Below are 56378 nucleotides of genomic sequence, written 5' to 3' on the forward strand. Positions count from 1 at the left end.
GTGGTTTTCCCCCCGCTCCACCGGTGGGGGGGCGCCGCCCCGCGTTGGGGGGGCTGCCGCCCGGCACGGGGGGTTCGCGCCCCACGGGGGGGCCGGCCCGACTCGGCGGGCCCCTCCTGGAGTTCGGACAGCGACCTGAGGTCAGCTCCCCTGCTTGTTCTCCCCCGGCGGAACCTTGTCCACGACGGGCTCGTCCACGACCGGCGGGGTCGGCGCGGCGTCCTCCGGCTCCGGGGTTGCCGACGGTGCGTCGGCAGCGCTGTCGGAGCTGCTGATGCCGGCCTTCTGCGCGGCGTCGGACACCGCGCTGCTGGCCTTCTGCGCCGTCGACCTGGCCGCGTCGATCACGGGTGCGGCCTTCTCCTTGGCGGCGTCGATCACCGGTGCGGCCTTCTCGAGCACCGGGCCGGCCTTCTCCTTCGCCGCCTCGAACGCGGGGCTCGCGGCCGAGTAGGCCCGGGCACCGAGGTCCTTGGCCGTCTGCGCGGCCTTGGCCCCGGCCTCGCGGCCCTTGGCCATGGCGGAACCTGCGCCGGAGGAGTGCTTGGCGGCGCCGTCGGAGTAGTCCGCTCCCGAGCTCTGCTCCCAGGGCTCGGCCCACGGGTCGGTCTGCGGCTGCGCGCGCTTCCAGAACACGTAGCCCGCGACGGCCGCGCCGCCTGCGGCCAGCGCGATGAGCCAGCCCTTCCGGGACTTCTTGCTCGCCTTGTCCGCCGCGTCCGTGACGGTCGCGGCGAGCGAGGCCTTGCCCTGTGCTGCCGCGGCGTTGTCCGCAGCGGCGTTGAACGCGGAGACCATCTTCGGGAGCAGGTCGTCCACGAGCTTGTCGTGTGCGGAGTCGATGAGCGGCGCGGCCTTGCCGGCCGCCTTCTCGACCTGGGGCGCGGCGGCCTGGACGCTGTCCTGCCAGGCCTTCTCCGCGCGTGGTGTCAGCCACGCGATGAAGTCGTGCACGCGGGGCTGGGCCCAGTCCTTCGCGTTCGAGGCCCGGTCCTTGGCCTGGGCCGCGAACGACCCGGCCTGTGTCGCGGCCTTGGAGCTGACGTCGGAAAGCAGAGCTGTGGCCTCCGCGGCCTTCTCCTTGACCTTCTCGGTGTCGATCTTGCTCGTGTCCACGTAGTCGGTCACCTTCTTGCGGGTCATGTAACTCCCCCCGAACTGTTCAATACTCCTCAAGGTGCCACTCTGCCATCGCCTGACGTTACTGGCGAGGGCGGGCGGCGCCGCTGCAGCACCTGCGGGCCGCTCCGTGGGAGGATTGATACATGTTCGCAATCCTGCACACCACCTCCGGTGACATCCGCATCGAGCTCTTCCCGAACCACGCGCCCAAGACTGTCGAGAACTTCGTCGGCCTCGCGACGGGTGAGAAGGCCTGGACGGACCCGCGGACGGGCGAGGAGCGCAAGGACCCGTTCTACGACGGCCTGATCTTCCACCGCGTCATCGACGACTTCATGATCCAGGGCGGCTGCCCGCTCGGGACGGGAACCGGCGGCCCGGGGTACACGTTCAACGACGAGATCCACCCGGAGCTCCAGTTCAACGAGAAGTACATCCTCGCGATGGCCAACGCCGGCAAGCGCCGGAACCCGGTCACCGGCGAGATCGAGGGCACCAACGGATCCCAGTTCTTCCTCACCACCGCGGAGACCCCGTGGCTGAACGGCAAGCACACGATCTTCGGCAAGGTCGCGGACGACGAGTCGCGTGCCGTCGTCGACCAGGTCGGCAAGACGCGTACGCGTCCCGGCGACCGCCCCGTCGACGACATCACGATCGAGTCCGTCACCATCGAGCCCTGAGCCACGGGGGCGCGCCGGCGCCGTCGGACCGGACCCGCACGACCTGAGCACCGATGACCGAGGGGACTGAGGACGTATCGCGATGAACGACCCGGCCGCCGAGGAGCCGACCGAGGCCGAGGCTCCCGTCTGCCCGCGACACCCCGACCGGGTGTCCTACGTGCGCTGCCAGCGCTGTGGCCGGCCGACGTGTCCCGAGTGCCAGCGGCCGGCCGCGGTCGGCATCCAGTGCGTCGACTGCGTCCGCGAGTCGAAGCGCGCCGCACCGCGCATCCGGACGGTCTTCGGCGGCACGGCCACCGCCACGGCGAACGGCCGGCCGGTCGTCACGCTCACGATCATCGGCATCTGCGTGGTGAGCTGGGTGCTGCAGCTGGTGACGGGAGGTGTGTGGACGCAGGCGCTGTGGTTCTTGCCCTGGCAAGGCGCCATGGAGCCGTGGCGCTTCCTCACGGCGTCGTTCCTGCACTCCACGTCGCCGCTGCACATCCTGTTCAACATGTACGCGCTGTGGATAACCGGCCAGTTCCTCGAGCCGCTGCTCGGCCGGGCGCGGTTCGTCATCCTGTGCCTGCTGTCCGCCGTGGGCGGCTCGGTCGGCGTGCTGCTCCTCGCGGGCGACCCGTCGACGTCGGGCGCCTGGTTCACGCCCGTCGTGGGCGCGTCCGGGATGGTTTTCGGCCTGTTCGGGGCCATGCTCCCGGTCATGCGCAGGCTCGGCCGCAGCATGGGTCAGGTGCTCGTCCTGCTCGCGATCAACGGCGCCATCGGGTTCTGGGTGCCGAACATCGCGTGGCAGGCGCACCTCGGCGGCCTCGTCACCGGTGCGCTCGTGGCGACCGCCTACGCGTACGCGCCCAAGGAGCGCCGCGACCTCGTCGGCTGGCTGGTCCCGGTGGTCGGCATCGCCGTGCTCATCGGTCTCGCGGTGTGGCGCTACAGCTCCGTCGGCCTCCTGTGAACAGGCGGACGGAGCAGCTGGCGGTGTATCACCGCTCTCTTTTCCCCAGCTTTACCCACAGCTGTGGATAAATGGGTACACAGCTCCGCGGCCGCCTCTGTGCGGCCGCGGAGCCGCTGTGTTCAGCGCCAGCGCGTGGTGAGTCCGAAACCCACGATGATCAGGCCGAAGCCGACCGCAAGGTTCCACTGGCCGATCGGCGGGATCGGCAGCGCGAGGTCGGCGCTCGTCAGGTAGTACGTCACGATCCACGCGAGACCGAGGACCATGAGGCCGACCATGACGGGGGCGAGCCAACGCGGGTTGACCGCCTCACCGGGCAGCGCGACCTTGGCCTCGGCCTTGGCGGCCTTGGGCGTGGCCTTCTTCTTGTTGCGGGACTTCGACTCGGGCACGAGGCGGGCTCCTGTCCTGGGGGGTCTGCCCGACGGGTGTGCCGAGCCGACGTCTGCTTGCTCGTGGACTAGCGTAGTGGTCGACAGCCCGAGTCGTGACCAGACGCGTCCGCGGGTTTGTCGAATGTTGCAGGAGGGACGCGTGTGACCGGACCTGAGCCGACCTCCGTGCCGTCGCCCAAGGGCGGCGCGGGAGGCTTCCTTGGTGCACTCACGCACGCGCGCTGGCGCTCCTGGCTGAGCGTGGGTGCCGTCGCCGTGCTGGCCGGCCTCATGTTCAGCGCCAGCGCCCGCCTGGCCGACGGCGGCGGCGCGGGCAACCGCGACCCGCAGGACCTGGCGCAGCTCGTGGACACGGAGACCGACCGGGTCCAGGACCTCACCGACCGCAGCGCCGTGCTGGACCGCGAGATCGAGACGTTGAGCGCCCGCGCCGGCACCACCGTCCCGACGCTCGACGACGACCTGAGCCGGCGCGAGGGCGTGGTCTCCGGGACCGTGCCGGTGCAGGGCGCCGGCCTGACCGTGACCCTCGACGACGCCCCGTCCACCTCGGTCGGTGCGGGCCCGGGGGGCGTGGAGCCGCAGCCGGACGACCTCGTCGTGCACCAGCAGGACCTCCAGCACGTGATCAACGCGCTGTGGAGCGGCGGCGCCGAGGCGATGACCCTCCAGGGCGAGCGCGTGACGTCGACGTCGGCGTTCCGGTGCTCCGGAAACATCCTGCTGCTGCACGGAAAGGTCTTCTCACCACCGTACAAGGTGACGGCTGTGGGAGACCCGGCGAAGATGGAGGCGTCGCTCGACCGATCCGAGGGTGTGCAGACGTACCTCGAGTACGTGGACTGGGTACACCTGGGGTGGGACGTGCGACGTAGCGACCACCTGGACCTCCCCGCGTATGACGGCGGCGGTCTGCAGTACGCGACGGTTCCCGATGGTACGGAGGTCTTTGGATGACCCACGCGCAGGCCGGTCACAACGTGCCCCTGCCCCAGGAGGTGTTCCCCATCGCGTACCAGCGCGGTCCGTCCGGCATGGGGCCCCGCAACGCCCGGCGACCCCGGTCGTCGGGCGGTCCCATGCGGCCTGTCGCCTGGCTCATCGGCGTGATGGGCGAGCTCCTCGTGACGGCGGGGCTGGTGCTCGGGCTGTTCGTGGTGTGGCAGCTCTGGTGGACCGACGTCGAGGGCGCACGCGCCCAGAGCGAGATCATCGCCGGCATGGACTGGGAGGCCGCTCCGACCGGCCCCAAGGCCGCCGTCGAGAACCACGGGCCGCCGCCGGTGATGGAGGAGCCGCCGGAGGCCGGCACCCTGTTCGCGCAGATGTACATCCCGCGGTTCGGCGACGACTACGTCAAGCCGGTCGCAGAGGGCACGGACAAGGCCACGGTGCTCGACACCATCGGCATCGGGCACTACGTGGACACCGCGATGCCGGGCGACCTGGGCAACTTTGCTCTCGCCGCGCACCGCACCACGTACGGCAAGCCGTTCAACCAGATCGCGGAGCTCAAGAACGGCGACGCCCTGGTGGTCCGTACCGAGGACACCTGGTACGTGTACAAGGTCACCGAGTCGAAGATCGTCTACCCGCAGAACGTCGAGGTCATCGCGCCCGTCCCGGGTGTCACCAAGGACGAGCCGATGCCCGAGCTCACCAAGCGGTTCATCACGCTGACCTCGTGCCACCCGATGTTCTCCGCGACCGAGCGGTACATCGTGCACGGTGAGCTCGAGTACTGGTCCCCCGTGGGCGAGGGCAAGCCGAAGGAGCTGATCAGCTGATGTACGGGCTGCTGTGGCGGGCCATCCCCGGCCCCGGTTGGTTCAAGTTCCTGGTCTGCCTCGTGCTGGCGTTCGGCGTGATCGCGGTGTGCTTCACCCAGTTCTTCCCGTGGCTGAGCGACTACATGCCGTTCAACGACACGACCGTGGGCGAGTAGCGGTCCGGGCCGTAGCATGTGGCCATGACGCGCATCCTCGTCGTCGACAACTACGACTCGTTCGTCTACACGATCGTCGGCTACCTCGACCAGATCGGCGCCCGGACCGTGGTGGTCCGGAACGACGCCGTGCCATCGCCCGACGCCGACGGCCGCTACTGGTACGACGGCGACGACGGCGCGCCCGTGCCCTATGACGGCGTGCTCGTCTCCCCCGGGCCGGGTACGCCGGCGGAGGCCGGGGCCTCTGAGGACGTGATCCGCGCCTGTGCCCGGTCCCGTACCCCGATGCTCGGCGTGTGCCTCGGCCACCAGGCGCTGGCCGAGGTGTTCGGCGGCAATGTAACGCACGCACCCGAGCTCATGCACGGCAAGACGAGCCAGGTGTTCGCGGCGGCCGGCGACCTGGCGCAGCCGAGCGTGCTCGCCGGCCTGCCCACGCCGTTCACCGCGACGCGCTACCACTCGCTGGCGGTGACGCCGGACAGCGTCCCGGCCGAGCTCGAGGTCACCGGCACCACCGACTCGGGCATCATCATGGGGCTGCAGCACCGCGAGCTGCCGCTGCACGGCGTCCAGTTCCACCCCGAGTCGGTGCTCACCGAGGGCGGGCACCGGCTGCTGGCCAACTGGCTCGAGATGTGCGGGCTCGACGGCGCCGTCGAGCGGGCAACGGGAATGGCGCCGCTGGTCATCTCCTGACCTGCGACGCCATGTGGTGCTGCGGCCCTGACCGGGAGACCGGTCAGGGCCGCGCGCCTTACGGGATGATGTCCTCGCCGTCGCCCTCGCCGCCGCCCTCCGGGCCGGTCGAGATCACGAGGTTGATGTACGCGCCGATGTCCACGGTGGAACCGGGCTCCGGGTCGGAGCTGATGACCTGGCCCGCCGGGAAGATGTCCGAGGGTTCCTCGGAGGTCTTGTCGCAGGTGATCTGCACGCCGGTGCACGCGACCTGCGCCTCCTCGAGCGTCTTGCCCCGGAGATCCGCCGGGACCGTGGTCTCCTTGGGCTCCGGAGCGCTGGCGAGGTAGACGGTGACGAAGGACCTCTGGTCGACGTCACCCTTGGGGTCGGTGCGCACCACCAGCCCCTCGGAGACGTTCTCGCTCGGCTCTTCCTTGAACTCGTAGCTCAGACCGATGGCCTTGAGCTGCTGCTCGGCGGCCTCACGCGACTGGCCGGTGAGGTCGGGAACGGTGACCTGGCCGGTCGAGAGGTACAGGACGACGTCCGACCCCTCCTGCACGGGCTGACCGGCGCTCGGCTCGCTCTTGGTGACCTGGCCCTGGCTGACGTCCGCGCTGTTCTCCGTCTCGGTGCCGCTGACCGTGAGGTTCAGCTCCTCGAGCTTGGCCCTGGCGTCGGCCTCGGACAGGTTCTTCAGCGCGGGCATGTTGACCTCGCCCGGGGCGCCCGCGACGTACACGGTGACGGTCGAGTCGGGCTCGACCTCCGTGCCTACACCCGGGTCGGTCTTGCCGGTGGTCATGCCCTGGTCGAGGTCGGAGTCCTCGTCGATGGCCTGCTGGAACGTCAGGCCGGCGGCCTCGATCTGCGCCTTCGCCTCGTCCGCGGTGATGCCCTCCGCGATGCTGGGCACGGCGACCGCCGTCGGCTCCTCCTCGCCGCCGCCGTTGATGACCATGGCGATGACGATGGCCGCGACCGCCGCCAGGGCGATCCCGAGCAGCCACCACATCAGCGCCTTGCTCTTCTTCTCGGGCTCGCGCTGGCCGCTGCGGGTCTGCGGGCCCGGGTAGCCGTTGCCCGGCGTGACGGGGCTCTGCTGCGCCGTCGTCTGACCCCAGTTGCCCTGGCCCGGCGTCATGACCTGCGTGGCCCCGTACGCGGGCTGGCCCCCTACCTGGGTCGCGCCCATCATCGCGGCGCCGACCATGGGTGCGGTGACCTGGCCGCCGCGCATCGCGGCCTCCAGGTCGCGGCGGAACTCCGCCGCCGTGCTGTACCGGTGGTCGCGGTCCTTGGTGAGGGCCTTGAGGGTGATGCGGTCGAGCACCTCGGGGACGTCGGTGGCGACCTCCGACGGCCGCTGCGGCTCCTGGCCCACGTGCTGGTAGGCGACGGCGACCGGCGAGTCGCCCTGGAACGGCGGGCGCCCCGTGAGCAGCTCGAACAGCATGCAGCCGGTGGAGTACAGGTCGGACCGCGTGTCCACCTGCTCGCCGCGCGCCTGCTCCGGGGAGAGGTACTGCGCGGTGCCGATCACGGCGTTCGTCTGCGTCATGGTCGCGGCGGAGTCGGCCATGGCCCGGGCGATGCCGAAGTCCATCACCTTGACCGCGCCCGTGGGCGTGATCATCACGTTCGCGGGCTTGATGTCGCGGTGCACGATGCCCGCGTGGTGGGAGTACTCCAGCGCGCTCAGCACGCCGACCGTGATCTCCACGGCCTCCTCGATCGGCACGGCCGAGCCGTCGGTCAGGATGTCGCGGACCGTGTGTCCCTCGACGTACTCCATGACGATGAACGGCACGTGCACGTCCTCGCCGGCGGCGTTCTGGTGGATGTCCTCGCCGGTGTCGTACACGGCGACGACGGCGGGGTGGTTCAGCGCGGCAGCCGACTGCGCCTCACGCCGGAAGCGCGTGAGGAACGACGGGTCGCGTGCCAGGTCGGAACGGAGCACCTTGATCGCGACGGTACGCCCGAGGCGGGTGTCGTGGCCGATGTGCACCTCGGCCATGCCGCCACGGCCGACGAGCTCGCCGACCTCATAACGGCCGGCGAGTACGCGGGGCGTGTTCTCCACCACTCATAGGTCCTTTGATGTCATGGCCGTCGGCCTCAGGGCATACGACTCGTTGAGGAGCATCATCCCAGAAGCGGCCAGTCCGGCCGCTGCCGGGGGATTCAGCGTTTCAGCGTAGATTTCGGAGGAACCCCACGGCTCCCCCAGAGCGCCGTCGTTGCCGCCCCCGGTGATCAGCGTGATGACGAGGACCACGAGCAGCAGCGCGACGAGCGCGACCAGTGGCCAGGACACACGCACCCCCAGACGATCCTCGATCCCGTTCACCCAGCCCTGGATGTCGGACGACAGGCTGCGCCGTCCCTTACCAGGGTGCCCTCCCGAGCGGCCCTGCTGGGGGACCCTTCGCCCGTCCTGGCGTGTCGAGTGCAGGTCGCGGCGCGACGGATAGGAGCGCGCGGTGCCGTTCCCGGCCGCCGGCGGTGGTACGTAGCCGGGCGCTGTCGGGCGGCCGTAGGCGTCCGACCCGTAGGAGCCCGACGTGGTGCCGTAGCCCGCGGAGTCCGTGCCGTACCCGGCGGAGTCCGTGCCGTACGCCCCTGAACCGGGACCGCCCGCCGGGGCGCCGCCCTGACCTGGTGCGTAGGGGCGGCCGTAGGCGTCGGTCCCGTAGGCGCCGGACGTCGTGCCGTACCCGGCCGAGTCCGAGCCGTACGAGCCCGAGCCGAAGGGGCCGGAGCCGTAGCCGCCGGCCGGGGTACCCGTGCCGTAGCCGCCCGACTGCGCGCCCGAGCCGTAGCCGCCGGCCGGCGTGCCCGGGCTGTAGGTGCTGGGCGGCGCCGCCGGACCGGGCGCCGGCTGGGGCGGCGCGGACTGGGCATTTGCCACGGTCGTGTGCCGCCCGCCGCTGGTCGGGCCGAAGGGCGTCTGGCGGCCGCGGGCGTGCGAGGGACCGGGCTGCGGCGCGGAGGACCGGCCGTTGGCAGAGCGCTGCCCGCCGGAGTTCTGGCTGTCCCGGCGCGTGCGCCGCGCGTAGCGCGAGCTGCCGAACGGGTCCTCGGCGATCTCCGCGGCGAGCACGTCGAGGTGCCGCGCGAGCTGGTCGGCCGAGGCGATGCGCTGGGCCGGGTCCTTCTCCAGCATCTGCGTGATGGTCTCGGCGAGCCCGGGGTGCACCGAGGTCGGGAGCAGCGGCATCGGGGCGTTGACGTGCGCGATCGCGATGTCGACCGGCGTCCGGCCGGTGAAGGGGCGTCGGCCCGCGGTCGCCTCGTACGCGACCACGCCGAGCGCGTAGATGTCCGAGGCACCCGTGGCCGACTGGCCCACGGCCTGCTCCGGCGACAGGTACTGCGCCGTGCCCATGACCATGCCCGTGGCCGTCATGGGCACCTGGTTCTGCGCCACCGAGACGCCGAAGTCGGTGATCTTCACCGTGCCGGAGTGCTCCAGCAGGATGTTGCCGGGCTTGACGTCACGGTGCACGACGCCGGCGAGGTGCGCGGCGTGCAGCCCGCGCGCCGTCTGCGCCAGGATCGGCAGCAGCCGGGCGGGCTGGAGCACCGGCTCCCGCTCGAGCAGGTCGGCGAGGGGCTCGCCCAGGACCAGCTCCATGACGAGGTAGCCGGCGCCGTTCTCCTCGCCGTAGTCGAACATCTGCGCGATGTTCGGGTGCACGAGGGTCGACGAGTTCCGGGCCTCCGTGCGCAGGCGACGGAGGAAGTCCTCGTTGCCCGTGTACTCCTCACGGAGCACCTTCACGGCGATCTCGCGCGCGAGCTTCTCGTCGCGCGCTACCCAGACCTCGCCCATGCCGCCCATGGCGATGCGCCGCACCAGCTTGTAGCGATCGCCCAGCGACAGACCCTCGACCGGTCTCATTTCGAGATCGCCGCCTGCATGATCTGCTTGGCGATCGGGCTGGCGAGGGCGCCACCCGTGGTCTCGTTGGTGGACTGGCCCTCGTTCTCCAGGACCACCGCCACCGCGACCTGCGGGTCGTCGGCCGGGGCGAACGAGGTGAACCACAGGGAGGGCGACCGCGGATCGTCCTGCGCCGTGCCGGTCTTGCCGGCCACTGCCACGCCGGGGATCTGCGCCCCCTTGCCCGAGCCGTTGTTGACCACGGCCTCCATCATCTTGGTCAGCCCGTCGGCCGTGGACGACGAGAACGGGCTCTTGTAGCGGCTCGGCTTGGTCTGGCTCACGAGCTCGAGGTCGCTGTCCCGCACGCTCTGGATGAGGTACGGCTCCATGAGGTCGCCGTCGTTCGCGATGGCGGCCGAGATCATGGCGACCTGGAGCGGCGTCATGCGGACGCTGCCCTGGCCGATGCCGGAGAGCGCGATGCGAGCGGCCGAGTCGTCGTCGTCCTCGCCCCCGATCAGGCCAGGGTAGGCGCCGATCGAGGTGGTCATCGGGACCTCGATCGAGTCGGTGAACCCGAACTCCTGGAACATCTTCTGCATGCCGTCCTTGCCGACCTCGTCGGCCAGGTTGAGGAACGCGGTGTTGCAGGAGATCTCCAGCGCCTCCAGGAGCGTCATCTGCTGCGAGCCGGCGCACGGGAAGCCGCCGAAGTTCCCCACGTCCGTCGAGGTGCCCGGCAGGGTGTACGTGTTCGGCGCCGGGATCTTCGTGTCCGGGGTCACGCCGTCGTACTCCATGGCCGCGGCCGCCGTGAGCAGCTTGAACGTCGATCCCGGCGGGAACGTGGCGTTGATCGTGCGGTTGATCGTCGGCCCGTAGACGCTGTACCGCTCCTCGTTGTCCTCGGAGTTGACCTGCGGCTTGGCGTTGATGGCCTTCGTCGCGGCCGCCGTAGCCGCATCGTTGTCGTGCGAGGCGAGCGGGTTCGGGTCGTACGACGGCTTGGAGACCATCGCGAGGATGGCGCCGGTCTTCGGGTCGATGGCGACCGCGGCACCGGTGTAGTCCCCGAGGGCGTCCCAGGCGGCCTTCTGGACCTTGGGGTCGATGGTCAGCTCGACCGAGGAACCCTGCGCCTCCTCACCGGTGATGAGGTTCTGCAGCCGGTCGAGCCACAGCGAGTCGTCCTCGCCCGCCAGGTAGCTGTTCGCGTACCGCTCCATGCCGCTGATCGTGCCGACGACGGAGTAGTAGCCGGTGATCGGCGCGTACACGCGGGCGGCATCGGCGTCGCCGTCCGAGTAGGTGCGCTGGTACTTGTAGTTGTCGTCCACGGGGACGGAGGTGGCGATCGCCTCCCCGCCCTTGACCACGATGGGGCCGCGGTCGCGGGAGAGCGAGCTGTAGGTGCCGCGCACGTTGCGGGGATGGTCGTTCAGGCTCTCCGCCGAGACGAACTGGATCCAGGTGGTCGAGACCATCAGGGCCAGGAACATCACCATGACGACGGTCGACAGGCGGCGCAGGGTCGCGTTCACAGGTCTACCCCCCGGACGATCTGGGTCGCGTCGTCAGGTGTCGAGTTGCGGCCGGCGCCGGCCTCGGTCTCCGCCTGCACCGGTTGCGCGCCGGGGCCACCCACCTCGATGGCACCACCGTTGGAGACGGCTGCGGGCGCCGGCTCGGCCAGCGCGCCGCGGGTGGGCAGGGCCGAGGGGCGGCGGGCGGCGTCGGAGATACGCAGCATGAGGGCGATGACAATCCAGTTCGCGAGCAGGGAGGATCCGCCCTGCGCCATGAACGGCAGGGTCAGGCCTGTGAGCGGGATGAGGCGGGTGATGCCGCCCACCACGACGAAGAGCTGCAGGGCCATCACGAACGCGAGGCCGCCGGCGAGCAGCTTGCCGAAGCCGTCCCGTACGCCCACCGCGTGCCGCAGGCCGCGCTGCACGATCACCAGGTAGATCAGCAGGATCGCGAGCAGGCCGGTGAGGCCGAGCTCCTCGCCCAGGGCGGCGTAGATGAAGTCGGAGAAGGCGAACGGCACGTACTCGGGGTAGCCGCCGCCCCAGCCGGCGCCGAACATGCCGCCGTAGGCCATGGCGAACAGGCCCTGGACCAGCTGGAAGGACGGCCCTTCGATGAGATCGGGATTGAGCGCGTCCAGCCAGATGTTCACGCGGAGCTGGACGTGGCTGAAGATGGACCAGGCCACGACGGCGCCGCCGGCGAACATCACGAGGCCGATGACGATCCAGCCCACGCGGTCCGTGGCGAGGTACAGCATGCCGACGAACAGGCCGAAGAACAGCAGCGAGGTACCGAGGTCCTTCTCGCCGATGAGGACCGCCAGCGACACGGCCCAGACGATGAGGATGGGGCCAAGGTCGCGCAGGCGGGGCAGCTGCAGGCCCAGGAACTTCTTGCCGGCCAGGGCAAGGGTGTCGCGGTTCGCGACCAGGTAGCCCGCGAAGAACACGGCGAACGCGATCTTGGCGAACTCGGCGGGCTGCAGGGAGAACGGACCGATGAAGATCCAGATCTGGGCGCCGTTGATCTCCTTGCCCAGCCCCGGGATCAGGGGCAGGACCACCAGCACGATGCCGACGATCATCGCCGTGTAGGTCAGGCGGCGCATGCTGCGGTGGTCGCGGATCACGAAGAGGGCGACAGCCGCCACGATGATGCCCAGCGCCGTCCACATCAGGTGCCGGGACGCGTTCGCGCCGTCGATGCCGACCAGGTCCTGCCGCAGGATCATCGCCATGCTGACGCTGTTCAGCAGCACCACCGCGGGCAGGATCACCTGGTCGGCGTACGGCGCACGCAGGCGCAGCACGATGTGCATGGTGAACGCCAGCGCGGTCAGGACGATCGAGTACGTCCAGAAGCCCTCGGGCAGGCCGTCCTCGAGCGAGTAGCCCACCATCCACATGCCGCCCATACCGAGCGCGAGCGCGACGACGAGCAGCACCGCCTCCGCCACACGGGCCGGGGCCTTCTCCTCGGGCTGGAGGATGCTCATCCATTGCCCCCGGTGCTCTTGGGCGACGCGTCCGGCGTGGACCTGGGCGACGAGCCGGCGGCCGGCTCCTCGCTCGTGGTCGGCGTCGGCGTGGACGACGGCGTCGGCGAGGCCGACGGCTCCGTCTCCGGGGTGGCCTCGGAGATCAGCCGCTCGGCGCGGCCGCGCGCGTCCTCGAGAGAGTTGGCGCGGATGGTCTCGTTCACCCGGTCGGCGACGAATGCGGGCAGCTCGTCGACGCGGGTGCCCGTGAGCTCGACCGCGGTGGAGAAGGTAAGGGGGCCCGCCGTGGCCGGGATGCCGCGGAATACCGCGACCTGACCGTCGGACTCACCCACGTAGTACTGCATCTGGGTCCAGCGGTAGCCGCCCCAGCCAGCCAGGCCCAGGCCCACGACCAGCAGGAGCACGCTGACCACGGTCAGCCAGGCGCGCTTCTTGCGCACCGGCGTCTCCTCGCCGGACTCCTCGGTCTCGCCGTCGTCCGGCTGGATGTCGGGCTGGTACTGCTCCTCGTCGGAGCCGCCCGCGATCATGGCCTGCTCGAGCGTGTCGGCGAGATTTTCCGGGGCCGTGGGGTCCGTCAGCACGCCCACCGCCACGGGCGCCGGAGCCGGCTGTCCGCCGGGCACCGCGCCGCCCCGGCTGAAGCCGGTCACGGTGTCGCCGTCGATGTCGGAGTGGGGCGCGGCACTCGCGGAGGGCGTGCCGCCGCCCGTGGCGGTCACACCCGCGAGAGCGGCCGAGCCGACGATCTCCGGGGTGACCGTGGCGGTGGTGCTCGCCGCGGCGGCGTCGTCCAGCACGTCCGCGACGACGACGGTGATGTTGTCGGTGCTGCCCGAGCGCATGGCCATCGAGACCAGACGCTCGACGGCGTCGTAGGGCTCGGGAACGGTGTTGAGGACCTCGGCGACCTCGTCGTCCGGCACGAAGCCGGACAGACCGTCGGAGCACAGCATCCAGCGGTCGCCGGGCACCGCCTCGCGGATCGAGAGGTCGGGCGTGAGGTCCAGGTCGAAGTCGCCGAGGACCCGCATGACGACGTTGCGCTGCGGGTGGCTCTCGGCCTCGTCCGGGGTGATCCGGCCGGTGTCGACCAGGTGCTGCACGAAGGTGTGGTCCACCGTGACCTGCGCCAGGGTGCCGTCGCGCAGCAGGTAGGCGCGCGAGTCGCCCAGGTGGGCCATCGCGAGCGTGTTGCCGGACTTGAGCAGCGCGGTGACGGTCGTGCCCATGCCGGCCAGGTCGGGGTCGGCCGTGGTGGCGTCGACGAGGTCCTGCCGGGCACGGTCGATCGTGCGCTCGAGCTCGGACATCGACTGCTCGGAGCTGTGGTCGGGCCGGTCCAGGCCCACGAGGGCCGCGATGGTCAGGGCGGACGCGACGTCGCCGCCGGCGTGCCCGCCCATCCCGTCGGCCACGACGAGGAGGTTGGGCCCCGCGTACGCGGAGTCCTGGTTGTTGGAGCGGACGAGGCCGACGTCGGAGCGCGCGGCATACCGCAAGGTCACGGTCACGTGGTGGTCATCCCTGGAGCTCGACTACGGACTGTCCGATCTGCACGCCCACACCTGGACCGAGGGGGATGACGCCCTGCACCCGCTCCTCACCGATGTAGGTGCCGTTCGTGGAACCGAGGTCCTCCACGAACCACTGGCCGCCCTGGGGGAAGATCCGCGCGTGACGCGACGACGAGTAGTCGTCGTCGAGCACGAGGGTGCAGCTCGGTGCGCGACCGATCAGCACCCCGGACGAGGTCAGCGGGATGGTCGTCCCGGTCAGGGGACCGGCCACGACGACGAGCCGCGAGGGGCCACCGCGCTGGGGCGCGCGGGACGCGCCGCCACCGGGAGCCGGCGTCGGGGCAGGTCCCGCCTGCTCAGGCCGGCGACGCCGGCTGTTGGAGGTGCGTGGTCCTGCCAGGTCGCGCCGGAGCACGGCGACGGCGGAGAGCACGAACACCCACAGCAGCACGAGGTAGCCCAGCCGGAGCAGGGTGAACGTCAGCTCGCTCATCTCGGATTCTTCACCAGTCCTCGTTGTCCGCACCGGACGCGCTGCCGGTCCAGAACATGATGCGGGTACGGCCGATGGTCATCGTGTTGCCATCGAGCAGAGTCGCGGCAGGTACCTGGTGGCCCTCGACGTACAGGCCGTTGGTCGAGCCCATGTCGGTCGCGACGACGCCGTCCGGCGTCACGCGGATCTCGAGGTGCCGCCGGGAGACACCCGGGTCGTCCACCACGATGTCCGCCTCGGCGTCACGCCCGATGACGGTCACCGGCCCGGTGAGCAGGTATCGCTGCCCGTCGATGTCGATGAGCGGGTGCCGCCCGGTCGGCGCGCCGGAGGTAGCCGGGGCCACACTTCCCTGCACGCTGCGCGAGCGCACGGTGAATCGGCCGGGCACCAGCTCGTACTGTTCGTCGAACGTCACGCTCACGGGGCCGACGAACGCATAGTGCTGCGTCGCGGCGTACGCCGTGATGTTGGACGCGAGCTCGTCGGCGAGGGTCTGTGCGCCCCACGCCTCGATCTGGGCGAAGTCGTCGGGAGCGAGCTCGATCGTGAACTCGTTCGGTGCGACGGTACGGTCGCGTCCGACGACCGCGGCACGGTCGTCCAGCTCGCGCCGCAGCCTGCTCGCCAGTTCGACGGGTTTCACTTCGCCACGTCCCACCTTGGCGAACGCGTTGTTCATCATGCGCTCCACGCTCTTCTCGAAGCGGTCCAGGGCGCCCATGCCACCTCCTTCCAGGGTCTGCGCCGGGCAGACTACCTAGATCGTATAGACCGGTAGGTCCCCGCAGACTCCAATACTGTGGATGTCCTGCGGATCTTCTCCGATCTTCCCTCAGGTGGCGCGGCGAGGAGAGGCGTGGGCGGATCCGCACGCTACTAGACCTGCGCCAGGACGTGAACCACTTCACCGTTATTCGATTCGGGATCTGCCTCTGACCCGTGCTAGCGTCTTCCTCGCAGCGCGCGAGTGGCGGAATAGGCAGACGCGCACGGTTCAGGTCCGTGTGCCCGAAAGGGCGTGGGGGTTCAACTCCCCCCTCGCGCACGTTGTACGCAAGGCCCCGGCTCATCGAGTCGGGGCCTTCGTCATGTCCGGGTTTCGCAGCCGCCCGAGCGGCCGGCATGGGTACTTCTCCCCGCGAAATCGTGTGGAGATGGTCGTTCCGTTCGTCTTCCACATGTGCTTCACGGCGGGCACCGGTTCCGTGGGGTCAGACCGACCGCGCGATCTCCAGCCGCCCCGGCCGCTCCACCCCCGCGCCCCGCCCCGGCGGGTACCGTCCGTCCGCCCCCGGCGTCACCGAGCCCAGCACGCTCGGGTGCCGCGCCCCGGTCGCCCCGGGCAGCACACCGGGCAGCCCGTGCCAGGTGTGCCAGCCCAGCACCGCGAACGCCAGGGCCTCCTTGGCCTGGCTCGACACGCCCAGGTCGTCCGACGTCCGGACGGCGACGCCCGGCAGCTCGGCGCGCAGCGCCGCCATGAGTACGGGGTTGCGCGTGCCGCCGCCCGAGGCGACGACCTCGGTCGCGGTGTCGCGGACGGCGTCGGCCACGGTGCGGGCGGTGAGCGCCACGAGCGTGGCGAGCAGGTCCTCCGCCGTCGGCGGCGTGGGGCCGACCCGGTCCAGCAGATAGGAGAGGTGGAACAGCTCCTTGCCTGTCGTCTTCGGTGCGGGCCGCATGTAATAGGGCTCGTCGAGCAGCCGCGCCAGGAGGTCCGGGTGCACCTCGCCGCGGGCGGCGAGCGCGCCGTCGGCGTCGAACGCGAGGCGGCCGCCGGTGACGTGCCTGGTCGCGGCGTCGAGCAGGGCGCAGGCCGGCCCTGTGTCGAAGGCGACCGGGGCGACGTCCGCCGTCGGCAGCACTGTCACGTTCGCGATGCCGCCCAGGTTCAGCGCGACGGCGGTGCCGGGGCGGCCCGCGAGCCAGAGCGCGTCGAACAGCCCGACCAGCGGGGCGCCCTGCCCGCCCGCGGCGACGTCGCGCGTGCGCAGGCCGGAGACGACGGGCAGTCCGGTCGCCTCGGCGATCCACGCGGGTTCGCCGATCTGCAGGGTGCCGCGCACCCGGCCCGCGGCACCGGCGTCGCCGCCCGACACCCAGTGGAAGAGCGTCTGGCCGTGCGAGACGACCAGGTCGGCGCGCCCGTCGCAGAGCTCGTCGACGGCGCGCGCCGCGACGTCGGCGAAGGTCTGACCGACACCGGTGTCGAGGCGGCACAGTGCCTCTGCCGTGGTCGAGGCCGGCGGCAGCGCGGCCACCAGCTCGGCGCGGAGCCCGGCCGGGTAGGGCAGGGAGAGGTGTCCGAGAGGAGTGAGCAGCAGCGTGTCGCCGGCGAGCCGCAGGTCGCACGCGGCGGCGTCGACCCCGTCATGGGATGTGCCGGACATCAAGCCGACCACTCGCAGTGGAGAACGTGTATTTGCTGGTGACAGCGTTGTCCCGGGTATTGGTTCTGCCATCACGACGACTCCTCCGGTCGTGTTTGCACCAGTGTTAGCCCTTACCCCCCGTTTGCGTCACAATCTCCCACATGCTTGACGTCTCGATCGCCCCAGCCCCGGCGCCGGACGCGCCCTTCGAGGACCACATCGAATGGGCCCGCAACGCCCCGGCTATCCCCGCGACACCCGCGGCGCTGTTCACCGGTGGTCTCGACGCCACCCCCGTCGACGACCGTCTCACGACCGACACGCCGAAGTGGGACTACCCCGCCCTGGCGCAGAAGATCGTGCGTGCCTCGCGGGGCGCCGTGCTCGACATCGGCACCGGTGACGGCAACTTCTTCGCGGGCCTCGGCCCGCTGCCGACGGCGTCCGCCGCCACGGAGGTCGGCCCGGCCTTCCTCACTGCCCGACGCCGCCTGGAGCCGCTCGGCGTGGACGTGCGCCGGGTGGAGCCGTCCTGGACCGGTGACGTGCTGCTGCCCTTCTTCGACGGCCAGTTCAGCGTGGTGCTCAGCCGGTTCAGCACCATCGACCCCGACGAGGTGGGCCGTGTGGTCGAGCCCGGCGGCACGTTCATCACCGAGCAGGTGGACACGCGCGACGGCATCGCGCTCAACCGGGCGCTCCGGGTGCCGCTCGGCTGGGACCCGGACGGCGTGACCATCGACGTGATCTCCGACGGGCTCGTCGCCTCCGGGCTCGAGATCGTCGAGGCCAAGGAGTACCCGGGCACGCGCACCTTCAAGGACCTTTCGTCCGTGCTCTGGTACCTGCGGGTCGCGGCGTGGCAGGTGCCCGACCTCGCGGACCTGACGCCGGCCGCCGTCGCCCGGCACGAGGCGGCGCTGCGCGGGCTGCACATGCACTTCGCGACGGGCAACGAGCTGGTGGACGAGGCGCCGCGCATCCTGGTCACGGCGCGTCGGCCCTTCTGAGCTCGGCGTGCCGGGGCCACGCCCCCGGCACGCTCCCCCGGCCTCGGGGCGGTGGGGCGGGCCAGCGGGTGAAGTACGGGGTGAAGTAATTCGAATTCCCGCTAATTCACAGCAAATGCGCTTCTGGTGAGGGCCCGCGCGCGTTAGGTTCGCGGCGCGCGGGACCGACGTCGGTCCTGGCGCCCGTCCCGTCACGGATCACGAAGGACCCCCATGAATCCTGCAGTCCTTGGCGACGCCTCTTCCGCGTCCGCTGTACCCATCAGAAGCGCGGCGCGCCGCTGGCGCGGCACCGCCTCGCTCGCCACCCTGGCGCTGCTCGCGACGCCGTTCGCCGCGGCTCCCGCGTCCGCGGCCGAGGCCGACGGCCCGGTCTTCGACGGCACCCTGACGGTCGACGGCAACGCCGCCGTCGGCTCCGAGCTCACCATCGACCAGACCGGCGGCATCTGGACGCCCGAGCCCGAGAGCCGCGCCTACGCCTGGCTCCTGAGCGACGACGCGCTGCTCGACGCCGGCGACGTCCCCGTCGCCGACGCCGCCACGGAGTCCCTCACCCTGCTGCCCGAGTACCTCGGCAAGTACGTGATCGGCACCGTCACCGGTACGGCCGCCGGCGTCACGGGCGACCGTGTCGAGGCCGCCGCCGTCGGACCCCTGGTGGAGGGCGACCTGGCCGCGGGCACCGCATCCGTCTCGGGCATGGTCCGGGTCGGCACCAAGCTGACCGCCACGACCGCCGGCTGGCCGGCGGGCACCACGTTCGCCTACCGCTGGGTGGTGGGCGGCGCGACCGCCGGTACCGCCTCGACCTTCACGCCTCTGACCACCCAGGCGGGCAAGAGCCTGAAGCTCGAGGTCACGGGCACCAAGGCGGGCTTCGGCTCGCGCACGGTGTCCAGCGCCACCACCACCGTCGCGAAGGCGTCCTTCAGCGCCACGACGGTCACGATCAGCGGCACCGTCAAGGTCGGTGGCCAGGTCAGCGCCAGCACCGGCAACTTCTCCCCCAAGCCCAGCAAGGTGACCTACCGCTGGAAGGCGAACGGGGAGTCGATCTACGGCGCGAACAGCCGCACCCTCACGATCCCCTCGCGGCTGCACGGCGACCGGCTCACCGTCACCGCGACGGCGTACCGGGACGGGTACACGACCCGGAGCGTCACCTCGGCGTCGTCCCTCGTGGCGAAGCCGTTCGCGCGGACGGCCGCCCCGGCGATCAAGGGCACGGCCCGCGTCGGCCAGACGCTGACGGCCTACCGGGGCACCTGGTCGCCGTCGCCGACCTCGGTCAGCTACCGCTGGCTCGCCAACGGCAAGACGATCTCCGGCGCGACGAGCCGTACCTTCAAGCTCACCAGCGCGCAGTACGGCAAGCGGATCTCGGTGCAGGTCACGGGCCGCAAGCACGCCTACCTCACGGCCACCCGCACCAGCTCCGGCACGGCAGTCGTGAAGTGGCCCGTCGGCATCAGCGTGCCGCGCGTGACGAAGAACCCGACGCGGTCCGTCGAGACGGTCGCCGGCCGGACCGTCACGCTCAAGGTCTCCGCGACCGGCGGCAACCTGCGCTACCAGTGGCAGCGGTGGACGCCGGCGAACCCCAAGTGGACCAACATGTCCGGCAAGACCAGCTCGACGCTCAAGTTCACCGCTTCGACGTCCTACGAGCTCAACCGGATCCGCGTGGTCGTGACCAACATGGCCGGCCGGGACACCAGCGCGGGCACCTACGTGTGGATCCAGTCCTCGCTGTCGCGCCCGTTCCCGACGAACCAGTGGTTCAGCCTGTGGAACTACAACGCGGCCGTCTCCCCGTCCGTGGACGACTACCAGGGCTACCTCGCGGCCCAGGTCTACATCTGCGCGTCGCCCGGCTACTACGCGAGCAGCGACCTCAGCGTCCGGTTCGTCGGCAGCAACGGCCGGGTCTACGCCGACGCCGGCTCGGAGATGGGCGACCACCTCTCGTGGGGCGTCCCGCTCGACGCGGACGGCTGCGGCTGGTTCGTCGCGTACTCCAACGCCCCGCAGTCGGTGCGCGAGGGCGGCCGGTGGCGCATCACCGACAGCTCGGACGGGCAGACCACCACGCAGTACGCCGCGTACCAGCGGGACAGCTCCGTCAGCGTGAACTCCGCCGCCCGGAACAGCCTCGGCGCCACGGCCACCGGGCTCGGCGTCGCCGGCCCGGCGGACGTCGCCCCGCTGGCCGGGTTCCGGCCCATGGTCACGAACTGACCCCCAGGAGGCCGGCGACGGCCTCCGCCATCGCTTCCGGCGGCACGTCCGCCCCGTGACCGGGCAGCGTCACCCGACGCGCCGCCGGAAGCACCGCCGCCAGGGACCGCGCAGCCGTCGCGGTCCCGGCGGCGCTCGCGGCAGCGTGGGCCACCACCACCGGCTGCCCGATGCGGTGCCAGCGCCCCATCAGGGCTCGCCGGCCCAGGGCGATCTCGGCGAGCACCCGGCCGTCGTACGCGATGGTCGGCGCGATCGACTCCAGGTCCGCCCACGACGGCGACACCCGCATGCGCGGCACCAGCCGGCACGGCATGCCCACCAGGTCGAGGAACAGCTCGACGGCGCTGCCCGGGTCGCCCGCCTCGACGCAGGCCTCCACCCCCGCGATCATCCGGGGGTCGGTGGGCGGCTCGCCGCCGGCGACGTCGTACCCCGGTTCGTAGCACAGGACGCCGGTGACGCAGGAGCCCAGGTCGGCCGCCGCGCGCAGCGCGAGGAACGCGCCCGTCGAGATGCCCAGGAGCGCTGCCGGGCCCGTGACCTGCAACAGCGCCGCGATGTCGTCCACCTCGCGGTCCACGCCGTACGGCGCTGTGTCGCCGCTGCCGCCCCGGCCGCGCCGGTCGTACCGGAGCGTCGTCACCCGGTCGCCCAGCAGCGACGCCACCGCGAGCGTGACGGGCATCCGGTGCGCGAGCACGCCGTCGACCACCACCACCGCCGGCGCCAGGCCGCGGGCCGGCCCGGTGAGGTCGAACGCGATCCGCGTGCCGTCGGCCGACGTCGTGCAGGCGTCCACGGTGGTGATGGTCATGCAGGGCAGACGGGGCGCTCTGCCGAAACTCGTCGCTCGGCCGTACGCCCGGGCCCCGGATTTCGCCGCGAGGAAAAAACCTGTGCATACGCAAAGAGGCGGCGTAGGTTCATTCGCACATGAGAAGGGAGGTGATCCGAGAAGTGATTTCACATCGGACCCATGAGGTGGTCGCGCGCTAGTCGCGTGACGCTGTAGGCGTTTCGCGCCGACGGCGGTCGGTGGGCTCAGCACGGGGCCTTCCGGACGTTCAGGCGCACGGGACACTGGTGGCGATTTCCTCGCGACCACCGGAGCCCGCGGGTGCCGTGCCCTCGTCCAGCACGGCTGACATTCGTCGCCCCGCGGGCTTTCCCCTGCCACCGGGGAGAATGAGCGCGTGACTGCTTACCGCGTGATGACCGTCTGCACCGGGAACATCTGCCGCTCCCCCATGGCCGAGATCGTGCTCCGGGACCGCTTCGAGGCCGCGGGCCTGGGCGACGCCGTGGTCGTCGACTCGACCGGCGTGAGCGACGAGGAGCACGGCAACCCCGTGGACCGGCGCGCCCGCGCCGTCCTCGCCGCGCACGGCTACGCCACGGGCGACGGCCACGAGGCACGACAGGTGACGCGGCACGACGTCGGCTCGCGGGACCTGGTGCTCGCTATGACGACGCGCCACGCGCAGGCCCTGCGGAACCTCGCCGGCCGCGCCCGGGCTGACGCGGACATCCGGATGTACCGGTCGTTCGACCCCGCCGCCGACGGCCTCCCGGAGCACCGGCTGGACATCGCCGACCCCTGGTACGGCGGGCCCGAGGACTTCGAGGAGTGCCTCGCCGAGATCGAGGCGGCGGCGGACGGCGTCGTCGAGTTCGTCCGGACGGAGCTCGGCGTCTCCTCGGACGCCTGAGGCAAGTTTCACCCTGCTCCACCCGGCCCGCCGGCGATCCGCCGTCTACGGTGTGGGAATGACGCCCGCCTCGCCGGACCGGCTGGTCGTGCTCACCGGGGCCGACGGCCGCCTGGGTTCCAGGCTCGCCTTCCGTGTCGCCGCGGCAGGCGGCCGGCAGCGCCTGCTGATCTCCGGCAGGGGCGCCGCGCCGCGGCTGCCCGACGGTGCGCCGCTGCCCGAGTCCGAGGTCGCCGCGATCCCGGCCGAGGCCGATGCCAGGGCCCTGAGCAGCGCGTTCGCCGAGGCCGACGCCGTCTTTCTCGTGCCGGGCCGGGAGCGACCGGGCCGGCTCGCCCGGCACCGTGCGGCGATCGACGCCGCCGTTGTCGCCGGGGTGCGGCACGTCGTCTACGTCTCGTCGATCGGGGCGGCGCCGGACGCGATCGCGTCGGGCGCGCGCGACGACTGGCTCACCGAGGAGTACCTGCGGGGCACCGACCTGGCCTGGACCATGCTGCGCACCAGCATGTTCCACCGCACGCCGACCCTGGCGGTGCACGACGAGTCGTCCGGAGCCGGGCAGCAGGCGCTGCTCCGCGCGCCGGCCGGGCAGGGCGCGGTCGCCACCGTGTCCCACGACGACGTGGCCGACGTCGCCACCGCCGTCCTGCTCGACGAGGACCCGCGCCGGCACGCGGGCCGGACCTACTACCTGACCGGCCCCGAGGCCCTGACGTTCGACGACGTCGCGGCCACGCTGTCCGCCGCCGTCGGCCGCACCATCCGGTACGTGCCGCAGACGGTCGAGCAGGCGCGTGCTCAGTTCTACCGGTCGACCGCCACCGAGGTGGAGGACTGGATCACGCAGTGCCAGGCGATCGAGGCGGGCGTGCTCGCTCAGGTGAGCCCCGACGTCGGGCACCTGGCCGGGCGAAGGGCCCGCTCGCTCGAGGTCTGGCTCGACGACTACCCGGCGGAGTGGGCCCACCTCCGGTTACCGTCGGTCAGATGACGAGCCTCTCCCCGGGTCTGGACGACGAGCCGGCGCAGGAGCCGGCCTGGGAGCCCGACGTGCTGCCGGGCTTCGAGCGCCTGACGCTGCCGCTGGAGCCCGACGAGGAGGAGGCCGAGGTGGTGGCGACGCTCGTGCGCCGGGCGCGCAGCATCCCCGCCGAGGACGGCGACGCCGACAAGCCCGGTGGGATCCGGCGGAACGGGGCGGAGAACCCGCAGCTGGCGCGCCTCTGGGAGGAGCTGTCGGAGCTCGGCCGGCGGCTGCGCCTGCCGGGCGCGGCCCACCGGCCCACCGACGGCGAGCCCGCGGGGCCGCCCGACGCCGGCGTCGACGTGCTCTACGTGCACGGCTGGCTCGACTACTTCTTCCAGACGCACCTGGCCGACTTCTGGGAGTCGCTCGGCGTGCGGTTCCACGCGCTCGACCTGCGGCGGTACGGGCGCAGCCTGCGCGAGGGCCAGACCCCGGGCTACGTCCGCAACCTCACCACCTACGACGAGGAGATCGAGGCGGCGCTCGAGGTCATGGGGCACGGACGCGACCACCGGACCGACCGCAGGCTCGTGCTGATGGGCCACTCCACGGGTGGGCTCATCCTCAGCCTGTGGACGGCGCACAACCAGGAGCGGGTCGCGGGGCTGGTGCTGAACGGCCCGTGGCTGGAGTTCCAGACGCGCGAGGCGGGGCGCAAGCTCATGGAGCCCGGTATCCGGGTGCAGTCCGTGCTCGTGCCGCGCAGCCAGCTCGTCAACCTCGACCGCGGCCTCTACGCGCGCTCCATCTCGTCCCGCTTCGACGGCGAGTGGGACTACGACGTCGCCTGGCGGCCCGACGCCGGATGGCGCGCCACGCCCGCCTGGCTCGCCGCGATCTTCCGCGGGCAGGACCAGGTCGCCCGTGGTCTCGGCATCGACGTGCCGGTGCTGGTGCTGCTCAGCGCCCGCAGCAGCATCCCCACGCGCTGGACCGAGGACATGAAGGTCACCGACTCGGTGCTCGACGTCGTCGGGATCGCCCGGCGCGTGCCCGATCTCGGATCCCTTACGACCCTCGTGCGGATCGCCGGCGGCCTCCACGACGCGACCCTCTCGGCGGCGCCAGCGCGGGAGCAGGTGTGGCGCGAGACGGGCCGTTGGTTCCGCGGCTACGTGCTCACGCAGGAGGCCGCGGAGGGGCCTGGCGCCTGAGCCCGGCGGGCTCTGGCGAAGACAGGGCCATGGTGCGATGCTGGAAATGAGGTGCCCACACCGACGTCGGGCACGAGGGGCGATGCGCCATGACAACGCACCAGGAGACTCACCCGCGGGCTCGCCGGGGCGGGCCGTTCCTCGCTCGCGGCGAGGCGGTCGTCGGGTTGGTCGCGCTCATCCTCGGGATGCTGATCTCGCAGGGCGCCGCCGAGGGAGTGACGATCATCGGCTGCATCACGATGGCCATCGGGGCCGTGTCCAGCCGGTTCGGTGCGCACCGGGGTCGCATGGCGATCGCCGCGGGCCTGGGCTTCGCGCTCGGGTCGGTGCCCTACTGGCTGATGACGGCCGTGGTCATCGTGACGGCGTACGGGTTCTGACCCCGGTCACCAGAACTTCCACCAGGGCCGGTCGGCCGAGGTTCCCGGTTCGCGTCGCGGCACCGGGGCAGAGGCGGCGGCCCTTCGCGCTGCCCGGCGCTCCTGCCATCTGCGCACCTGCTCGTCGACGTCGCGGGTGGGTGTGACGATCGGCGGGCCACCCTGGAGCTGGCGCCTGGCGTCGACGACACGGGCGTTGAACTCGGTGACGATCTCCCGGACGCGCTCCTCCAGCGCCTCGAGGTCGAGCCGGGCGTCGAGCTCGGCGTCGTCCTTGCGGAGCTGGGCCGACGGCAGGACACCGGTGATGTTCTCGCGCTCGATCAGGCCCTTGACCCACCAGTCGGGGTCGTGCTTGCCGCCGATGCCCGGGATGGGCTTGCCGTGCAGGGGCAGGTTGTCGAACTCGCCGCGGCGCATCGCCTGGTCGATCACCACGTCCACGTAGCGCGAGCGCTCCTCGACGCTCATCGCGCCGGGCCGCTTGCCCTCGTCGGCGTGGTCCTCGCCGGGATCCGCCTCGTCGGGGGAGCCGGCGCGCTCCGCGCGTTCGGCCTCGGCCTCCCGGCCCACGCGGTACTGCGCGGCTCGGCGGAGGGGGTCGTTGTCTGCGTCGTCGCGCGATCCCGGCGCCATGGCGACCATGTTACAACTTTCACAAGCGGCCCGAAAGGGCGGCTGAGTAGCGACACAATTGTGTCGCTACCAATAGAAATGTGAGTCGAAGACGGCCGATGGGCAGTCATCTGGGGTACCAGGCAACCTCCGCGCGGTCCCGACCGTGGTGGACGGTATGAACGCGGAGACGACCGAGCAGCCTGTCGTGGACCCGGCGCGTGCCGACGTGCTGGTGGCGCGTGATCCCGACGCGGAGTTCGTCGAGTTCGTGACGTCGGCGGGCGCCTACCTGTACCGGACGGCATACCTGCTGTCCGGCGACGCGCACCGGGCCGAAGAGCTGGTCCAGGCCACGTTCGAGCGGACGTACCGCGCGTGGCCCAAGGCGCGGGCGGGGGAGCCACGGGCCTACGCGCGGCGCATCCTGATGAACCTCCGGATCGACGGCTGGCGCAAGGACCGGCGCACGGCAGTGACGGACGACGGCGTCATACCGCTCTCGCCCGTCCCTGACCACGCGCACGACGTCGCCGTCCGGGACGAGCTCGGCAGGGCGCTGCGCGCGCTGCCCCTCGGGCAGCGCCGGGTCGTGGTGCTGAGACACCTGCTCGACCTGTCCGAGGCGCAGGTCGCCGACGAGCTCGGCATCTCGATCGGTTCGGTCAAGTCCGCCAACGCGCGCGGGCTCGCGCGGCTGCGTTCGCTGCTCAGCGCCTCGGCGATCGAGGCCGTCCCGGAGTTCCGGGCGGACGGCGACCAGGTGCTGCTCCAGGCCCGGGCGGCCGTCCGGCGTCGCCGGGCGGTCCGGGCCGTGGCGACGATCGCGGGGGTGTTCGTGCTGGTCCTCGGCCTCATGCTGGCCGGTCCGGTCCGGGTGCCCGGCCTGGGGCCGGTCACGCTGCCGGGCAGCGAGTGGCTGCGCGAGGTGCTCGGCCTCGACGGCCGGGGGATCTCCGGACTGCCCTCGGATCACGTGGACACCGCGGCGTGCACTCGGCCCGACGACGACGCGCCCACGACCCCGGTTGACACCATGTCCGCCGGCTGGGGCGAGCTCACCCTCGTCGGGGTGATCGACACCGCGGACGCGCACGACGTCGAGCGGTGCGTCGACGTCATCGTCGATCACCGGTGGACGACCGCCGCCCGGGTCGAGGCGGACGCCACGACCCTGGGCGCTGGCGAGAGCGTGCTCGGCTGGTCCGACCCGTACGAGGTCCTCGACCCCGACCTCATTCCTGGACCGTTCACCCTGGAGGCAATGGCCCCGGACGGCGAGGGATGGCGCAACACGGTGCAGGTGGCGCAGACCGAGCAGGTCGACGGGAGCTGGCCGCAGACCCTGGACCTGGTCCGTCAGGGCGACCGGGCCGCCTGGTTCGAGACGCCGAACACCCAGATCGTCGGGACGTTGCCCTGGACCCTGCGGGTCCTGGACGAGGACGGGAGCGTGACGACGGTCAGCGACTCGTCGGTGCTGGACTCCCCGGAGGCCGGAACGGTGGCCCTCTCGGACTCGCTGCTGGGATGGACCACCACGCCGAACGTCGCCGGGACCGGCTGCACCCAGACGCTCCGCACCGTGGCGCTCGACGGGTCCGCGCCGGTCGCAACGAGTGTCCGGAAGCAGGTCTGCGCCCTGGGGTCGACGCCGGACGCCCTGCTGGTCGCGTACCGAGAGCGCTCCGGTGAGCCGGATGTCGGGGCCGGCCCCGGTTCGACGACGGAGTTTGCGCTGATCTCCGGGCCGGACGACATGGACTCGTTCCGGCTCCTCTCGATCCGGGACGAGGACCTCGGGGGCGAGCCGGTGTCCGCGCTCGGGTACGACGTCGGGTGGCTCGCCTTCTCTGCCGGTGACCGGCTGTACCTGATGGACCTCTCCGCGCAGACGGCCTACCAGGTGCGCGGCAGCTCGCCCGTCACCGCCCTGGACGTGTCCGCCGGAACCGTCGCATGGTCGACCGAGGACGGATCGGCCTACGCGATGGTGGACAGGGACGGCGCGCCGGGCCTCGTCCGGCTCGCCCGCGAGCAGGCAGCAGTCGGGGTCGACGGCGACCGCATCGCCTGGACCAGCCTGGGCGACGACGGCGTCGCGTCGCTGACGTTCGCCCGCGTGCGCTGGTGAACCTCGCCCGGCGTTCCGCCGTCGGGCCGCTTGGTGGGCCATGATGGCGGGATGAAGGTCTCTCGTCGGTCCCACGTGCCCCCGTTCGCCGTCATGGAGGTGCTCGCCGCCGCGAACGCGCGCCGCGCCACCGGGGCGGACGTGCTCAACCTCTGTGCGGGGGAGCCGTCGACCGGCGCGTCCGACGTGGTGCGGGAGCGCGCCATCGCCCTGCTCCGCGACGGCAACCTCGGGTACACCGAGGCGATGGGCGTGCCTGCGCTGCGCGCCGAGATCGCGGGCCACTACAAGCGCTGGTACGACGTCGACGTCGACCCCGCGCGGATCGCCGTCACCACGGGATCGAGTGGCGGGTTCGTGCTCGCGTTCCTCGCGTCGTTCGACGTCGGCGACCGGGTGGCGCTCGCGCGGCCCGGGTACCCGGCCTACAAGAACATCCTGTCGGCGCTGGGCTGCGAGGTCGTGGAGCTCGACTGCGGTCCCGAGACGCGCTACCAGCCCACTGTGTCGCAGCTCAACGAGGCCTACTACGGCGGCGGGCTCGACGGCGTCATGGTCGCCTCGCCCGCGAACCCGACCGGCACGATGATCACGCCGGCGGAGCTGGCGGCCGTCGCGGAGTGGTGCGCCGACCACGACGTGCGCCTGATCAGCGACGAGATCTACCACGGCATCGCCTACTCGGACGAGGTGGCGCAGGCGACGGCGACGACGTTCGTCGACCGGGGCGCGGTCGTCGTGAACTCGTTCTCGAAGTACTGGGCGATGACTGGCTGGCGGCTCGGCTGGCTCGTGCTGCCCGACGAGCTGGTCGCGCCCGTCGACGCGCTCGCGAGCAACGTGGCGCTCTCGCCGCCGGCGCTCGCGCAGCACGCGGGCATCGCCGCGTTCACGCCCGAGGGGTACGAGGCGGCCGCGCAGAACGTGGCGCGGTACGCGGCGTCGCGCAGGCTGCTCCTGGAGCGGCTCGGCGAGCTGGGCTGGCGCCCGGTCGCCCCGGCCGACGGCGCGTTCTACCTCTACGGGAACATCGCCTCGTTCGGGCTCGACTCCGTGACCTACTGCGCCCGCCTCCTCGCCGAGGCCGACGTCGCCATCACGCCCGGCACCGACTTCGACGGCGTGCACGGCGGGGAGTGGGTGCGGCTGTCGTTCGCGTCGTCGCTCGACACGGTGTCGCGTGCGGTGGACCGGATCGTGGCCTGGCACAAGACGCTCTGACGAGCTCGCGAAGATCACCCTGTGGATAACCGGCTGACAGCGAGGCCGGCACCTCCGCTCTGACAGGATCTCGGTGCCCGGGATCTCCGGTGACTTCTCCCTTCCTTCTTGCGAGGCCACGACAGTGATGTCACAGGTGAGGCGTGCGCTCGGCGTGACGCTCGGAACGATGCTGCTGATCACCGGAGCGGGCGTTGCGCCCGCTGAGGCGGAGGTGCACGAAGGCACGGTCACCGCCTCGAAGGGCAGCTACGAGGTGACGGCGCGGGTTGTCGTGAGTGACCGGAGCACGATCACTCCCTATGAGGTGCCGGTCGACATCTATCTGGAGCACAACGGGACCGCGATCTACTTCCACGATGGCTGGGTGCAGGTGACTGACCCTGCTGGGCGCGAGGTGTACACAGGGGACGGCACCCCCCAGGAGGTCGGGGACGGGCACCTGAGGGCGATCCGGCGACTTGGGAACGGTGCTCCGATCGGCGAGTACAAGGTCTCCTTCAAGGCTTTGGTCACGGTCTACGGCGCACACGGACCCTCTGATGTACCCATCCAGGCGACCGATGTCGTCGCGTTCCAGGTGCGGTATCACTCGGCGATGGAAGCCACGGCGCGATCGGGCAGCCTGCCGACGGGGGCTGTTACGACGGTGGCGGGAAGCCTGCGATGGAATTCCCGGGATAGCGCTGGTGACTACGACCCGGTCGCGGCCACCGGTGCAGTGGTCGACATCGCCTTCGACCCGAGCGGGCCGGCGCCGCGCAGGGTGGTGGGTAGTGCGAACGTGAGCGACACGGGGTATTTCCGGCTGGATAGCCGCGTCACGGAACCAGGAAGGTGGTACGTCTCGTACGCAGGCAATACCGTCCAGCACCCAGCGTCCGTACGGATCTCGCAGACGGCACGCCCGAGCGATCTGACAGTGCGCCAGGGCACCGCCACACGGACCTCGGGCGACGCCAAGGCGGGCATCCGCGTGACAGCGACGGACGTGGTGACGACACTCGAGCCGCAGACGGTCCGGGTCGACTTCGGCGTGACCACCTACGGCTCAGTCCTGAGCACCTATGGAGTACAGGTCGAAGGGCGCCGTGGTGAGGGTTCCTACCCCAACGGTCGTTACTACGCGCCGCGGAACACGCGCATGGGTGGGGGAACGGCGGGCTACATCGCGATCACCATGGACGAGCTGACCCCGCCCGGCGTCTACGACGTCGACGCGGGCCTCGTCGTCGCTGCCTGCACGAAGTCCGAGACGGCCTCGGGCAGCTGCGGGATGAAGGAGGTGCCGATCAACGACGACAGCGTCACGACCTTCACCGTGAAGAGGGCAACCATCACCACGATCTCGGCGTCGTCGAAGTCGCTCGCCACGCCCCAGTCGGTCACGCTCAAGGGCTCGGTGCGGAAGCTGCAGCTCGTCAGCAACCGAGAGGCCGCGTACCGCCACTCCCCGAAGGCACCCGTCAAGCTCTACTGGGACCCCGCCGGCTCCGCCGCGCCGCAGTACAAGAAGACCGTCTACACGAACTCGAAGGGCGTGTGGGCGGCGAAGGTCACCACGAGCGCGTCGGGCCGGTGGGTCGCGGAGTTCCCGGGAACGTCGCTGCACGCCTCGTCCAGCCGCACGGTCTGGATCACCGTCAAGTAGTCCGAGGTGTTGCGCCGGCTCAGCCGCGTCGGCGCAGCACCTCGGGGAGCAGCACCCACAGCAGCACCATCAGCACTAGTGCGGCGGAGCCGGCGACGATGCCCGCCGTCCGTCCGACCACGACGTCGAAGACGAGCACCGCCACGCCTGTGATCACGAGCGCCAGCACGGCGAGCGCGATCCGGGTGATGCGGTCGGTCAGGGTGACGATGTTGCCCTTCATCCGCTTGCGGAACAGCGCGCGGTGCACGCTGACCGGGGCGACGATCAGCGCGGTCGCGACCACCGCGGCGATGACGAGCGCCAGGTAGACGTTCACCTGGTACCGGTCGAGGTCGGCGAACCGCGACTGGAACGGCAGGGTGAGCAGGAACCCGGTCAGGATCTGCACGCCGGTCTGCATGACGCGCAGCTCCTGGAGCAGCTCGCTCCAGTTCCGGTCCGCGCGTTCGTTGGGCGTCTCCGTCCGTCCGTCGGTCTGCATAGTCCCCATTCTCACCTGGCGTCCGATTTACCGAGCCGGGCGAGGGAAATTCACCCGCTCACATCACCGCCTCCCGTGGCCCGCCCCTGCCCGCCGGGGGAACATCTGGCTGGGCGGGACGCGTCCGCGTCCCTCTGACGAGGGGGCTGCTTTGAACAGAACGAGGATGCGTGCGTCGCTGGGCATGGCGCTCGGGGCCGCACTGCTGATGACCGGCGTCGCCGCGACACCGAGCGTGGCGGCCGAGGTGAGCACCGCGCCGCCGCCGGGCATCACCGCGGACCGCGTGACCAACAAGGTGGACGACGTCGTCGTCTCCGCGAAGATCTCCCTGCCGCCCGGCGGGGACGTGGTCGGGTCCGTCACCGGAACCCTGGCCATCACGCACAACGGGTCCTCGGCGGCCATGCGCACCGGGCGCATGACGATGATCGACCCCGAGGGCCGCAGCCTGACCGGCGCGCAGTTCGTGGCCTCGGGTGCCGCGAACACGTGGACCTCGACCGTCCAGCTCCCGGCCGACGTCGAGCCCGGCACCTTCGAGGTGTCGGTGAACGCCGAGATCGACGTGACCACCGACGACGGCGTCGTCAAGGTGCCGATCCGCACCGCGGACCCGGTCCTGGTGCCGTTCCGGGCCAAGCGCAACATCCCGCTGATCTGGACCTCGACGTCGAGCGCGCCCGCGGGCTCGACCATCTCGGTCCACGGTGCCGCGAACATCCGCAGCCTCGGCACCGGTGACTACGCGCCGGCCACGGGCCAGGAGGTCAAGCTGTACTTCGACCCCTCGGGCGACGCGCCGGAGCGCTTCATCGACACCCTCACGACGGACGACCGCGGCTACTTCACGACCCGGCAGAAGCCGGGCGCGTCGGGCAAGTGGCGTGCGGAGATGCCGATGACCGACACGGGCGCGAAGGCGGTGTGGACCCTGACCTCGGCGGAACGGGCCCGCGACACCACGCTGCGCGAGGGCACGGTCAGCGCCACGGAGGGCGGCTTCACGGCGGGCGACCACCTGATGACGCACGACGTCGTGCTGGGCCTGGCCCCGGTGCAGCGTCGTGTCGACGTGGGCAGCCTCGACTTCACCGTGGGCGGCACCTCGGGCTGGCTGAGCGCCGAGAGCCGGCGCGGCGAGGGCAACTTCCCCGACGGCTACCGGGTGCAGCGGGACCTGACGCACTCCGGGCTCGGCACGAGCCACGCGACGTTCACCTTCAACCCGACGCTCCCCGCCGGCATCTACGACATCGGCATCCGCGACGAGATGAAGGCGTGCTCCGCACCGGACTGGGACGGGCTCGAGGGCGGCACCAGCAACTGCACGCACAACGTGCTGGTCGAGGACCCCGCGGTGACGACCATCGTGGTCAAGCGGGCGAGCACCACGACCGTGGCCGCCTCGCGGACGTCCGTGCCCACGGCGCGGACCATCACGCTGAGCGGTGACGTGGAGCGGGTCCAGCTGGTCAGCACGGGTGGTGCGGCGATCCGGCCGGCACCGAACGTTGCGGTGAAGGTGTACTTCGACCCCGCGGGCTCGGCGGCACCGGTCCTCAAGAAGGAGGTCACCACGGGTTCCGACGGCACCTTCTCGACGTCGGTCCGCGCCACCACCTCGGGCAAGTGGATCGCCAAGTACGCCGGGACGAGCCTGCTGGCGCCGTCCCAGGCGGGCGTGAACGTGTCGGTCGGCTAGCTCCACCTCGGCCGACGGCGGACAGAGGTCCGCCTCCGCCAGGTGATCAGGCATGGGTTCTCACGCGAATCCGTGCCTGATCGTCTGGTGGGGGCGGACCTTTGTGCTGGACGGAAGTTCACCCGGATACGACGCCCTGGGAATCGCCCGAACTGGCAGGATCTGTGCTGCTCCCGGTTCTCGGGCTCCCTTCTTCCCGCGAGGTGTCCCTTGGCCGTCGGTGCCCGAAAACTGTTCACTTCTGCGCTCGGACTGGCGCTCGCCGGGAGCCTGCTGGGTGCGCCGGCGGCGGCCGGGGCCCCGGCCGACGGCGACCAGGCGGCCCTGGCCGATTACACCTACCTCGACTTCGCCGTCGCTCCGGACCGTGCGCCGGCCGGCATGCCCGTCCAGGTTCATGGCCACGTCGGTCGCGACTGGAGCTGGCCCGCACCAGGTGAAGTCATCACGATCTACTTCGATCCGGCTGGTTCGGCGCCCCGCGAGGCCGTCGCGACCGTGACCACCGACGACAACGGCTGGTTCGCCGCGACCTTCCGCCCCCAGACCTCGGGCACCTACGACATCGTGCGGCAGGGCGAGGACGGGACCGCGGTCAAGGGTGAGCGCACCGCGACGTTCACGAGCCGCGAAGCGGTGCTGCCTGTCCGGTCGGTGGTGGTCTCAGGCTCACGGGGCGGATACACGGCCAGGGCCCGGGTGACGGTCCAGGACGTCGTGACGCGGGTGGAGCCGCAGACGGTCTATCTCGACGCCGGGATCCTGACCCCGGGCTCCGCGGGCAACATCTACGAGACGGGCCCGTACATGACCAACCGTCGCGCCGAAGGGCGATACGACGTCGGAATGGTATTCAGCACGAGGCAGGAACCCTGGCGGACGGCTTACAGCGGGACCCGAACCTATCGGCTCTCCGCGGTGCACCCGGCCGGCCTCTACGACGTCACCTTTCTGGGCCCGATCGCCGTCACCAAGGATCGCTGGGACGCGGACCGCGACGGGATCATTCAGAACGTGTGGGTCAACATCCCCGGACGGCCCATCACCACCATCCGGGTCCGCCGCGCCAGCACCACCACGATCGCCGCGTCGTCGACGTCGTTCACGGGTGCCAGGAACATCGAGCTGCGCGGCTCACTGCGCCGGGTGCAGCTGGTCAGCGACACGAAGGCGGAGAACCGGCTGGCGCCGAACACGGCGCTCAAGCTGTACTTCGACCCGGCAGGCCAGGCCGGGCCGGTCTACCAGAAGACCGTCCGGACCGGACCGACCGGGGCCTACCGGACGACGGTCAGGGCGACCAGGTCCGGCACGTGGATCGCGAAGTACGAGGGCACCAGCCTCCAGGCCCCGTCGAAGCGCTCGGTGACGGTCACGGTTCGCTGACCCGCGGCCCCTGCCACGCGACACGTCAGTCCAGGTACTCGCAGTCCTCCAGGGCCTCGCGTTCCAACCGGGAGGGGCGTTCGGGCGGGTTCCCGCAATCCACGACGCCGCTCGATCTGGTGCCGTTCCAGGTCGTGATGGTGAACTCCGAGGACGTGTCGCCACCCCAGGTGACTGGCAGCCCGTCGCAACGAGCGACGCCGGACAGCTTCCCCAGATCGCGCGCGTTCCACCAGATGTACGTGCCGTCCGGGAGGTTCTGGGTGTCCACGTCGGCGGGCTGTTCATACCCGTCCTCCGTGGTGGCGGCGAACTTGAGCTGGTGCTGGACGGCGAGCATCGGAAGCCTCTGCGCTACGTCCGACAGGAGGTGCTCGGAAGACGACACCTCGCCTGCGGGCGGGCCCGGGTTGTCGATGGTGGCGGACCGTACCGCGGCTCCCCCGTCGATCACGTGCCCCACGGACTGGACGAGTACCTGGTGCGACGAGTTGTTCCCCCACTCGACCGTCAGGTCGTCATCGACCGCACAGGCCGCGGACTCGGCCTCCAGCCCGAACAGCTCCCGCACCCGCTCGCTTCCCGGCAGCGCCACCTCGCCCACGCCCGGCACGGGCACCGGCCCCGCCAGGGCCAGCGAGAACGCGACCGCGACCGCCGTCATGCCGCCGCCCAGCGCCTGCCAGGTACGACGGCGCCGCAGCGCCCGACGGCTCCCGGCCACCACCTGTCCCGCGTCGAACTCGTGCCGCTCGACCCGGTCGGCACCGGCCCGGAGGCGTGCCACGACGTCCGTGTCGTCGATGCTCATCGCTCACCCTCCTCGAAGATCTCGCGCAGGCGGGTGATCCCGCGTGCGTTGGCGGACTTGACGGTCCCGACGGCGATCCCGAGCTCGCGCGCCGTCTGCTGCTCGGTCAGGTCGAGCAGGTGCCGCAGCACCACGACCCGCCGCTGCGTCAGCGGCAGCAACGCCAGCGCGCGCACCACCTCGTCGCGAACGGCCACACCCTCGGCCGGGCCAGCGACGGACCCAGTGGGGACGACGTCGGACACCACCTCGCCGCGGGTGCGGCGCCAGCCGTCGATGCGCAGGTTGAGCAGGATGCGCCGCGCGTAGGCGCGTGGTTCGCCGGCGCGGGCCTTGTGCCAGGACCGGTAGGTGCGCTCGAACGTCGCCTGCACGAGCTCCTCCGCCCGGTGCGCGTCGCCGGACAGGAGGAGCGCCGTCTTGTAGAGGTACGGGCCCGCCTCGTGCACGAACGCCGTGAACTCCTGGTCCTTGGTGCGCGTGACGTCGACCCGCACCCGCGCCTCGTCGCTCACCTCGGTCCGCATGGTCCCCTGCTCTCCCTCGTCATGTCCCCCACCACGCGGAGACCCGTGCGAAAGGTTCCATGCCGCACCAGACTCGCCGAATCCGCAGGTCAGACGGTGTCTCGCGGCCGGTTGACCGGGGCGGCGACCAGGTCTAGCCTCCGAGTATGACCAGATCAACGAATCTGGTCATACTTTCACGAAGTGGAGGCGGGCATGGGTGCGGCAGCGACGACGCGGCGGCCTGGCACGGCGCAGCGCAGGGCCGAGCGGGCGGAGCGAATCCTCGACGCCGGCACCGAGCTGGTCCTGCGTTGGGGCTACGACAAGACCACCATCGACGACGTCGCCCGGCTCGCCGGGGTCGCCAAGGGCACCATCTACCTGCACTGGGGCAGCCGCGAGGACCTGTTCGCCGCCCTCATGCGCCGGGACCGGGCCGAGATGATCGGCGCGGTGCGCCGACGGCTCCGGGAGGACCCGTCGACAGCAACCCTGCCCGGGCTGTTCGGCCATCTCGCGCACGAGATCCACCGGCGTCCGCTGCTGCAGGCCGCGATGGTCCAGGACTCCGCGGTGCTGGGCAAGCTCGTGGCCCGCAAGCAGACCAGCACCACCACGCCCGAGATGGTGGTCCCCTTCGGCGAGTACCTCGCCACGCTCCGGGAGCACGGCATGGTGCGCGACGACCTGAGCGTCGAGGATCACCTCACCGTGATCGCCGCCGTGCTGCACGGCTCGCTGGTCTCGCTGCGGATGATGCCCGAGTCCCTGCGGGTGTCCGACGAGCGCGCCGGTGAGCTGATCGGCGACACGCTCGCGCGCGCCTTCGCCGCGGACCATCCGCCGTCCGACGCCGCGCGCGCAGCCTGCGCGGACGCCACCCGAGAGTTCGTCGACCAGGCCTACGCGGTCGCGCGGGCCAAGCTGCGGGAGTCGCTCGGCGACGACCTCCCGCCGGAGGAGGGGGAACCGTCGTGAGCACCGAGGTCACGCACTCGTTCACGCTGCCGCTCGCGGATCCCGCGGCGGCCGAGCTGGCCACCACCGGCGGTAAGGGGGCCTCCCTCGCGCGCCTGGCCACGGCCGGGCTGCCGGTCCCCGACGGTTTCCACGTCACCACCGACGCCTACCGGGCGGCCGTGGCCGGCGCGCCGCAGGAGGCCATCGTGGCCGCCGCGCGGGACGTCGACCCCGACCGCCCCGAGACCCACGAGGCCGCCGCGGCCCGCATCGCCGAGGTGTTTGCCGCCCTGGAGGTCCCGCGGACCGTGGCCGACGCCGTCCGGGCCGGGTACGGCGGTCTGCGTACCTCGGGCGGTTCGCCCGATGGCGTGCCCGACGCCGCGCCCGACGGCGGCCTCGCCGTCGCCGTCCGCTCCTCCGCGACGGCCGAGGACCTGCCCGGCATGTCGTTCGCCGGTCAGCAGGACTCGTTCCTGGACGTCCGCGGCGCGGATGCCGTACTCGGCGCGGTCCGCGACTGCTGGGCCTCCCTGTGGACGGCGCGTGCGATCGGCTACCGGGCGCGGCACGGCATCCCTGCCGACGACGTGGCGCTCGCGGTGGTGGTGCAGCGCCTGGTCGACGCCGACGCGGCCGGCATCCTGTTCACGGTCGACCCGATGACGGGCTCCCGCGACCGGGTGCTGATCAACGCGGCCTGGGGGCTGGGCGAGGCCGTCGTCGGCGGGCAGGTCACGCCCGACACCTACCTCGTGGCCCGGGTGGGCGGCGCGGTGGAGCGCACGGTGAGCACCAAGGAGGTCCGCACCGTGCGGACCGGCGCCGGCACGCGGAACGAGCCGGTCCCCGCCGAGCTCCGGGACCGGCCCGCGCTCACCGATGCGCAGGCCGCGCGGCTCGCCGCGCTCGGCGTCCGCATCGAGGAGCTGTACGGCGTGGCGATGGACGTCGAGTGGGCGCTGCACGACGGCGAGCCGGCCGTGCTCCAGGCGCGCCCCGTCACGGGCGCGGCGGGGGAGGTCGCCGTCACCGAGGTGTGGAACGACAGCCTGCTGGGCGACTTCCTGTGGACGAACGCGAACCTCGGCGAGGCGCTGCCCAGCGTGATGACGCCGCTGACCTGGTCGCTCGTGCAGATCTTCATGGCTGACGCGATGGCCGACACCGACATCGGCGTGCCCGCGTACGGCACCATCGGCGGCCGGTTCTACATGAACCTCAGCACCACCGAGACCGTGGCCCGGACGCTGGGCATGCGCGGGGCGGTCGACGCGGCGTACCGGGAGGTGTTCGGGCGGCTGCCCGGCCAGCCCGACATCCCGGTGGTCCCGATCGGCCGCTGGGAGCTGGTCCGGCGGCTCCTGCCGATGGTGGGGCGCAACCTCATGTCGCTCGTGCGGGACGTGCGGGCCGTGCCGGGCTTCCTGCGCACCGCCGAGCAGCGCGGCACGGAGCTGCGGGAGCGCGCGGCCGCCGTCGCCGGCCCGGCGGAGCTGGCGGACTTCTGGGACGCCGAGCTCGGCCCGTACCTGGAGGCGGCGTCGCGCGTGCTGCGGGGTGCCGCCCGGCAGGACGGCACCAAGCTGCTCACGCTGCGCCGGGACCTGCGCGCGCTGCTCGGCGACGCCGACACGGAGACCCTGACCTCCGGCCTCTCGTCCGGCGGGCACGCGCTGGCCAGCATGGAGACGCTGATCGGCCTGCGCGAGGTCGCCCTCGGCCGGCTCGACCGCGCGACGTACGTGACGCGGTTCGGGCACCGCTGCGTCGACGAGTTCGAAGTCTCCAGGCCCCGTCCGGCGGAGGATCCCGCCTGGCTCGACCGGCAGATCGCCGCGGCGGCCGGGACCGACGTCGACGCGCTGCTCGAACGGCAGGAGCGGGCGCGGGCCGCCGTCTGGGAGCGGATCGAACGCCTGTCGCCGCGCAAGGCCGCGCGCCTGCGAAGCCAGCTCGACCGCTGGGCGCGCAACGCGCGCGGCCGGGAGAGCGCGCGGTCCGAGGTGATCCGCGCGTTCTGGGCCCTGCGCGCCTTCGCGGTGCGGGCCGGCGAGCTCACCGGCCTGGGCGACGACGTCTTCTACCTGCACGTCGACGAGCTGCTGGCGGTGCTTCGCGCGCCGTCCGGCCCGGGTGCGCGCGCGGGGGAGAGTGCCGCGGAGCGAGGGCCCGACGTCGTCCCCGTGCGCCGCGCGACCTACGACCTGTACCGGAGCCTGCCGCCGTACCCCGCGGTGATCCGCGGCCGGTTCGACCCGGTGCGCTGGGCCGCGGACCCGGCGCGGCGGTCCGACGTCTTCGACGAGCACGGCCAGGAGGCCGAGCGGTCCGACCAGGTCCGGGGCTTTCCCGGGGCGTCCGGTGTGGCCGAGGGCGTCGCCCGCGTGGTGCGCTCGGTGGACGACGGCGAGGCGCTGCTGCCCGGCGAGGTGCTGGTCACCTCCGTGACCAACGTGGGCTGGACGCCGCTCTTCCCGCGGGCCGCCGCCGTGGTGACGGATGTCGGCGCGCCCCTGTCGCACGCTGCGATCGTCGCGCGGGAGCTGGGCATCCCCGCCGTCGTCGGCTGCGGCAACGCGACCATGCGGCTGCGCACGGGCGACCGGGTGCGGGTGGACGGCGAGCACGGCACGGTCGAGGTGCTCGTACCGGCGGACGGCGCCTAGAAGACCGGCTTGCCGCCCGTCACGCCGAGCACCGTCCCGGACACGTACGACGCCGTGACGGGCGACGCCAGGAAGACGAACGCCGGCGCCACCTCGGCGGGCTGCCCGGCCCGGCCCAGCGGCGTGTCGGTGCCGAACGACGCGATCTTCTCCTCCGGCTGCGTCGCGGGCTGCAGCGGGGTCCAGATCGGCCCGGGTGCCACGGCGTTCACCCGGATGCCGCGCGGCCCCAGCTCGGCCGCGAGGTTCACAGTGATGTTGTTGATCGCTGCCTTCGTGGCCGCGTAGTCGAGCAGCGACGTGGACGGCTGGTAGGCCTGGATCGAGGAGTTGTTGATGATGGAGCTGCCCGAACCCATGTGCCCGAGCGCGGCCTGCGTCACCCAGAACAGGGCGTACAGGTTGGTCTTCAGCACCCGGTCGAGCTCCTCGGTGCTCACGTCCGCGACCGACCGCCGCCGCGCCATCTGGTAGCCCGCGTTGTTGACCAGCACGTCGATGCCGCCCAGCTCGCCCGCGGCCCGGTGCGCCACGCCGCGCGCCGTCGGCTCGTCCCGCAGGTCGCCCGGCAGCAGGGAGCACTGGCGTCCCGCGTCGCGCACCAGCTCCGCCGTCGTCCGTGCGTCGTGCTCCTCCTCGGGCAGGTAGGACACGGCGACGTCGGCCCCCTCCCGCGCGAACGCGATGGCGACCGCCCGGCCGATGCCGGAGTCCCCGCCGGTCACCAGGGCCTTGCGGCCGAGCAGCTTCTCGCTGCCGACGTAGCTCGTCTCACCGTGATCGGGCCTGGGGTCCATCTGGTCCGTGGTTCCCGGCGGGTTCTGCTGCTGCGGTGGGAACGCCTGGTCCTGGCTCATGTCGTCCTCCATCGTCACGCGACGTCTCGACGGCTCCTCGTTGAACCCGCTTCACGCTAGCCCGAGGCCCGACCGGCCGCACATCCCGTACGCTCGGAGCCACCAAGCCAGGCGCATCAGCCCTGCAAGGAGCCTCGTGAACCCTGTACCGACGCCCGACGAGCCCACGATCGTGGACGACGCCGAGGAGGTGCTCGCCAGCGGCGGCCGATCACCGGTCGGCAGGTACCGGCTCGACCTGTCCACGGGCGAGTGGGCATGGTCGGACGAGGTCTACGTGATGCACGGCTTCGAGCCGGGCCAGGTCGTGCCGACGACGCCCCTGCTGCTCTCGCACAAGCACCCCGACGACCGCGCCCGCGTGGACGGTGTGCTGCGGCAGGCGGCCGAGACCGGGCGGCCGTTCAGCTCGGTGCACCGGATCGTGGACGCCAGGGGCGAGGCGCGGACCCTGGCGGTGACCGGGCAGGGCCGCAACGACCCGGAGTCCGGCCGGGTGACCGAGCTGTTCGGGTACTACATCGACGTCACCGAGTCGCAGCGGGAGGCGGCGGCCCGCGACGCGACCGCCTCGATCCAGGCCTCCGCCGAGCGCCGAGCGGTGATCGAGCAGGCCAAGGGCGTGCTGATGGTGGTCTACGGGGTCGAGGGGGAGGCGGCGTTCGACCTGCTGCGCGAGGCGTCGAACGCAGCGAACGTCGCGGTGCGGGAGATTGCCGTCACGCTGGTGCACCTGATCTCCGGCCCGGGCATCACCGTGTTCCCGACCCGCGAGGCGATCGACGCGTTCCTCGCCGACCCGGTCGCGCCGGGGTAGCGCTCCCCGCCCGCCGGGCCCAGGATCGACACGTGCGCATCGCCACGTTCAACGTCCAGCACGGCCTCGGCCCCGACGGCCGCGTCGACAACGACCGCCTGGCTGAGGCCGTCGCCGCGCTCGACGCCGACGTCGTCGGGCTGCAGGAGGTCGACCGCGGACAGGCGCGGTCCGGGGGAGCGGACCAGGCGGCGCTGTGCGCGGCGGCGATGGGCGCCGTCGACCACCGGTTCCGGCCGGCACTCGCCGGCCCGTTCCGCTACCCAGGAGTCCGACGCCGCGCCCGGCGCGCGGACCGGCCCGGCGCCCCGGGCTACGGCGTCGCGCTGCTGTCGCGGTTTCCGGTGCTGAGCTGGCACAGCGTGCTGCTGCCACCCGCGACGCCCTGGGTCTGGGGCCGGGTGCAGCTCGGCACCGACGAGCCGCGGGTGGCGCTCGCGGCCCGGGTCGACGCGCCGTCCGGCCCGGTCACCGTGGTGTGCACCCACCTGAGCGTGTACCGGTTCTCCGCCGTCGGCCGGGCAGCCGGGATGGCGCGCCGCGCCGTCGGCTACCGCCGGGGTGCGCCCGGCGAGCGGCAGGCGGAGCACCAGGTGGACTACCTGCGCCGGCGGCTCGTCGGGCTGCCGCGGCCCCTGGTGCTGCTGGGCGACTTCAACCTGCGCGGAACAGTTCCGGCCGACCGCACGGGCTGGCGCCCACTCGGGATCGGCGACACGTTCCCGCGGCACGACCCGCGGTTCCAGATCGACCACGTGCTGCTGGACGACGACACGGGCGGCCGGGCCGACGCCGCGGACGGCGCTCCTGGTCCCGCCGGTGCCGCCGCCGTCGGCCGGGTGGTGGACACCGGCGTCTCGGACCACCGCGCGCTGGTCGTGGACGTGACCTTCTAGCCGCGCCCGCCGCCGGCCGCCCGCTGCCGGCCGCTAGCCGCGCCCGCCGGCCGCCCGTCGTCAGCCCACGAAGACGCAGAACGGGTGCCCCATCGGGTCGCCGAACACGTAGAGCGGCTCCTCCGGGTCGTCCGACCGGTCGTAGAGCAGCGTCGCGCCGAGCGCCAGGGCGTGGTCGCGCGCCGCGACGAGCGCGTCGACGTCCGGCACCGTGGTGTCGAGGTGGAGCTGCTGCGGGATGCCGGAGTCGGGCCACGTCGACCGCGGCAGGTCGTAGACCTGCTGGAACGCGAGGTGCGCGCCGTCGTCGTTGCGCAGCACCAGCCAGTCGTTGCCGTTCGGGTCGGGTTCACCCTCCGGCGGTGGCTCGTCGCCGGGTCGGTACGCGAGCCCGAACAGCTCCCGGTAGAACTCGGCGAGAGCGCGGGCGTCCGTGGTGTCGAGCACCACCTGTCGGATGCGCGGGGTCATGGTGCCAGCGCACCACATCCCACGCCGCGCGCAACGCGACGCGGCTGCGGCTGGCGCCACCGCTGCCGCCGCCGGCCCCGGTCGAACGTAGGGTCCGTCGGCGTCTGAGCGCTCAGAGGCCGACGAACCCTACGTTCGACGAAACAGACGTGCCCCGCCGGATCCGGGGGGAGACACCGGATCCCGCGGGGCGAGCTGACGCGGTGCGTCAGGCGGCCTCGGCGTACGCGCGGTAGCTGACCGCGGGCCGCGGCGCGGGCGCGTGGTCGACGAGGTGGTCCGGGACGTGGTCGGGCACGACGTCGGCGACGGTGTCCTCGACGACCCGCAGCGCGGCCGCCTCCTTGGCGGCGCGCTTCTTGCCGCGCACCACGGTGAACACCGCGTTCACGCCGATCAGGAGGGCGGCCATGTTCGACGCGGCGGACGGCCAGATGCCGTTGGCGGCGGCCACGCTGAGCAGGGTCATGGCGGCCAGCATGTTGGTCCCCTGGAACGCGAGGGAGTCGGCGCTCCAGCGCCCGCGGCTGACCATGGCATAGGCCACGAGGCCGGCGATCGCGCCAACCCAGCCGAGGACGGTGACGACCAGCATGAGGGACATGAGGAACTCCTGGGGAAACTGCTCGAAACGATTCGAGGAGGTGGCGGAGACCGGGCTGCGGTATCCAGGGGGGAAGGGGTGGCCGACGGTCCGGGAGGAGCTTGGTCCGGCCGCTGCCAGGATCAATCATGAGTCACTTGCGCCTTCAGCACAATCGAATGTTTGTGACTCCGGGATGTAGCATCGCTACATGGCCACTGACCCGCGAAGACTCGCTTTCCTCCTTGCCGTGCACCGTGCCGGCGGGGTGCTCGCGGCGGCCGACCTGCTGCACGTGACGCCCTCGGCGGTGTCGCAGCAGATCGCCAGGCTGGAGGCCGAGGAGGGCATCGACGTGCTGGACCGCGGGCCCCGCGGCGTGACCCTCACACCGGCCGGCCGCGTGCTCGCGGAGGCGGCCGAGCGCATCGAGGCGGAGCTGGTCCAGGCCCGGCAGGCCGTGGCCGCCCTGGAGGGCGAGCTCACGGGCCGGATCTCGATCGGGTCCATCCAGACGGCGATCCGTACCGTTATCGCGCCGATGCTCGTCTCGCTCGTCGAGCGGCACCCGCACATCGAGGTCGACGTGCAGGAGTACGACCCGATCGAGTCGGTGCGCCGGCTGCGGGCCGGCGACCTGGACGCGGTGGTGCTGGAGCGCGACGTGGCCGTCGACGCCCCGGCGCCGCGCGGCGCGCACGACGTGCCGCTGCTCGACGAGCCGTGGCGCATCGTGGTGCCCACCAGCCTTCCCGAGCCGGAGCGGCTCGACGACCTCGCCACGCTCGCCTGGGTGGGCCCGCAGGCTGAGTCGGCGGCCGAGCGTGCGCTGAGCCGGCTGGCCGCCCAGCTCGGCACGACGTTCGAGACCCGCCACGCGTACAACGACTTCGACACCGCCATCTCGCTGGTCGCCGCCGGCCAGGGCGTCGCGATGCTGCCCGCCCTGGCCCTCCAGCGGGAGGTGCCGGACAACGTCGTCGTCGTGTCGCTCGCCGGGCTCGGCTCGCGCCGGCTCGTCGTGCGGCACCGCCAGAACCGGCACGAGCCTGGCCCGATCGTCCGCGCGGTGGTGGACGAGATGGTTCTCGCGGCCCGCGAGATCGACCTGGGGTAGCGGCGGCTACGATGTCCGCATAACTGAACATCTTCAACGGCCCTGGCTCGCTCAGCCGACCAGGACCGTGCCGCCAGAACCGCGGCGGGAGAGTCCGGCCCCGCGCCGTCGTCGTCCAGGCGCCGCGCGAACCGGCGCCGAAGGAGCAATTTCCTCCCCGGGAATCTCTCAGGCCCCCGTACCGCCGCGGCGAGGCAACTCTGGAAAGCGAGCCGCCACCGGGCAACCGGTGCGACGGCTCCACCGACGGTGCAAGCCGGCGCGTCCCGCCCTCCTCCCGCTGTCCGGGAGGGAAACAAGACGGACCGGCAAAACTCTCAGGTCGACGCGTGCCCGCGAGCGGGCAGGAGTCCGATGACAGAGCGGGGAGGGACCGCAGTCGTCCCCACGCCCTCGGACAGCCAGGAGCCCGCCGTGAGCACGCCCCACAATTCCGACGCCTTCGACCCCGACGTCTTCGCCGACCGGCACCTCGGCCCGCGCGGCCGCGAGGTCCGCACCATGCTGGACCAGCTCGGCATCGACACGATGGACACCCTCGTCGACCGGGCCGTCCCCAAGGCGATCCGCAGCCAGGCGCCGCTGAACCTGCCGGCCGCCCGCACCGAGGCCGAGGTGCTCGCCCACCTCCGCGAGCTCGCGGGCAAGAACCAGGTCAAGACCCAGATGATCGGGCAGGGCTTCTACGGCACGCACACGCCCGCCGTCATCCGCCGCAACGTGCTCGAGTCGCCCGCCTGGTACACGGCCTACACGCCGTACCAGCCGGAGATCAGCCAGGGCCGGCTCGAGGCGCTCCTCAACTTCCAGACCGCGGTCGAGGACCTCACGGGCCTCGAGATCGCGAACGCCTCCCTGCTCGACGAGGCCAGCGCCGTCGCCGAGGCCGTCGCCCTGATGTGGCGGGCCTCGCGGGCCAAGGAGGGCTACGTCGTCCTGGACGCCGACCTGTTCGGTCAGTCGCTCGCCGTGGCCCGGGGCCGCGCCGAGGCGATCGGCCTCCCGGTCGTGGTCGCGGACCTCTCGAACGGCCTCCTGGCGGGCCTGCCCGCCGAGCTGCCCGCGGGCCAGCTCGTCGGCGTCGTGCTGCAGCAGGCCGGGGCGTCCGGCCGGGTGCTCGACGCCCGCGCCGTGGTCGCCGAGGCCAAGGAGGCCGGCGCGCTCGTCACCGTCGCCACCGACCTGCTCGCCCTGACGCTCCTCGCCAGCCCCGGCGAGCTCGGCGCCGACATCTCCGTGGGCTCCGCGCAGCGCTTCGGTGTCCCGCTGTTCTACGGCGGCCCGCACGCCGCCTACATGGCCGTGAAGAAGGGCCTGGAGCGGCAGCTCCCCGGCCGCCTGGTCGGCGTCTCGATCGACGTCGACGGCGCCTCGGGGTACCGCCTGGCGCTGGCCACCCGCGAGCAGCACATCCGCCGCGAGAAGGCCACGAGCAACATCTGCACCGCCCAGGCCCTGCTGGCCATCGTGGCCAGCATGTACGCGGTCTACCACGGGCCCGAGGGCCTCAAGGCGATCGCGAACCGCGTCCACGGGCACGCCGTGTCCCTGGCCGGGGGCCTCCGCGCCGCCGGCGTCCAGGTCGAGCACGACGTCTTCTTCGACACCGTTCGCGTCGCGGTCCCGGGCAGGGCCCAGGAGATCGCGCGTGCCGCGGCCGACGCCGGCTACAACCTCTACGTGCCCGACGCCGACCACGTGCAGGTCAGCACCGACGAGACCACCACGGCGCAGGACGTCGCGAAGGTGCTCGCCGTGCTCGCCGGCCGTCCGGTCGAGGCGACCGTCCCGGCGACGTCGTCCGTGCTGCCCGCTGAGGTGACCCGGACGACCGCGTTCCTGGAGCACCCGATCTTCCACCAGCACCGCTCCGAGACCAGCATGCTGCGCTACCTGCGCAAGCTCTCGGACAAGGACCTCGCGCTCGACCGCACGATGATCCCGCTGGGCTCCTGCACCATGAAGCTCAACGCGACCGCCGAGATGGAGGCCATCTCCTGGCCCGGCTTCGCGGACATCCACCCCTACGCCCCCGTCGACCAGACGCAGGGCTACACCGAGCTCGTCACCGCGCTGGAGGCGCAGCTCGCCGAGATCACCGGCTACGCCGCCGTCTCCGTGCAGCCCAACGCGGGCAGCCAGGGCGAGTTCGCCGGCCTGCTCGCGATCAAGGGCTACCACGCGTCGCGCGGCGAGGAGCACCGCGACATCGTGCTCATCCCGGCGTCCGCGCACGGCACCAACGCGGCGTCGGCGGCGCTCGCGGGCCTGCGCGTCGTGGTGGTGTCCACGGCGGACGACGGCGAGATCCTGCTCGACGACCTGCGCGCCAAGCTCGACCAGCACGGCCCCCAGGTCGCGGGGATCATGATCACCTACCCGTCCACGCACGGCGTGTACGAGGAGCACGTGCGCGAGGTCTGCGACCTGGTGCACGAGGCCGGCGGCCAGGTCTACATCGACGGCGCCAACCTGAACGCGCTGGTGGGCCTCGCCAAGCCGGGCGAGTTCGGCGGCGACGTCTCGCACCTGAACCTGCACAAGACGTTCTGCATCCCGCACGGCGGCGGCGGCCCGGGCGTGGGCCCGGTCGCGGTGGCCGAGCACCTCGTGCCGTTCCTCCCGGGCGACCCGACGCCGGGTCTCGGGCAGGGCGAGGCCGGGGCGGCGGGCATCCCCGTGGCCTCCACCCGCTACGGCTCGGCCGGCATCCTGCCGATCTCGTACGCCTACGTGGCCCTGATGGGCCCGGACGGGCTGACCGAGGCGACCAAGGCCGCCGTCCTCACCGCCAACTACGTGGCGAGCCGGCTCGACCCGCACTTCCCCGTGCTCTACACGGGCCCGAACGGGCTCGTCGCGCACGAGTGCATCCTCGACCTGCGCAAGATCACCGCCGAGACCGGCGTGACCGCGGAGGACGTCTCCAAGCGCCTCATGGACTACGGCTTCCACGCCCCGACCCTCGCGTTCCCCGTGCCGGGCACGCTGATGGTGGAGCCCACGGAGTCGGAGGACCTGGCGGAGCTCGACCGGTTCGTCGACGCGATGATCGCCATCCGCGGCGAGATCGACGCCGTCGCGGCCGGCCGCTGGACCGCCGAGACCTCGCCGCTGCGCGGTGCGCCGCACACCGCGGCGTCGGTCATGACGGACGAGTGGGACAAGCCCTACTCGCGCGAGCTGGCCGCGTTCCCCGTGGCGTCCCTCCGCGGGAACAAGTACTGGCCGCCGGTGCGCCGCATCGACGGTGCCAAGGGCGACCGCAACCTGGTGTGCTCGTGCCCGCCGGTCGAGGCCTTCGCCGAGTGAGGACCAAGCTGCAGTTGTCAGACGTACAGGTCACCCGGGTGACCTGTACGTCTGACACGTCGCCGACGAGAGGATTGATCCATGGGTGAGGACCGCAAGACCCCGCTCCACGACGAGCACGTGGCGCTGGGCGCCTCGATGACGCCGTTCGGCGGCTGGCTCATGCCGCTGCGCTACACGTCCGACCTGGCCGAGCACCGCGCCGTGCGCGAGGCCGCGGGCCTGTTCGACCTGTCGCACATGGGCAACATCAGCGTGACCGGGCCGGACGCCGCCGCGTTCCTCGACCACGCGCTGGTCGGGTACATCTCGAAGGTCCGCGAGATGGGCGCGCGCTACTCGATGATCTGCGCCGAGGACGGCAGCGTGCTGGACGACCTGATCGTCTACCACGACGCGCCCGGCGAGTACTCCGTCATCGCCAACGCCTCCAACGCCGAGCTGGTGCTGGCCAAGCTCCAGGAGCGCACCGCCGGGTTCGACGTGGTGCTCAAGGACGTCCAGCCCGGCCAGGCGCTGATCGCCGTGCAGGGTCCGCGGGCCGTCGAGATCATGCTCGCCACCGCGGGCCTCGTGGAGGACGCCGAGATCTCTGGCGGCACCGCGTTCGCCGACCTCAAGTACTACGCGTGCATGGGCATGCGGTTCGAGGGCGAGCCCGTGCTCGTGGGCCGCACCGGCTACACGGGCGAGGACGGGTTCGAGATCTGGGTCTCCGCCGACAAGGCCGTCGCGCTGTGGCGCGCGTTCCTCGCCGCCGGTGAGCCCTTCGGGCTGGTCCCGGCCGGGCTCTCGGCCCGCGACTCGCTGCGCCTCGAGGCCGGCATGCCGCTCTACGGCCACGAGCTCGACACCACCACCACGCCGTTCGAGGCGGGGATGGGTCGCGTGGTGCGCCTCGACAAGGTGTCCGACGACGGCACGCCGGTCGACTTCGTCGGCCGCGCCGCCCTGGCCGCCCGCAAGGAGTCGGCGCCCGCGCGCGTGCTCGTCGGGCTGCGCGGCGAGGGCCGGCGCCCCGCCCGCGCCGACCACGAGGTGGTGCAGCGCGGCGTCGGTACCGAGGTGGGTGCCGTCGTGGGCCGCGTGACGTCCGGCGCGCCGTCGCCCACGCTCGGCTACCCGATCGCGATGGCGTACGTGACGCCCGAGGTGTCGGCCGAGGGCACCGAGCTCGCCGTCGACGTGCGCGGCCGGGCCGAACCGTTCGTGGTCGTGCCCATGCCGTTCTACCGTCGTCCCCAGAACTGACCTACACGCAAGGAGCTGTCATGGCTGACTTCCCCGAGAACCTGAAGTACACCACCGAGCACGAGTGGCTGGACCAGTCCACCCCCGCCGTCATCGGCGTGACCGACGTCGCGGCCGAGGCGCTCGGCGACGTCGTCTACCTGGAGCTGCCCGAGGTGGGCGCCACGATCGAGGCGGGCTCCGTGGTCGGCGAGATCGAGTCCACCAAGTCCGTGTCCGAGCTGTACTCCCCGGTGAGCGGCACCGTCACCGAGGTGAACTCGGAGGCCGTGGACAACCCGGAGATCGTCAACCAGGACCCGTACGGCAAGGGCTGGCTCTTCAAGGTCGAGGTGACCGGGGCGGGCGAGCTGCTCTCCGCGGCCCAGTACGCGGAGCACACCGGGAGCTGACCGGCCCCGGACCTGGTGGCCCTTCGGGCGAAACCGCCCCCCGACGTGCACTTTCATGCGCTCGGGGGGCGGTTTAGGTCTCGGAAGGATAACGGTCAAGAAGTTCTTGCAGAACCGCGTCATGAACCTGCGTGCGGGTAGTCCTTCTCATAGCAGCAACCGTAGGCCGGAACCCCAGAACCGGCCGCTGTGTGGAGGAAAACGACCATGACCGCGATGACCCTTGACCACCGTCTCCCCAGCCTCACTCGTCGTGAGCGGGTGATCCTGGCGAACCTCACCGAGGACGCCACTCTCGAGCAGATCGCTCGACGCCTGTACGTCACCCGCAACACGGTGAAGACGCAGGTCCGCAGCGTGTACCGCAAGCTCGGCGTGTCCTCGCGCGCGGAGGCGATCGCCAAGGCGAACGAGTTCGAGATCGTAGCCTGACGCACGCAGCTCACCGACGACGGCGCCATTCCCCAGAGGCGCCGTCGTCGTGCTGTATCCGGATGGTGGTGCGCCGCACGGCCACCACCACCCGGCCGGTGGGAGACTGCTCCGCATGCAGGAGACTCTCGTCGACGTGGTGGCCGCCGCGATCGTGGACCACCTGGACCGACCGACCCGGCTGCTCGCCGCCCGGCGGTCCGCGCCGGAGTCGCTCGCCGGCCGCTGGGAGCTCCCCGGCGGCAAGGTGGAGCCCGGCGAGACGCCGCTCGACGCGCTGCGCCGGGAGCTCGCCGAGGAGCTCGGCGTACGGGTCGCCGTGGGCACCGAGGTGCCCGGACCCGCCGACGGCGCGTGGCCGATCACGGCCCGGCACCGGATGCGGGTGTGGTTCGTGCTGCTCGAGCACGGCACGCCGGAACCGCTCCAGGACCACGACGAGCTGCGCTGGCTGACGGCGGACGAGCTCGACGACGTGCCCTGGCTGCCCGGGGACGTGCCGATCGTGCGGGCCCTGGCGCCAGACCTCGCGCCGAGGTAGCCGGCCCCTACGGGGCAGCGGCGCTCAGCGCGCGCCCGCGCCCACGTTCCGGCGGCCGCGGGCCGCGGCGACCCGGTGCCCCAGCGGCACGAACGCGCCGTCCATCAGCACCGGCACGACGTCGGTGGCGTCCACCTCGGTGGCGATCGTGACGTCGTCGGCGAACCCGGAGTCGAGCAGCTCGCGGCCGCTCGCCGTGCCGCCCACGGAGTCGGCGATGTCCTTGGTGCCCTTCCACAGCGTGACCGTGGCCTCGGTCTCGGGGGAGATGCTCACGTCGGGCAGCATCGAGGTGAGCCGCGAGGCGATGGAGCCCACGGCCAGGTAGTCCTCGAGCGCGGGGCGCAGCGTGTCGTCGGGCCACCGTTCGCCGACCGGGACGAGCACCACGTCGTGCCGCTCGGACGCGTCCAGGTGCGCGGCCGCGAGGCCGGCGACGGCCTTCGCGTTGCGCAGGCTGCCCGCGACGATCAGGGCGCCGCGGTTGGCGATGGTGTGGCAGATCTGGGCGGCGCTCGGGGACGGGATGACGAGGCGCTCGGCGTCGAGGTCCTGCAGCGACGCGGGCGAGATGCTGATGCCGTCCTCCCACCGCGGGCCGGCGAGGGCCGCGCGCATGGTGCGCGCGAGCCGGGCCGCACCGGCGGGGTCGTGGTACGGGAACGGGTACACGCCGGCGCCCTGTTCGCAGGCGACGGTGACCGTGGTCGAGAAGGAGAGCACGTCCACGACGACCACGAGCGACGAGCGCGCATCGGTGGCGGTGAGGGCGAGAGCACCTGAGATGCCCCAGTCCGTGCGCACACGGGCAGGACGCTGGTCGAAGGCCGGGGACGTGTTTGCCACGAAGGCATCGTAGTGTCACCCGAACTCGCCCATGTTTCGCGTTCAGTGAACAACGTTGCGATTCGGGTGATATTCACACATTGGTCGTTGGGTCATAACCTCGCCGCGCAAGCCTGCCGCAGACCGCTCCCCCCGATTCCCCAGAAGGAACGAGCATGCGACCAGACATGTCATCGGTGCGCCCGAAAAAGCCGCGAGGAATAGTCACCAAAGCGCTGACCTGCACAGTTACCGCGGCATTTCTCGTCGCGCCGAGCAGCGGCGCCTTCGCGGCGCCGCTCCCGGCCCCCGAGGACGTGCCGCGCGACGCCGCCGCGCTGAGCGCTCCGGCCCCCTTCGCGAGCGCTCCGCTCATCTCCGGGCCGTCCGCCGGGAAGTCCGGAGAAGTCACCCCGCTGGACCTCGACGACGACGGCGCCGCGATCGTCACCCGCCGCGAGGAGCGCCGGATCGCGCCCGGCCTGGAGCTCACCCGGTTCGCGCGGCTGGGCGAGGACGGCTGGCTCAGCGGCGAGGTGCTCGTCGCGGACCTCGGCGCGCCGGGCGCCGACGGCGTCGTCCCGAAGGGCAAGGTGCAGGTGGGCTACGTGGGCCCCGAGCACATCGCCGGCAACGCGCCGGTCTCGCAGATGGCGGCCGCGCGCGGCGCGATCGCCGCGGTCAACGGCGACTACTTCGACATCAACAACTCGGGCGCCGCTCTCGGCGCGAGCGTCGACGACGGCACGCTCCTCAAGTCGGCGTCCCCGGGCCGCGAACGCTCGGTCGCGATCGGGTCGGACGGCGTCGGCCGGCTGGCGCAGATCTTCCTGGAGGGCTCGGCGAGCTGGGCCCCGGCCGACGGCGGCGCGCGCACCGAGGTGCCGGTCAGCGGCCTGAACGTGACGGCCCTGCCGGCCGGCGGCGTCGCCGTGTTCGACGCCGGATGGGGTGCCTTCACCCGCACGCGCCCCCTGGCGGCGGGTGAGCAGGGTGTCGAGGTGACGGTCTCGGCCGACGGCACCGTGACCGCCGTCGGGCAGCCCGCCGGCGGGCAGCTGCCGGACGGGACGCGCGCCGTCGTGGCGCGGCCCGGAGCCGCGGCCGACGCGCTGGCGACCCTGCGGCCGGGCGACCGGATCGACCTGGCCTACGGCCTGCGCGAGGACGCGGGCGACGTCGCGGTCGCCATCGGCGGCGGCGTCGAGGACCCGCTCCTGGAGGACGGCGAGGTCACCTCCGCGACCGGTGACCACGTGGAGCTGCGCCACCCGCGCACCGCGGTGGGCTTCGACGAGTCCGGCACCCGCGCGTACTTCGTGGTGGTCGACGGCCGCCAGACCCACAGCATCGGCATGAACCTGTACGAGCTCGGCGGCCTCATGGCCCAGCTCGGCGCCGACGACGCGATCAACCTCGACGGCGGCGGCTCCTCCGAGATGGTCGCCCGGCTGCCGGGAGACGCCGACAACACCATCCTGAACAGCCCGTCCGACGGGTTCGAGCGGTCCGACGCGAACGGCCTCGGCCTGTACGTCCCGGCCGGTTCGGGCCGCGTCGCCGCCTACGACGTGCGCACCACGGTCCCGGCTGCCGACGCCGACCGCGTCTTCCCGGGCCTGCACCGCACGCTGGTCGGCAAGGGGTACGACGACACGATGGGCCCCGTCGCGACCGGGCCGTCGTCGTGGCGCGCCAGCAACGGCACGGTCGCCTCGGTGCGCGACGGCGTGGTGACCGGCCGTCGGTCCGGCAGCACCGTCGTCACCGCTGCGTCCCTGAGCCGCTGGGGCCTCGCCACCGGCACCACCGAGGTGGAGGTGCTGGGCGACCTCGTCCGCACGGGCGTGGACACCCCGGTCATCGGGCTGCAGGACGCCGACGCGACCGCGCCGCTCGTCCTGACCGGCTACGACGCGCAGGGCTTCACGGCGCCGATCGAGGCGCGGGACGTCACCGTGACGGCGGTCGAGCCGGGCGAGCCCCGGATCGCCGGGGTGCGCGCGAGCCGCGAACCGGTCGCCGAGCTCGTCCCGGCCGCCGACGGCTCCTTCGAGGTCCGCGCGCTCGCCGAGGTGGGCGGCACCACCTTCGAGCTCTCCGTGCCCGGCCCGGACGGCACGACGCTGACGACCCGCGTGGCCGTGACGGTCAGCCTGGAGGAGGACGTCGTCGCCGACTTCGCCGACGCGGCCTCCTGGACCTCGGCCAACGACCGCGCCCCGGGCGGCACCCTCGCCCCCGCGGCGGGGCACGACGGCGCGGCCGGCCTGCGCATGACCTACGACTTCACGCGGTCCACGGCCACACGCGGCCAGTACGCGGTGCTGCCCGAGTCCGCGGCGGGCGGCCGCGAGCTGCCCGGCGCGCCGCGCGCGGTGACCATGTGGGTGGACGGCGACGGCCACGGCGCCTGGCTGCGCCTCCAGGTGCGGCAGGGCGACGGCGTCGTCACGCAGCTCGACGGACCCGAGGTCACCTGGACCGGCTGGCGGCAGGTCACCTTCCCGGTGCCCGACGGCGTCGCGTTCCCCCTGAGGCTGCAGCGCGTGCGTGCGCTGGAGACCACGGCGGGCGAGCAGTACACGGGCGCGCTGACCCTGTCGGCGATCGCCGCGCAGGTGCCGCCCGCGGTGGACGCGCCCGAGGCACCCCGGGTCGAGGACCCGGTCGTGGCCGCCGACGGCGCCACGGACGACGCGCCCCTGCGGGTCGCCGTGCTGTCCGACGCCCAGTTCGTCGCGCGCGACCCGGAGTCGGGCGCGGTGGCCGGGGCCCGGTCCGCGCTCCGCGAGATCGTCGCCGACGACCCCGACCTGCTGGTCATCAACGGCGACCTGGTGGACGAGGCCGCCCCCGAGGACTTCGACCTCGCCCGCCGGATCCTCACCGAGGAGCTCGCCGACGCGGACTTCCCCTGGTACTACCTGCCGGGCAACCACGAGGTGATGGGCGGCTCGATCGCGAACTTCGAGGAGGAGTTCGGCGACCGCACCCGGGTGCTCGACGTCCCGACGCCGGGCCGCAGCGGGCCTGGCCACCGAGCCGGCACCACGCGCCTGGTCATGCTCGACTCGTCGGCCGGCCGCCTGGGCGCCGACTTCGCCCAGGTCCAGATGCTGCGCGAGGCGCTCGACGACGCCGCGACCGACCGCGCCGTCACCGGCGTCGTGGTGTTCGCGCACCACCCGCTCGACGACCCGCTGCCGACCAAGGCCAGCCAGCTCACCGACCGGCTGGAGGCCGACACGCTGCGCGGCTGGTTCGAGGACTTCGAGGAGACGTCCGGCAAGTCGGTCGCGTCGGTGGGCTCCCACGTGGGCGTCTTCCACGCGAGCACCCAGGACGGCGTCCCGTACCTGGTCAACGGCAACTCCGGGAAGAGCCCGGCGAGCACCCCGGCCGACGGCGGGTTCACGGGCTGGTCGATGCTGGGGCTGCGGCCGGCGTCGGGCAAGACGCCGGGTCCGGGCCGCTCGTCCGCCGAACCGTGGCTCACCTGGGAGGTCAACACGCGCGCCGAGCGGGTCACGGTCGCCGGGCCGGACTCGCTGCGGGTGGGCGGTTCCGCGCCGGTGAGCGCCGTCGTCGTGCAGGACGGGTCCCGCGAGGTGCCGGTCGCGTGGCCGGTCTCCGCGAGCTGGGGTGGTCCCGGGGTGTGCGTCACCGACGGGCAGGGCCGCGCCGCCCTGCGGGACTGCTCGCACCGCGCGGTGCTCGCGCTCGACCCCGCCACGCACGAGCTGACGGCCCTGCGCCCGGGGCGCGCCACGGTGACCGTCACGGTCAACGGGGCGCGCGGCGAGCTCATGGTCACCACGAGCCGGTAGATTTACCTCATGAGCAACTTCGAGGTGGCCCGCAGGCAGAAGCAGGAGCCCACGGCGGCGCTGGTGGTTCGCTTCATCGTGTGCTTCGCCCTGTTCCTGGGCGGGTTCGCGCTGATGGCCGTCGGCTCGATCGGTGACGCGGCGTCGTCGCCCTACCTGTTCGTCGGCGGCATCCTCGCCGTCGGCCTGTCGTTCGGCCTGCCGATGATCGGCGCCACCGAACGATAGAAGCACGCGCGGCGCCCGCCCGGTCCTGACCGGGCGGGCGCCGCCGCATCTCCGTACCCCCACGACGGCGGCCCCGAGGCCTGCCGGAACAGGGCCGCAGCCGCTTGCTGCGGCCCTTTTTGCTGCCGCCGCGCCGAGCGGCCGAACCCTCGCGACACGCCGCGTCACCCGTTTGTCACAGGTTTGTTAGAACCATTGACAGATTATGACCCAAGTGAAAACGTGACCTGCACCACCACGAAGGAGAGGGACGGCAATGGCGCAGTACAAGAGGCTCGGCGGGATCATGGCGATCACGCTCGCCGCGACGACCGGACTGACGGCCTGCGGGTTCGGCGGGTCCAGCGGGGAGGCGACCGGCGACGGTACGACTCTCGACCTGCTCGTCCCCAGCTACTCCGACGCCACCCAGGGAAACTGGGACGACGTGATCGCCGGGTTCGAGGAGGCGAACCCCGACATCGACGTGAACCTCCAGGTCGAGTCATGGGACAACCTCGAGTCCGTCATCGCCACCAAGATCCAGGGCGGCGACGCACCCGACATCTACAACGGTGGCCCGTTCGCCGGCTTCGCCGAGGACGAGCTGCTGTACCCGGTCGAGGACGTCACCTCCGACGAGACCTTCGCCGACTTCCAGCCGACGTTCCTGGAGAACGCCCAGGTGGGCGGCACCACCTACGGCCTGCCGTTCATCGCGTCGGCCCGTGCGCTGTTCGTCAACGACGCGCTCCTGGAGGAGGCGGGCGCCGACGTGCCCGCCACCTGGGACGAGCTGCTCGAGTCGGCCAAGAAGGTCTCCGACCTCGGCGGCGGCGTGGCCGGCTACGGCATGCCGCTCGGTTCCGAGGAGGCCCAGGCCGAGGCCGCGGTGTGGCTGTGGGGCGGCGGTGGAACCTTCGGCGACGCCGAGGCCATCACCATCGACACCCCCGAGAACCTCCCGGGCGCCAAGTTCGCCAAGAAGATGATCGACGAGGGCGCCACGCAGGCCGACGCCGGCGCGACGGACCGCAGCCCGCTGTTCGACATCTTCGTGCAGGGCAAGGTCGGCATGCAGATCGGCCTGCCGCCGAGCGTCGGGCAGATCGAGTCCGACAACCCCGACCTGGAGTACTCCATCCACCCGATCCCCACCGAGGACGGCTCGCCGTTCACGCTGGGCGTCGCGGACCACCTGATGGCGTTCCAGAACGACGGCGACAAGCAGGAGGCCATCACCGCCTTCTTCGACTACTTCTACACCGCCGACGTCTACGTGCCGTGGGTCCAGGCGGAGGGCTTCCTGCCCACCACCCTCTCGGGCTCCGAGCAGCTCGCCGGCGAGGAGGCGCTCGCGCCGTTCCTCGAGGTGCTGCCGGACGCGCAGTTCTACCCGAGCACCAACCCGGACTGGCAGGCCGCGGACTCCGCGTTCAAGGCGCTCTTCGGCCAGCTCGACGGGAAGAAGTCGGCGCAGGACGTCCTGGCCGAGATCCAGGGACAGGTCGACGCGGGCTGACGCCTCGCACCGACCGCCGTGCCCGGCACGGCTGACCAAACGCAACGCCGAACCGAAAGCACGGGGAACCTGGTGAAGGACCTGTTGAAGGCCCTGCCGTGGATCGGGCCCGCGGTCGCACTCATTGCGGCCGTGGTCCTGTTCCCGGTAGGCCAGATGTTCTGGAACTCGACACGCGACATCAGCCAGAGCGGCTTGGACGACGGGGGAGTAGGCCTCGCGAACTTCGCGACGGTCATCGGCTTCCAGTACTTCTGGCCGATCCTCGGGCGCACCGTCGTGTGGGTCGTGGTGGTCGTCGGCTGCACCCTGATCGGGTCGCTGGCCCTGGCAGCGCTGCTGAACAAGGCGTTCCCGGGCCGGCGCCTGGTCCGGATGGCCGTCATCGTGCCGTGGGCCTCCAGCGTCGTCATGACCACGCTGGTGGTGCACTACGGGCTGGAGCCGTACTTCGGCATCATCAACTCGTTCCTCGTGGACGTGGGCCTGATCAGCACGCCGGAGGGCTACGGCTGGACGCGGCACCCCGGTACCGCG

At 72.1% G+C, this 56378-nt stretch carries 50 protein-coding genes, 1 tRNA gene and 1 riboswitch (1 of these 52 running past the window's edge); of the genes, 32 read left to right on the top strand and 19 right to left on the bottom strand.

What is annotated here, in order from left to right; genetic code table 11:
• Nucleotides 1–141 precede the first annotated feature (141 nt).
• Complete coding sequence (locus ACFU5G_RS05800) at nucleotides 142–1143, bottom strand: hypothetical protein (protein ID WP_377241702.1); 1002 nt, start codon at nucleotides 1141–1143, stop codon at nucleotides 142–144.
• A gap of 122 nt (nucleotides 1144–1265) precedes the next feature.
• On the opposite strand from ACFU5G_RS05800, the gene ACFU5G_RS05805 reads away from it, so the two are divergent.
• Together ACFU5G_RS05805 and ACFU5G_RS05810 are read left to right on the top strand one after the other, a co-directional pair.
• Nucleotides 1266–1805: a peptidylprolyl isomerase gene (locus ACFU5G_RS05805; RefSeq protein ID WP_020017318.1), complete on the top strand. Its 540-nt coding sequence runs from the start codon at nucleotides 1266–1268 to the stop codon at nucleotides 1803–1805.
• A gap of 82 nt (nucleotides 1806–1887) precedes the next feature.
• Nucleotides 1888–2766 (top strand): rhomboid family intramembrane serine protease, encoded by an 879-nt coding sequence (locus ACFU5G_RS05810; RefSeq protein WP_377241704.1) that lies wholly within the window; start codon nucleotides 1888–1890, stop codon nucleotides 2764–2766.
• A 122-nt stretch (nucleotides 2767–2888) separates the two neighbouring features.
• On the opposite strand, the gene ACFU5G_RS05815 is transcribed toward ACFU5G_RS05810, so the two are convergent.
• Nucleotides 2889–3161 carry a cell division protein CrgA gene (locus ACFU5G_RS05815; protein WP_020017316.1) on the bottom strand — a complete coding sequence of 91 codons (273 nt, stop codon included), beginning with the start codon at nucleotides 3159–3161 and terminating at the stop codon, nucleotides 2889–2891.
• A 144-nt stretch (nucleotides 3162–3305) separates the two neighbouring features.
• Here ACFU5G_RS05815 and ACFU5G_RS05820 point away from each other — a divergent pair, with 144 nt between their 5' ends.
• The 4 genes from ACFU5G_RS05820 to ACFU5G_RS05835 are packed head-to-tail and all read left to right on the top strand — an operon-like array spanning nucleotide 3306 to nucleotide 5811.
• Nucleotides 3306–4121, top strand: coding sequence for a DUF881 domain-containing protein (locus ACFU5G_RS05820; RefSeq protein ID WP_377241706.1), 816 nt, complete (start codon nucleotides 3306–3308; stop codon nucleotides 4119–4121).
• Nucleotides 4118–4951 (top strand): class E sortase, encoded by an 834-nt coding sequence (locus tag ACFU5G_RS05825; RefSeq protein ID WP_377241708.1) that lies wholly within the window; start codon nucleotides 4118–4120, stop codon nucleotides 4949–4951. Before ACFU5G_RS05820 ends, ACFU5G_RS05825 begins: the two co-directional genes overlap by 4 nt.
• The gene (locus ACFU5G_RS05830; RefSeq protein WP_020017313.1) at nucleotides 4951–5109 is read left to right on the top strand and encodes a hypothetical protein; all 159 of its coding nucleotides are present in this window, start codon (nucleotides 4951–4953) and stop codon (nucleotides 5107–5109) included. Before ACFU5G_RS05825 ends, ACFU5G_RS05830 begins: the two co-directional genes overlap by 1 nt.
• A gap of 24 nt (nucleotides 5110–5133) precedes the next feature.
• Nucleotides 5134–5811, top strand: coding sequence for an anthranilate synthase component II (locus ACFU5G_RS05835; RefSeq protein WP_377241710.1), 678 nt, complete (start codon nucleotides 5134–5136; stop codon nucleotides 5809–5811).
• Nucleotides 5812–5869: 58 nt separating this feature from the next.
• On the opposite strand, the gene pknB is transcribed toward ACFU5G_RS05835, so the two are convergent.
• From pknB to ACFU5G_RS05870, 7 genes are read right to left on the bottom strand one after another with little or no spacing between them, the layout of a single operon-like run.
• Nucleotides 5870–7885, bottom strand: coding sequence for a Stk1 family PASTA domain-containing Ser/Thr kinase (pknB, locus tag ACFU5G_RS05840; RefSeq protein ID WP_377241712.1), 2016 nt, complete (start codon nucleotides 7883–7885; stop codon nucleotides 5870–5872).
• Entirely contained in the window at nucleotides 7886–9703 is a 1818-nt protein-coding gene (locus ACFU5G_RS05845) for a protein kinase (RefSeq protein WP_377241714.1), read from the bottom strand.
• Entirely contained in the window at nucleotides 9700–11229 is a 1530-nt protein-coding gene (locus ACFU5G_RS05850; protein WP_377241716.1) for a peptidoglycan D,D-transpeptidase FtsI family protein, read from the bottom strand. Before ACFU5G_RS05850 ends, ACFU5G_RS05845 begins: the two co-directional genes overlap by 4 nt.
• The gene (locus ACFU5G_RS05855; protein WP_377241718.1) at nucleotides 11226–12716 is read right to left on the bottom strand and encodes an FtsW/RodA/SpoVE family cell cycle protein; all 1491 of its coding nucleotides are present in this window, start codon (nucleotides 12714–12716) and stop codon (nucleotides 11226–11228) included. The genes ACFU5G_RS05850 and ACFU5G_RS05855 overlap by 4 nt, the downstream gene beginning before the upstream one ends.
• A complete protein-coding gene (locus tag ACFU5G_RS05860; RefSeq protein WP_377241720.1) occupies nucleotides 12713–14236 on the bottom strand; it encodes a PP2C family protein-serine/threonine phosphatase in 1524 nt (507 codons plus the stop codon). Before ACFU5G_RS05860 ends, ACFU5G_RS05855 begins: the two co-directional genes overlap by 4 nt.
• 7 nt (nucleotides 14237–14243) lie before the next feature.
• Nucleotides 14244–14735 (bottom strand): FHA domain-containing protein, encoded by a 492-nt coding sequence (locus tag ACFU5G_RS05865; RefSeq protein ID WP_020017307.1) that lies wholly within the window; start codon nucleotides 14733–14735, stop codon nucleotides 14244–14246.
• A gap of 10 nt (nucleotides 14736–14745) precedes the next feature.
• Nucleotides 14746–15462 carry a DUF3662 and FHA domain-containing protein gene (locus tag ACFU5G_RS05870; RefSeq protein WP_020017306.1) on the bottom strand — a complete coding sequence of 239 codons (717 nt, stop codon included), beginning with the start codon at nucleotides 15460–15462 and terminating at the stop codon, nucleotides 14746–14748.
• 240 nt (nucleotides 15463–15702) lie between these two features.
• Here ACFU5G_RS05870 and ACFU5G_RS05875 point away from each other — a divergent pair.
• A tRNA-Leu gene (locus tag ACFU5G_RS05875) sits at nucleotides 15703–15786 on the top strand.
• A gap of 166 nt (nucleotides 15787–15952) precedes the next feature.
• Here ACFU5G_RS05875 and ACFU5G_RS05880 read toward each other — a convergent pair.
• Nucleotides 15953–17203: an anhydro-N-acetylmuramic acid kinase gene (locus ACFU5G_RS05880; protein WP_377241722.1), complete on the bottom strand. Its 1251-nt coding sequence runs from the start codon at nucleotides 17201–17203 to the stop codon at nucleotides 15953–15955.
• Between the two features lie 71 nt (nucleotides 17204–17274).
• Between ACFU5G_RS05880 and ACFU5G_RS05885 the strand changes: the two genes are divergently transcribed.
• Both ACFU5G_RS05885 and ACFU5G_RS05890 read left to right on the top strand, forming a co-directional pair.
• Nucleotides 17275–18123: a class I SAM-dependent methyltransferase gene (locus ACFU5G_RS05885; RefSeq protein WP_377241724.1), complete on the top strand. Its 849-nt coding sequence runs from the start codon at nucleotides 17275–17277 to the stop codon at nucleotides 18121–18123.
• Between the two features lie 213 nt (nucleotides 18124–18336).
• The gene (locus tag ACFU5G_RS05890; protein ID WP_377241726.1) at nucleotides 18337–20364 is read left to right on the top strand and encodes a hypothetical protein; all 2028 of its coding nucleotides are present in this window, start codon (nucleotides 18337–18339) and stop codon (nucleotides 20362–20364) included.
• Here ACFU5G_RS05890 and ACFU5G_RS05895 read toward each other — a convergent pair.
• Nucleotides 20354–21181: an alpha/beta fold hydrolase gene (locus ACFU5G_RS05895; RefSeq protein ID WP_377241729.1), complete on the bottom strand. Its 828-nt coding sequence runs from the start codon at nucleotides 21179–21181 to the stop codon at nucleotides 20354–20356. The two genes, ACFU5G_RS05890 and ACFU5G_RS05895, sit on opposite strands and share 11 nt — an antisense overlap.
• 397 nt (nucleotides 21182–21578) lie before the next feature.
• Between ACFU5G_RS05895 and ACFU5G_RS05900 the strand changes: the two genes are divergently transcribed.
• The 4 genes from ACFU5G_RS05900 (at nucleotide 21579) to ACFU5G_RS05915 (ending at nucleotide 24643) form a co-directional block, all read left to right on the top strand.
• Nucleotides 21579–22076 carry a low molecular weight protein-tyrosine-phosphatase gene (locus tag ACFU5G_RS05900; protein WP_377241790.1) on the top strand — a complete coding sequence of 166 codons (498 nt, stop codon included), beginning with the start codon at nucleotides 21579–21581 and terminating at the stop codon, nucleotides 22074–22076.
• Nucleotides 22077–22134: 58 nt separating this feature from the next.
• Entirely contained in the window at nucleotides 22135–23070 is a 936-nt protein-coding gene (locus ACFU5G_RS05905; RefSeq protein ID WP_377241731.1) for an NAD(P)H-binding protein, read from the top strand.
• Nucleotides 23067–24260, top strand: coding sequence for an alpha/beta hydrolase (locus ACFU5G_RS05910; RefSeq protein ID WP_377241733.1), 1194 nt, complete (start codon nucleotides 23067–23069; stop codon nucleotides 24258–24260). Before ACFU5G_RS05905 ends, ACFU5G_RS05910 begins: the two co-directional genes overlap by 4 nt.
• Nucleotides 24261–24349: 89 nt before the next feature.
• The gene (locus ACFU5G_RS05915; RefSeq protein ID WP_377241735.1) at nucleotides 24350–24643 is read left to right on the top strand and encodes a hypothetical protein; all 294 of its coding nucleotides are present in this window, start codon (nucleotides 24350–24352) and stop codon (nucleotides 24641–24643) included.
• Between the two features lie 6 nt (nucleotides 24644–24649).
• Here ACFU5G_RS05915 and ACFU5G_RS05920 read toward each other — a convergent pair whose 3' ends face one another.
• Nucleotides 24650–25279, bottom strand: coding sequence for a DUF1992 domain-containing protein (locus ACFU5G_RS05920; RefSeq protein ID WP_377241737.1), 630 nt, complete (start codon nucleotides 25277–25279; stop codon nucleotides 24650–24652).
• Nucleotides 25280–25436: 157 nt separating this feature from the next.
• Here ACFU5G_RS05920 and ACFU5G_RS05925 point away from each other — a divergent pair, with 157 nt between their 5' ends.
• The 3 genes from ACFU5G_RS05925 to ACFU5G_RS05935 all read left to right on the top strand — a co-directional run bounded on the left by ACFU5G_RS05925 (nucleotide 25437) and on the right by ACFU5G_RS05935 (nucleotide 30264).
• The gene (locus tag ACFU5G_RS05925) at nucleotides 25437–27392 is read left to right on the top strand and encodes a SigE family RNA polymerase sigma factor (RefSeq protein WP_377241739.1); all 1956 of its coding nucleotides are present in this window, start codon (nucleotides 25437–25439) and stop codon (nucleotides 27390–27392) included.
• 51 nt (nucleotides 27393–27443) lie between these two features.
• Nucleotides 27444–28613: an aminotransferase class I/II-fold pyridoxal phosphate-dependent enzyme gene (locus tag ACFU5G_RS05930; protein WP_377241741.1), complete on the top strand. Its 1170-nt coding sequence runs from the start codon at nucleotides 27444–27446 to the stop codon at nucleotides 28611–28613.
• 169 nt (nucleotides 28614–28782) lie between these two features.
• The gene (locus tag ACFU5G_RS05935) at nucleotides 28783–30264 is read left to right on the top strand and encodes a hypothetical protein (protein ID WP_377241743.1); all 1482 of its coding nucleotides are present in this window, start codon (nucleotides 28783–28785) and stop codon (nucleotides 30262–30264) included.
• A gap of 19 nt (nucleotides 30265–30283) precedes the next feature.
• Here the strand turns inward: ACFU5G_RS05935 and ACFU5G_RS05940 are convergent, their stop codons facing one another.
• Nucleotides 30284–30748 (bottom strand): DUF6328 family protein, encoded by a 465-nt coding sequence (locus ACFU5G_RS05940; RefSeq protein WP_377241745.1) that lies wholly within the window; start codon nucleotides 30746–30748, stop codon nucleotides 30284–30286.
• 151 nt (nucleotides 30749–30899) lie between these two features.
• On the opposite strand from ACFU5G_RS05940, the gene ACFU5G_RS05945 reads away from it, so the two are divergent.
• Nucleotides 30900–32453: a hypothetical protein gene (locus tag ACFU5G_RS05945; RefSeq protein WP_377241747.1), complete on the top strand. Its 1554-nt coding sequence runs from the start codon at nucleotides 30900–30902 to the stop codon at nucleotides 32451–32453.
• 210 nt (nucleotides 32454–32663) lie between these two features.
• Entirely contained in the window at nucleotides 32664–33839 is a 1176-nt protein-coding gene (locus ACFU5G_RS05950; RefSeq protein WP_377241749.1) for a hypothetical protein, read from the top strand.
• Nucleotides 33840–33864: 25 nt separating this feature from the next.
• On the opposite strand, the gene ACFU5G_RS05955 is transcribed toward ACFU5G_RS05950, so the two are convergent.
• Together ACFU5G_RS05955 and ACFU5G_RS05960 are read right to left on the bottom strand one after the other, a co-directional pair.
• Nucleotides 33865–34650, bottom strand: coding sequence for a hypothetical protein (locus ACFU5G_RS05955; protein ID WP_377241751.1), 786 nt, complete (start codon nucleotides 34648–34650; stop codon nucleotides 33865–33867).
• Nucleotides 34647–35177, bottom strand: coding sequence for a SigE family RNA polymerase sigma factor (locus ACFU5G_RS05960; RefSeq protein WP_377241753.1), 531 nt, complete (start codon nucleotides 35175–35177; stop codon nucleotides 34647–34649). The genes ACFU5G_RS05955 and ACFU5G_RS05960 overlap by 4 nt, the downstream gene beginning before the upstream one ends.
• Before the next feature lie 195 nt (nucleotides 35178–35372).
• On the opposite strand from ACFU5G_RS05960, the gene ACFU5G_RS05965 reads away from it, so the two are divergent.
• Entirely contained in the window at nucleotides 35373–36137 is a 765-nt protein-coding gene (locus ACFU5G_RS05965; RefSeq protein WP_377241755.1) for a TetR/AcrR family transcriptional regulator, read from the top strand.
• Entirely contained in the window at nucleotides 36134–38788 is a 2655-nt protein-coding gene (locus ACFU5G_RS05970) for a PEP/pyruvate-binding domain-containing protein (RefSeq protein ID WP_377241757.1), read from the top strand. Before ACFU5G_RS05965 ends, ACFU5G_RS05970 begins: the two co-directional genes overlap by 4 nt.
• Here the strand turns inward: ACFU5G_RS05970 and ACFU5G_RS05975 are convergent.
• Nucleotides 38785–39645, bottom strand: a complete 861-nt coding sequence (locus ACFU5G_RS05975; RefSeq protein WP_377241759.1) for an SDR family oxidoreductase — start codon at nucleotides 39643–39645, stop codon at nucleotides 38785–38787. The two genes, ACFU5G_RS05970 and ACFU5G_RS05975, sit on opposite strands and share 4 nt — an antisense overlap.
• A 136-nt stretch (nucleotides 39646–39781) precedes the next feature.
• On the opposite strand from ACFU5G_RS05975, the gene ACFU5G_RS05980 reads away from it, so the two are divergent.
• Nucleotides 39782–40462, top strand: a complete 681-nt coding sequence (locus ACFU5G_RS05980) for a PAS and ANTAR domain-containing protein (protein ID WP_377241761.1) — start codon at nucleotides 39782–39784, stop codon at nucleotides 40460–40462.
• A gap of 32 nt (nucleotides 40463–40494) precedes the next feature.
• Nucleotides 40495–41358, top strand: coding sequence for an endonuclease/exonuclease/phosphatase family protein (locus ACFU5G_RS05985; protein WP_377241763.1), 864 nt, complete (start codon nucleotides 40495–40497; stop codon nucleotides 41356–41358).
• Between the two features lie 60 nt (nucleotides 41359–41418).
• Here ACFU5G_RS05985 and ACFU5G_RS05990 read toward each other — a convergent pair whose 3' ends face one another.
• Nucleotides 41419–41829 carry a VOC family protein gene (locus ACFU5G_RS05990; protein ID WP_377241765.1) on the bottom strand — a complete coding sequence of 137 codons (411 nt, stop codon included), beginning with the start codon at nucleotides 41827–41829 and terminating at the stop codon, nucleotides 41419–41421.
• 208 nt (nucleotides 41830–42037) lie between these two features.
• The gene (locus ACFU5G_RS05995; RefSeq protein WP_377241767.1) at nucleotides 42038–42433 is read right to left on the bottom strand and encodes a hypothetical protein; all 396 of its coding nucleotides are present in this window, start codon (nucleotides 42431–42433) and stop codon (nucleotides 42038–42040) included.
• Between the two features lie 190 nt (nucleotides 42434–42623).
• On the opposite strand from ACFU5G_RS05995, the gene ACFU5G_RS06000 reads away from it, so the two are divergent.
• The 6 genes from ACFU5G_RS06000 (at nucleotide 42624) to ACFU5G_RS06025 (ending at nucleotide 49457) form a co-directional block, all read left to right on the top strand.
• Nucleotides 42624–43529, top strand: coding sequence for a LysR family transcriptional regulator (locus ACFU5G_RS06000; RefSeq protein WP_377241769.1), 906 nt, complete (start codon nucleotides 42624–42626; stop codon nucleotides 43527–43529).
• A gap of 75 nt (nucleotides 43530–43604) precedes the next feature.
• A riboswitch (glycine riboswitch) is annotated at nucleotides 43605–43723 on the top strand.
• A gap of 160 nt (nucleotides 43724–43883) precedes the next feature.
• Entirely contained in the window at nucleotides 43884–46841 is a 2958-nt protein-coding gene (gcvP, locus tag ACFU5G_RS06005) for an aminomethyl-transferring glycine dehydrogenase (protein ID WP_377241771.1), read from the top strand.
• A gap of 81 nt (nucleotides 46842–46922) precedes the next feature.
• Entirely contained in the window at nucleotides 46923–48092 is a 1170-nt protein-coding gene (gene gcvT / locus ACFU5G_RS06010) for a glycine cleavage system aminomethyltransferase GcvT (RefSeq protein WP_377241773.1), read from the top strand.
• A 20-nt stretch (nucleotides 48093–48112) separates the two neighbouring features.
• Nucleotides 48113–48484, top strand: coding sequence for a glycine cleavage system protein GcvH (gene gcvH / locus ACFU5G_RS06015; protein ID WP_020013591.1), 372 nt, complete (start codon nucleotides 48113–48115; stop codon nucleotides 48482–48484).
• A gap of 207 nt (nucleotides 48485–48691) precedes the next feature.
• Nucleotides 48692–48916 carry a helix-turn-helix transcriptional regulator gene (locus ACFU5G_RS06020; protein WP_026365353.1) on the top strand — a complete coding sequence of 75 codons (225 nt, stop codon included), beginning with the start codon at nucleotides 48692–48694 and terminating at the stop codon, nucleotides 48914–48916.
• Nucleotides 48917–49031: 115 nt separating this feature from the next.
• Entirely contained in the window at nucleotides 49032–49457 is a 426-nt protein-coding gene (locus ACFU5G_RS06025; protein WP_377241775.1) for a (deoxy)nucleoside triphosphate pyrophosphohydrolase, read from the top strand.
• Between the two features lie 24 nt (nucleotides 49458–49481).
• Here the strand turns inward: ACFU5G_RS06025 and ACFU5G_RS06030 are convergent, their stop codons facing one another.
• Nucleotides 49482–50303 carry a 2-phosphosulfolactate phosphatase gene (locus ACFU5G_RS06030; protein ID WP_084467701.1) on the bottom strand — a complete coding sequence of 274 codons (822 nt, stop codon included), beginning with the start codon at nucleotides 50301–50303 and terminating at the stop codon, nucleotides 49482–49484.
• Between the two features lie 296 nt (nucleotides 50304–50599).
• Between ACFU5G_RS06030 and ACFU5G_RS06035 the strand changes: the two genes are divergently transcribed.
• From ACFU5G_RS06035 to ACFU5G_RS06050, 4 genes are all read left to right on the top strand, one after another.
• The gene (locus tag ACFU5G_RS06035; protein ID WP_377241777.1) at nucleotides 50600–54112 is read left to right on the top strand and encodes a phosphodiester glycosidase family protein; all 3513 of its coding nucleotides are present in this window, start codon (nucleotides 50600–50602) and stop codon (nucleotides 54110–54112) included.
• A 9-nt stretch (nucleotides 54113–54121) separates the two neighbouring features.
• Nucleotides 54122–54340 carry a hypothetical protein gene (locus tag ACFU5G_RS06040; protein ID WP_020013596.1) on the top strand — a complete coding sequence of 73 codons (219 nt, stop codon included), beginning with the start codon at nucleotides 54122–54124 and terminating at the stop codon, nucleotides 54338–54340.
• Nucleotides 54341–54596: 256 nt separating this feature from the next.
• Nucleotides 54597–55841, top strand: a complete 1245-nt coding sequence (locus ACFU5G_RS06045; RefSeq protein ID WP_377241780.1) for an extracellular solute-binding protein — start codon at nucleotides 54597–54599, stop codon at nucleotides 55839–55841.
• A 72-nt stretch (nucleotides 55842–55913) separates the two neighbouring features.
• Nucleotides 55914–56378, top strand: the 5' portion of a protein-coding gene (locus ACFU5G_RS06050; protein ID WP_377241782.1) for a carbohydrate ABC transporter permease. Its footprint extends 411 nt past the window's final position; the window shows 465 of its 876 coding nt (coding positions 1–465); it begins with the start codon at nucleotides 55914–55916; its stop codon lies off the right edge, out of view.

The sequence above is a fragment of the Promicromonospora sp. NPDC057488 genome, from assembly GCF_042802395.1.
Taxonomy (GTDB): Bacteria; Actinomycetota; Actinomycetes; order Actinomycetales; family Cellulomonadaceae; genus Promicromonospora.

Excerpts from the sequence above, each read along its gene's own strand:
- ACFU5G_RS06020 (WP_026365353.1), top strand. The coding sequence starts at position 48,692 with ATGACCGCGATGACCCTTGACCACCGTCTCCCCAGCCTCACTCGTCGT.
- ACFU5G_RS05975 (WP_377241759.1), bottom strand. The coding sequence starts at position 39,645 with ATGAGCCAGGACCAGGCGTTCCCACCGCAGCAGCAGAACCCGCCGGGA.
- gcvP (WP_377241771.1), top strand. The coding sequence starts at position 43,884 with ATGACAGAGCGGGGAGGGACCGCAGTCGTCCCCACGCCCTCGGACAGC.
- gcvH (WP_020013591.1), top strand. The coding sequence starts at position 48,113 with ATGGCTGACTTCCCCGAGAACCTGAAGTACACCACCGAGCACGAGTGG.
- ACFU5G_RS05805 (WP_020017318.1), top strand. The coding sequence starts at position 1,266 with ATGTTCGCAATCCTGCACACCACCTCCGGTGACATCCGCATCGAGCTC.
- ACFU5G_RS05835 (WP_377241710.1), top strand. The coding sequence starts at position 5,134 with ATGACGCGCATCCTCGTCGTCGACAACTACGACTCGTTCGTCTACACG.
- ACFU5G_RS06040 (WP_020013596.1), top strand. The coding sequence starts at position 54,122 with ATGAGCAACTTCGAGGTGGCCCGCAGGCAGAAGCAGGAGCCCACGGCG.
- ACFU5G_RS05810 (WP_377241704.1), top strand. The coding sequence starts at position 1,888 with ATGAACGACCCGGCCGCCGAGGAGCCGACCGAGGCCGAGGCTCCCGTC.
- ACFU5G_RS05905 (WP_377241731.1), top strand. The coding sequence starts at position 22,135 with ATGACGCCCGCCTCGCCGGACCGGCTGGTCGTGCTCACCGGGGCCGAC.
- ACFU5G_RS05845 (WP_377241714.1), bottom strand. The coding sequence starts at position 9,703 with ATGAGACCGGTCGAGGGTCTGTCGCTGGGCGATCGCTACAAGCTGGTG.
- ACFU5G_RS05870 (WP_020017306.1), bottom strand. The coding sequence starts at position 15,462 with ATGGGCGCCCTGGACCGCTTCGAGAAGAGCGTGGAGCGCATGATGAAC.
- ACFU5G_RS05955 (WP_377241751.1), bottom strand. The coding sequence starts at position 34,650 with ATGAGCATCGACGACACGGACGTCGTGGCACGCCTCCGGGCCGGTGCC.
- ACFU5G_RS05825 (WP_377241708.1), top strand. The coding sequence starts at position 4,118 with ATGACCCACGCGCAGGCCGGTCACAACGTGCCCCTGCCCCAGGAGGTG.
- ACFU5G_RS05895 (WP_377241729.1), bottom strand. The coding sequence starts at position 21,181 with ATGACCATCACCACCGTGGACGCCTGCACGACGTCGGCCGACGGCACG.
- ACFU5G_RS05800 (WP_377241702.1), bottom strand. The coding sequence starts at position 1,143 with ATGACCCGCAAGAAGGTGACCGACTACGTGGACACGAGCAAGATCGAC.
- ACFU5G_RS05865 (WP_020017307.1), bottom strand. The coding sequence starts at position 14,735 with ATGAGCGAGCTGACGTTCACCCTGCTCCGGCTGGGCTACCTCGTGCTG.
- ACFU5G_RS05855 (WP_377241718.1), bottom strand. The coding sequence starts at position 12,716 with ATGAGCATCCTCCAGCCCGAGGAGAAGGCCCCGGCCCGTGTGGCGGAG.
- ACFU5G_RS05900 (WP_377241790.1), top strand. The coding sequence starts at position 21,579 with ATGACCGTCTGCACCGGGAACATCTGCCGCTCCCCCATGGCCGAGATC.
- ACFU5G_RS05830 (WP_020017313.1), top strand. The coding sequence starts at position 4,951 with ATGTACGGGCTGCTGTGGCGGGCCATCCCCGGCCCCGGTTGGTTCAAG.
- ACFU5G_RS05925 (WP_377241739.1), top strand. The coding sequence starts at position 25,437 with ATGAACGCGGAGACGACCGAGCAGCCTGTCGTGGACCCGGCGCGTGCC.
- ACFU5G_RS05940 (WP_377241745.1), bottom strand. The coding sequence starts at position 30,748 with ATGCAGACCGACGGACGGACGGAGACGCCCAACGAACGCGCGGACCGG.
- ACFU5G_RS05965 (WP_377241755.1), top strand. The coding sequence starts at position 35,373 with ATGGGTGCGGCAGCGACGACGCGGCGGCCTGGCACGGCGCAGCGCAGG.
- ACFU5G_RS05935 (WP_377241743.1), top strand. The coding sequence starts at position 28,783 with ATGCTGCTGATCACCGGAGCGGGCGTTGCGCCCGCTGAGGCGGAGGTG.
- ACFU5G_RS05880 (WP_377241722.1), bottom strand. The coding sequence starts at position 17,203 with ATGGCAGAACCAATACCCGGGACAACGCTGTCACCAGCAAATACACGT.
- ACFU5G_RS06025 (WP_377241775.1), top strand. The coding sequence starts at position 49,032 with ATGCAGGAGACTCTCGTCGACGTGGTGGCCGCCGCGATCGTGGACCAC.
- ACFU5G_RS05915 (WP_377241735.1), top strand. The coding sequence starts at position 24,350 with ATGACAACGCACCAGGAGACTCACCCGCGGGCTCGCCGGGGCGGGCCG.
- gcvT (WP_377241773.1), top strand. The coding sequence starts at position 46,923 with ATGGGTGAGGACCGCAAGACCCCGCTCCACGACGAGCACGTGGCGCTG.
- ACFU5G_RS06000 (WP_377241769.1), top strand. The coding sequence starts at position 42,624 with ATGGCCACTGACCCGCGAAGACTCGCTTTCCTCCTTGCCGTGCACCGT.
- ACFU5G_RS05995 (WP_377241767.1), bottom strand. The coding sequence starts at position 42,433 with ATGTCCCTCATGCTGGTCGTCACCGTCCTCGGCTGGGTTGGCGCGATC.
- ACFU5G_RS06045 (WP_377241780.1), top strand. The coding sequence starts at position 54,597 with ATGGCGCAGTACAAGAGGCTCGGCGGGATCATGGCGATCACGCTCGCC.
- ACFU5G_RS05890 (WP_377241726.1), top strand. The coding sequence starts at position 18,337 with ATGAATCCTGCAGTCCTTGGCGACGCCTCTTCCGCGTCCGCTGTACCC.
- ACFU5G_RS05930 (WP_377241741.1), top strand. The coding sequence starts at position 27,444 with ATGAAGGTCTCTCGTCGGTCCCACGTGCCCCCGTTCGCCGTCATGGAG.
- ACFU5G_RS05990 (WP_377241765.1), bottom strand. The coding sequence starts at position 41,829 with ATGACCCCGCGCATCCGACAGGTGGTGCTCGACACCACGGACGCCCGC.
- ACFU5G_RS05910 (WP_377241733.1), top strand. The coding sequence starts at position 23,067 with ATGACGAGCCTCTCCCCGGGTCTGGACGACGAGCCGGCGCAGGAGCCG.
- ACFU5G_RS05885 (WP_377241724.1), top strand. The coding sequence starts at position 17,275 with ATGCTTGACGTCTCGATCGCCCCAGCCCCGGCGCCGGACGCGCCCTTC.
- ACFU5G_RS05920 (WP_377241737.1), bottom strand. The coding sequence starts at position 25,279 with ATGGCGCCGGGATCGCGCGACGACGCAGACAACGACCCCCTCCGCCGA.
- ACFU5G_RS05960 (WP_377241753.1), bottom strand. The coding sequence starts at position 35,177 with ATGCGGACCGAGGTGAGCGACGAGGCGCGGGTGCGGGTCGACGTCACG.